The organism is Saccharothrix mutabilis subsp. mutabilis (assembly GCF_039521145.1).
GTDB lineage: Bacteria > Actinomycetota > Actinomycetes > Mycobacteriales > Pseudonocardiaceae > Actinosynnema > Actinosynnema mutabilis.
The window spans coordinates 57,672-112,872 of record NZ_BAAABU010000019.1; the positions used below are offsets into that span (position 1 = coordinate 57,672).

Genomic DNA, 55,201 nt, shown 5'->3' on the forward strand with positions numbered 1-55,201 from the left:
CAGCCACGACACCAGCGCGGGCGTCAGCTCGGCCGCGTCGATCCCGGCGGCCCTGCCCATCGCCGCCGCGTGCAGGAACCCGCCCAGCATCCCGTACATCCCCGCGAGGACGGCCACGTCGAACGCCGACGCCCGCCCGGCGTCCGCGCCCAGGAAGCTGCCCTTGCCCAGCAGGTCCAGCACGGCGCGCCAGTCCTCGTGGACGCGCGCGGAACCGCTGTAGCTCACCGAAGAGTCCTCTGTGCCGAGCGTCTGCGGGACGGCGTAGACGGCGCCGTGGAGGTAGTCCGCGCCGTGCTCGGCCGCCCAGTCGGCGTGCGCCCGCGCGTCCTCGGGTCCGCCCGAGGTCAGGTTGACCACCGCGCGGCCCCGTGCCGCGTCGCCCACGTCCGCCAGCACGTCGCGCACGACCGAGGGGTCCAGCAGGGCGACGACCACCAACGGGCTCGCGGCGAACGCGTCGGCCGCCGTGGGCGCGGGCGTCGCACCGGCGGAGACCAGGTCCGCCGCCTTGTCCGCGGACCGGTTCCACACGGTCGTCGGGTGACCGCCGCGCAGGAGCACCCGGGCCGCCGCGCGGCCCAGGTTGCCGAGCCCGATCACGCTCACCGGGGCGTTCACGCGGCCACCTCCGCGCGCAGGACCTCGATGACGCCCGCGAAGCTGGACGAGCCGTGCCCGGCGGCCCGCGCGCGTTCCATCGTGGACTTGAGCAGTTCGGGCAGCGCGTTGTCCAGGCCGCGTTCGGCCGCCGCGTGCAGCAGGTGCCCGATGGCGGCGATCTGCACGTCGATGGTGGCGTCGTCGCCCGGGTAGCGGCCGGCGTCCACCTGGGACGCGTACCGGGTGAGGAAGCTGTTCACGGTGGCCAGCCACCGGATCGCCACCGGCGTGAACGCCGTCGCCGGCGTCCCCTCCGCGCCGACGAGCGCGGTGCCGTGCAGCCATCCGGTCATGGTCGACCACATCAGGCCGAGCAGCGCGGAGTCGTAGAGGGCCGCCAGACCGGGGTCCTCGCCGAGGTGCACGGGGTCACCCAGAGCCTCCAGCGCGGCGTGGTGGGCGTCGAACGCGGTGCGCGGGCCGCTGTAGAGGACCATCACCTCGCGGCTGCCGACACCCGGTGGTGTGGTCATGATCGCGCCGTCGAGGTAGTCCGCGCCGTGGCCGTCGAACCGGTCCCGGGCCGCGCGCGCCTGCTCGGCGCTGCCGGAGGTGAGGTTGACGAACGCCCTGCCCGCCAACAGGTCCGTGGACCCGTCCAGCGCGCTGTAGAGGGCGTCGTAGTCCAGGACGCAGGCGATGACGAGAGGGCTCGCCGCGATCGCCGCGCCCGGTGTCGGCGCGAGCAGCGCGCCCCGCTCGACCAGCGGCTGCGCCTTGGCGGCGGTGCGGTTCCACACCGTCGTGCGGTGACCGCGGTCGAGCAGGGCGCCCGCGAGCGCCGTGCCCATCGCCCCGGTCCCGAGGACGGTCACGGACGGGGGAACAGAGGTCATGTCGGTCTCTCCCGGATGAGTCCCGCGTCGAGGCGGGGGTGATCAACTGCCTCCACCCTCGCAACGCGGGCCCGCCCCGGCCAGTGGCACTGATGACGGCCATCACCAAATTCCTGCCATAGGATCGGCGGCATGAGCGTGGGAACCGTCGCCCTGGTCGTGCCCGACGAGATCGACCTCGTCTCGTGGGACCTGTACGAGCTGAGCATCCCCGCCACGGTCTTCGGCAAGCCCCAGCCCGACCTGGCCGACCCCTGGTACGAGCTGCGGCTGTGCGGGACCGGTGAGCGCTCCGGCGGCGCGGGGCCCGGCTTCGGGCTGCGCACCCCGTACGGCCTGGACGACCTGGTCGGCGCGGACACCGTCATCGTGGCGTCGGTGCCGGAGCTGTGCGTCGACGCGGCGGCTCCGGTGCCGGAGGCGCTGGTCACCGCGTTGCGCCGGGCGCACGACGCGGGCGCGCGGATGGTGTCGCTGTGCACCGGCGCGTTCGCCCTCGCCGAGGCGGGGTTGCTCGACGGCCGCCGCGCGACCGCGCACTGGATGCACACCGCCGCGCTGGCCGAGCGGTACCCGAAGGTGGACGTGGACGACTCGGTGCTGTACGTGGACGACGGCGACGTGCTCACCAGCGCGGGCATGACCGCGGGCCTGGACCTGTGCCTGCACCTGGTCCGCCGCGACCTGGGTCCGCACGTGGCCAACCAGCTGGCGCGCCGCATGGTCGTGCCGGCCCACCGCCCGGGCGGCCAGGCGCAGTTCATCGACCTGTCGGTGCCGGCGAGCGACGAACGCGGGTTGGCGCCCGTGCTGGACTGGGCGCGGGCCAACCTGGACCGGCCGCTGACCATCGGGGACCTGGCCCGCCGCGCGGCCGTCAGCCCGCGCACGTTCTACCGGCGGCTGCACGAGACCACCGGCACCACGCCCCTGCAATGGCTGCTCAACCAGCGCCTGGGGCGGGCGCAGACCCTGCTGGAGTCCACCGACCTGTCGGTGGAGAAGGTGGCGGAGCTGAGCGGCCTGGGCACGGCGAACAACCTGCGCCACCACTTCGTCAAGCAGATCGGCGTCTCACCGAGCGACTACCGCCGGGCGTTCCCCCGGGATGGGGCCCGGAATGTCGTACATCTGTGAGGGCAAGCCGGTGACCAGGTAACTTGGGGCCGACGTTCGGGGAAATCGCGGAACGGTACGTGGCTTCGCGCACGCGGGCCGGGCCGACACCAAGCGCGGTATCGGACCAACATCCGGGGCCGGATGGCGCGGGCTTGTGCCAGTGACTGTCGTACCCCTGTGCCACGCTGACCCCAAGGGGAGGGGGCGGTGTGGCGTCGGTGGACGACGTGGCGCGGCAGGTGTCCGCAGCCATCGACAAGGCGAGCGAGGCTCGGGACTCCCTGGCACAAGCGGATGACCTGGCGGAGGAAGCGCACGACGAACTAGCGGTGACGCTCAGGGGCGCACGATCCGATCTGTCATCGGACGTTGAGCACATCCTGGCCATGTTGATCAACGCGCGAGACGGTATGAGAGGCCTGTTCGGCATCCTCAACCGGGGCCGAGGAACGGCCGAGCGGTACTTGTCCACGCTGACGGGTGAGGGCACCCCGGAACAGGGCCCGGCCCCTCAGCGGCCCGCACAGCCTTCACAACAGTCAGCCAAGCACCAGCCAGCCTCGCCATTCCCGGCCCACCAGGCCGAACCGAGCGGACCGCCCGTGATCCCGCCGGAACGGGTCGAGGAACTACGCCGCGAACTACCCCCGCCCGTGGTGCCCAACAGCGGACAGAAAACCGTGGGCCGGTGGATCGGCCCCGACGGCACCGCCGAACCGATTCAAAGCGGGTTCGACCAGCGTTCCGCACTGGTGCAAAGCCAACTGGCGCGGATGGGACTTCCGGAAGGCTCCGGTCGATCCGGAGACGTGGAATAGAAGTTGGCCGCGTACATGGTGGCGAACGGAATCAAACACGCGACACTGATCATCAACCACCGGCCGTGTCGTGGGCGCGACGATTCCTGTGACACCCTTGTGCCGATCCTTCTCCCGGAAGGGTCCACGTTGACCGTGCACGGACAAACCGCCGGCGGCACCCGAACCCGCACCCGCTACACAGGAGGAGCCCAACCGTGGTGGACCTAGAGGCTTGGTACGACGAGGAGCAGGACGACGCCGTGGCCGTCCGCACCCCGGCCGAGCTGGACGCCGTGTTGGACGCCGTGGCCGCATGGGACGGCCGGATCATCGTGCACCTGAAACCGGCCCGGCCCGTGGACACGACCATGCGCCGAAAGACGCTCGACGTAGGCGTGCACGGCAACACCGGTCGGGGCGCACTCGTCTACACATCACCGGACGGCCTGTGGTTCAGCAAAGCCACGACCGACACGGACACCGGTCCGGAGGAACGAGTCCTGTACTACTACATGAACTCGGACACGGAGTACCCGGCGGACTCCGAAATCCCGCTGGACGTCGTGCGTCAGGCGGCACACGAGTACCTGGCCGCGGACGGGCAACGGCCGACCGCTCCCACCTGGCGGACACCACCCGCCTGGTACCCCACGGCGTCCCAGTAGCCCGGCGGGGTCCGCCGAGAGGTGCCGGTCCCGGCCGCTACGTCTCCCGGTTCACGTACCGCACGCGATCGGGTGCGCGATCCCGCCGGGCCGGCCTGCGAAAATGCCGCAGACCGCGATGACCATGGGCGATGCAGGTCAGACCGGAACTTGCGATTTTGTCGTACCCCGCTGATACGTTCGGCGCCCAACCGGAAATGATCAAAGGGGTAGGCCGATGACCGACGTGGCGCTGCGACCGATCGAGGACGCGGACCTCGACGTGCTGTTCGAGCAGATGCGTGATCCCGAGGCGGTGCGGATGGCCGCCTTCACGGCCAAGGACCCCGACGACCGCGAGGCGTTCGACCGCCACATGGTGAAGTTGCGGACATCCCCGGACATCACCACGCGCGCGGTGACCCACGAGGGCCGGCTGGTCGGCAGCATCGGCTGCTTCGTGATGGAAGGCGACACCGAGGTCACCTTCTGGATCGACCGCTCCGCGTGGGGGAAGGGCATCGCCAGCGAGGCTCTTGCGCTCTTCCTCGACACGGTGTCGGTCCGGCCGTTGTACGCCCGCGCCGCCAGCGACAACGCCGGATCGCTGAGGGTCCTGCGGAAGGCGGGCTTCACCACCGTCGGCACCGAGGTCTCCTACGCCAACGCCCGCGACGCCGAGATCGAGGAGACGGTGCTGCGCCTCGACTAGTCGCGGCCGGGGCGGGCGCGTGGGCCCGGGGTCAGCGTCGGGCGGGGTCCTCGAAGATGACGTGTTGGGTGGGGGAGGCGTCGCTGAGGGCCCACAGGGCGATGCCGTTGGCCGTCACCACCACGGCGGAGGCCAGCACGGCGACGACCAGGCGGCGGCGGCGCTCCTTGCGGCGCCAGCGGGCGCGGACCTCGCGGTAGGCGTCGGGGGAGGTGGTGACCTCGTCGGCCGCGCAGCGCAGCGCGTCCGCCAGCCTCTGTTCGCCGTCAGTGCCCACCGTCGGCCTCCAGCAGCGCGCCCAGCTTCGCCATGCCCCGCGCGGTGTGGGCCTTCACCGCGCCGGCGCTGATGCCCATCGCCTCGGCGATCTCCGCCTCCTTCAGCCCCAGCCAGTAGCGCAGCACCAGCGCTTCGCGCTGGCGGGCGGGCAGCTCGCGCAGCGCGTCGAGCAGGGCCCGCTGGTCGTCCCGGACCAGGGCCTGCGCCTCGGCCGAGTCGACGTCCTCGCGCACCCACTCCACGTGCTTGCGCACCACCTGGAGGTGGCGCACCCGCATGCGGACCAGGTTCACGATGACCGCTCGCAAGTAGGGTAGCGCCGATTGCGTCGATCGGAGCTTGCGCCAGTTGCGGTGCAGCTCGCAGAACGCGTCCGCGACCACGTCCTCGGCCTCGGACTCCGCGCCCAGCAGCGTCGCCAGCCGCACCAGTTCCAGGTGGTGGCGGTGGAACACCTCCGACAGCGCGGCCTCCCGGTCGGCGTCGCGCGCCGCCAGGGTCTCGACGGTGTCGGGCTCGCGCGGGTCAGCCACTGCGCCGGGCCCGGTCGACCAGGGCGCTCACCGCGACGGCGACGACGAGGTTGGCGGCCAGCGCGACCAGCGCCGCGTACACCTGCAAGCCACCGATCACCACCACGGCCGAGAAGCCGCCGGTGGTCACCAGCAGCGTGCCCGACAGCATCCCCACCGCCCAGCCCGCGAGCAGGCCGGGCGCGGTCAACAGCCGCCCCACCGGGCCGAGCGCGACGGCGGCGAAAGTTTGCAGGACCCACACCCCGCCCAGCAGTTGCAGGTTGATCGTGTCCTGGGCGGGCAGCAGCACGGCGAAGCTCAGCGCCCCGAACTTGACCAGCAGCGACACCACCCGGGCGATCCCGTTCTGCGCCTTCGGGGTGGTGTTGGGGTTGACGTACTCGACGTAGACGTTGCGGGTGAACAGCATGGCCGCCGCCACCGACATGACCGACGCCGGCACCAGCGCCCCGATGGCCAGCGCGCCGAACACCAACCCGGCCGCCCACCCCGGCATCAGCCGTTCGACCAGCATCGGCACCGCCAACTCCGCCCGGCCTTCCCCGGCCACGATGCCCATCCCGTGCGCGGCCACGCCGAGCAGCGCGAACAGGCCGAGCACCGCGGTCCACCCGAGCAACGCCATCGAGTTGCGCCGCAGCACCCCCTCACCGCGCGCGGCGAACGCGGCGGTCAGCACGTGCGGGTACACCAGCAGCGCCAGCGCGGACCCGACCGCCAGGCTCACGTACGCGCTGGACAGCCCCGGGCCGAGGTGGGTGGTGACGACCCCGCCGTCCACGCCCGCCACGACGTCCTGCGGACCGCCGGCCCGTCGCTCGGCCTCGCCGAACACGTCGGCCGGGTCGCCCAGCAGCACCACGACCACCACGATCGCCGCGAACACGAGCACGCCCTTGAAGAACGCGATCACGGCCGCGGCGCGCAGCCCGTTGCGGTAGGTCGCCACCGCCAGCACGGCGAACACCAGCGCCAGCAGCAGGTCGCCGACCACGCCCGCCGGGTAGACGCCGAGCACGACCAGCACGGTCCGGATGCCGAGCAGTTGCAGCGCGACGTACGGCATCGTGACCAGGATGCCGGTCAGCGCGACGGCCAGCGCGAGCCCGGGGGAGTCGTAGCGCACGCGCACCACGTCGGCGATCGTCACCGCGCCCACGTCGCGCGCCTCCCGCCACAGCCTGGGCAGCAGCCAGAACGCCAGCGGGTAGACGATGACCGTGTACGGAAGGGCGAAGAAACCGATGGCTCCCTGCGCGTAAACCACGCCGGGCACGGCCAGGAACGTGTAAGCGGTGTAGATCGTGCCGCCCATCAGGAACCACGTCGTGACCGTGCCGAACCGGCGGCCGGCCAGCGCCCACTCGGTCGGCGTGGGCAGCACGTCGGCGCGGCGGAACCAGCGGGCGGTCACGGCCAGCGCCGAGGCCAGCACGAGCACGGCCGCGAAGCCGAGCAGCGCGGGCACGTCGAGTCCGGTCACGGCCGATCCTCCGGGGTCGCACGGCGCACGGGCCGACAACATACGCGACACGAATTTCGGCATGTGTGTAAACCGAACGGGTGAGCTGCGCAACTCATGGGTGACGCAGGCCCACGAGCAGGAGGTGCGACGGTGCACCAGGCAGTGCCCCGGCAGGGGGCGTTGTGACCTTCCGACTGGACACTTCGGCGCGCGAGGCCCTGCGCCCGGACGAGGTGGTGCTCGTCGACTGGCACGTGACGGGCCTGTGCTGCGCGGATTCCGGCGAGTTCTCGGTGCGCGCGCTGCGCCGGGCCCGCCTGCCCGCGCGGGCGCGCCCGCTGGACGCGACCCCGTCCGGGGCGGTCTACGCCCACCCGACCGCCGCCGCCCACCTGGCCGGGCGCGACGTGGCGGTGCGCTGCCGGCGGGTCGGCCCGATCCGCTGGTTCACCACCGACCTGCCACCCGACGCGGGCCTGCGCGCCTGCATGGGCCGACTGGCCTAGCCCTTCCCGGACACTGACCGTCGCCTGTGGACAGTCGGCGCGATGACGCACGCCCTTTTCCGCCCTGTTGAAGGAGATCCATGAACGTGAAGAAGATCGCGGTGTGGTCCGCGGTCGCGATCGTCGGCGCCGTCGCCTGGGCGGTGCTGGCGCTGTCGCGGGGGGAGGAGGTGTCCGCGGTCTGGCTGGTCGCCGCGGCGCTGGGCTCCTACGCGATCGCCTACCGCTTCTACGCCCGGTTCATCGCGCGGCGCGTGCTGCGCGTGGACGACACGCGCGCCACGCCCGCCGAACGGCTGGACGACGGCGTCGACTACCAGCCCACCGACCGGCGGGTCCTGTTCGGACACCACTTCGCCGCGATCGCCGGCGCCGGACCCCTGGTCGGGCCGGTGCTGGCCGCCCAGATGGGGTACCTGCCCGGCACGATCTGGATCATCGTCGGCGTGATCTTCGCGGGCGCCGTGCAGGACATGGTGACGCTGTTCTTCTCGATGCGGCGCGACGGCCGCAGCCTCGGGCAGATGGCCCGCGACGAGATCGGCCCGGTGGGCGGCGCGGCTGCGCTGGTGGGCGTGTTCGCCATCATGATCATCCTGCTGGCGGTGCTGGCGCTGGTCGTGGTGAACGCGCTGGCGAAGTCGCCGTGGGGGACGTTCTCCATCGCGATGACCATCCCGATCGCGTTGTTCATGGGCTTCTACCAGCGGGTGCTCCGGCCCGGCCGGGTGCTGGAGACCAGCGTGATCGGCGTGGCGCTGCTGCTGGTCGCGATCGTGGCGGGCGGCTGGGTGCAGTCGTCGAGCTGGGCGGCGTTCTTCACGCTGGAGCCCAAGACGCTCGTGCTGTGGCTGGTGGGCTACGGGTTCGTCGCGTCGGTGCTGCCGGTGTGGATGCTGCTCGCGCCGCGCGACTACCTGTCGACGTTCATGAAGGTCGGCACGATCGTGCTGCTCGCGGTCGGCGTGCTGGTGACGACGCCGGTGCTCAAGACGCCGGCGTTCACGGAGTTCGCGTTCAGCGGCACCGGGCCGGTGTTCGCCGGGTCGCTGTTCCCGTTCGTGTTCATCACGATCGCGTGCGGCGCGCTGTCGGGCTTCCACTCGCTGGTCGCCTCCGGCACGACGCCGAAGCTGATCCAGAAGGAGTCGCAGGTCCGGCTCATCGGCTACGGGGCGATGCTGGCGGAGTCGTTCGTCGCGGTCATGGCCCTGATCGCGGCGTGCCTGCTCGACCCGGGCCTGTACTTCGCGATGAACTCGCCCGCCGGGGTGGTCGGCACGACGGTGCAGTCGGCGTCGGCGGCCGTGGGGCAGCTGGGCTTCACGATCACGCCCGAGCAGTTGCAGTCCGCGGCGGCGGCCGTGCAGGAATCGACCCTCGTGGCCCGGACCGGTGGCGCGCCGACGTTCGCGGTGGGCATGTCGGAGATCTTCTCCGGCATGATCGGCGGTGACGCGATGAAGGCGTTCTGGTACCACTTCGCGATCATGTTCGAGGCGCTGTTCATCCTGACCACGGTGGACGCGGGCACGCGGGTCGGCCGGTTCATGCTCCAGGACGCGCTGGGCAACGTGTGGAAGCCGTTCGCCCGGGTCTCGTGGCGGCCGGGCCTGTGGATCACCAGCGCGCTGGTCGTGCTGGCGTGGGGCTACTTCCTGTACGTGGGCGTGAGCGACCCGTTGGGCGGCATCAACCAGCTGTTCCCGCTGTTCGGTATCGCGAACCAGCTGCTGGCGGCCATCGCGTTGACGGTGTGCACGACGTTGCTGATCAAGAGCGGCCGGCTGAAGTGGGTGTGGGTGACGGCCGTGCCGCTGGCCTGGGACGCGGCGGTGACGCTGACCGCGAGCTGGCAGAAGGTGTTCAGCGCGGACCCGAAGCTCGGGTTCTTCGCGCAGCGCGAGAAGTACGCCGCTGCGCTGGAGAACGGCCAGGTGCTGGCGCCGGCGAAGAACGCGGACCAGATGCAGTCCATCATCACCAACTCCACTGTGGACGGTGTGCTGGCGGCCGTCTTCGCGCTGCTGGTGGTGATCGTGCTGGTGGACGCGATCCGCGTGTGGGTCCGCACGATCCGCGGCGGGGACACCGCGAGCACCGAAGTTCCTTATGTGGCTTCGAAGTTGGTGTTGTCCGGACGTTGACGGTGTTGCGTGCGTCCGACCGGGAACCCCGGTCGGACGCACGCTAGGTTCGGCTCGTCCGGGATCATCGCCCACGGGGGCGGCGAGGGTTGATACTTTCGTCACGATAATTTCAGTGCATACTGAATTGCAGCTTGTTCCGTCTCCTCTACGCTCATGACAAGCGCCCGGAGGCGTTGGGTCGAGGGGGGAGTGGGCAAGTGCACGAAGAGGACGGACGGACGTACACCTACTTCGCGTGGGTGGACTGGGGGAACACAGCGGACGACCCGACCGGGTTGCTGCGGACCTGGGAGGCTCCCAGCGGCATCGAACGGGAGCAGCGCTACCTTCCGGGCACCGGCTGGCAGCCGAGCTACGTCCGCGAGGACTGGCACCGGGGACGTCAGGACGGCAGGTTCGACCGCATCGACCTGGCCACCGCCGAGCGGATCATCCAGCGCTGGGAACAGCGTCGCACCGAGCCTGAGCCGGGCAGCGCGGTCACGTCGCTCGGCGTCCCGCGCCTCCGGCTCGGCGCGACCGAGGTCATCGCCCTTGCCGACGCTGAAGGCCCGTTCTTCTCCCCGCGCGTCGAGGCGTTCCCCGACGCCACGGCCGCGCAGTGGGCCGAGGCCGACCGCTACGACCCGGGCTCGGTCGACGCGGAGGGCCGCTGGTGGCTGCGGTTCCGGGCGTTCGCGATCCGCAGCGACAAGGGCGTCACCGTCGTGGACGCCGGGATCGGGCCCGCGGACAGTCCGGCTGCCTCGTGGGCCCCCGTGCCCGGCGTGCTCCCCGAGTCGCTCGCCGCGGCGGGCATCGACCCGGCCGAGGTGGACACGGTGGTGATCACGCACCTGCACACCGACCACGTCGGGTGGGCGGTCGTGTCCGAGGCGGCCGTTCCGTCCGGTGGCGGCGCACCGGGCGACCGCCGCCCCTATTTCCCGAACGCCGACTACCTGCTCCAGCGGGCCGAGTTCGAGGCCATCGACGTGCTCAACCCGCAACTGCGCGAGGCGTTGACCGATCCGCTCCAGGCCGCCGGACGGCTGCGCCTGCTCGACGGGGACACGCCGCTGCGCGCCGGCCGCACGGTCGCCACACCGGGTCACACGCCCGGCCATCAGAGCGTGCTGGTCGCCGATGGGCGCGACCTGGTGCTCATCACGGGCGACCTCCTGGTGCACGCGCTGCAACTGCTCCACCCCGAGCTGGCCTACGCGCACGAGATGGACCCCGAGGCGGCCAGGCACTCGCGGAAACGCATGTTCAGCCGCGGGGCCGGCACCACGCTGCACCTGGCGACACCGCACCTGACGGAGCCGTTCGTCTCGGCGTGATTGTGCGGATGCGGTCGTCGCGGAGTCGGGCGGGCCTCGGGTCCGCCCGACCGGCCGGTTACGGCTGTGGTGGTCGCGGGTCGAACTCCTGCGCGTGGGTCTTCCTCAGGTCTTGGACGCCGTGGACGAGGTGGGCGAAGAGGGCGTCGTTGACCAGTGAGACGGGCTGGCTGGGCAGTACGCGCGTGTTGTCCGCGAAGTCGATGGTCAGCCTGGACTTGCGTTCGAACGCGGTGAACATGTCCTCGGCGTACAGCTCCTGGGAGATTTCGACTGTCACCCGCAGCGCGCCCACGTCGCGGTAGGGCACCGTGGTCCACCCGCCGGCGTGCAGCGCTATCTCCTCGGTGGTGAAGAACGCCCAGGCCCGCCGCCCGGGTAGCAGGGAGTTGCGCAGCAGCACCCTGGCCAGCACGGCCGCGGTCGACCGGACGCGTCCGCGCAGGCGCAGTGCGGCGGCGTCCGAGGCGAGGGGCGGGCTGTCGGCGAGCAGGCGTCCGTTGTCGCGGAGCAGGGTCCGCAGGCCTTCGGTGAAGGTGGTGGGCTCGGGTCGGTGCGCCAGGACGTAGGCGTCGACCTGTTCCCGGTCGTAGCCGGTCGCGCCGCGACCGACGATCGGGAAGAACGGGGCGGTCGGGGCCGGGGACGCGGCCATCGCGGCGGTCAGTTCGACGATGCCGGTGTTGACCTGCTGGACGTCGTACCCCGCGGTCACGGTCCGCCAGGTGCGGATGATGCCCGGCAGCGCGCCGTCGGGTCGGGCGGGATCGGGCGTGACCACGACCCGGCCCGGGTTGCGGGCCAGCACGAGTGCGCCTTCGGCGGCGTACGCCCACCGTTGGGGGGTTTGGTCGCCTCCGCCGGCGGCGACGTGCTCGGAGGCGTAGAGGAACGCTTCGTCCACGGTGACGTACCCGTCGCCGTCGCGATCGGCGCGACCGGTGCGCAGCCCGTCGACCAGTCCCGCGGTGAAGACCGACCGGACCGGCGCGTCGGTGACCAGTGTGGTTCCCTCGAAGGAGTACTCCCAGGCCCGTGAGGCGGTCAGCACGACCCGGCCTCGGCCGTTGCCGAGGAACCGGCGGTCGAGGTCCACCTCGGTTCCGCCCTTGGTCGCGGCGTAGGCGCCGCCGAAGCAGCAGTCCAGGATCACGACCTGGTCGGCCGGGCAGTCCTCCAGCCGTTCGCGCAGCCAGTCCGCCTCCACGGACGTGGACGCGGGCAGGTCGCGGTCGGTGTCGGTGGTGGCCAGGTACAGCCGGCCGCGCCGATCGAGTATGCCGTGGCAGGACAGGTAGACCACGACGAGCTCGCCCGCGGTTCGGGCCGCGAGGTGCCGTTCGACCTCCACTTTCACCTCGTGGTGCGGGCGGTCGACCAGGCGTCGTACGGAGAACCCGCCGATGCGTGGGTCTTCGAGGACGTCGGCCATGTCGGCGGCGTCGTGGGCGGGTGCGCGCAGGCGGCGCAGCGTGGGGTCGGCGTACTCGCCCGTGGCCACGATCACGGCAGAGCGAGCGCCTTCCGTCGCCACCGTCCACACCCCACCGCTCGTGCCGCGCCGAACCCGGGCTGCGAGCTTATTCGCGATGTTGGTCGCGGCGGTGGGATTCGGAGGACATCGGCGGGCGACGCGGGGAAACCCGCACGCCGCTCAGCGATCGCCCGCCGCCGACCCCGTCGTCCGCTGAGCACGCGCACCGTGCGCGGGTGCCTGCCACTCGGCGGTGATGCCGGCGATGGCCCAGGCCAGCGCCACGGGTTGGTCGCGGGCGACGAGGTGTCCGGCGTCGGGGATGCGGGCGACCGTGGCGTGCGGGGCCAGGCGCCGCAACCGTTCGACGTCGTCGTCGGTGATCGACGACCCGTCGTCGCCGCGGACGAGCAGGACGGGAAGGTGGAGTCCCGCGGTGATCCTCCGCAGGGCCGGCACCCGGGCGAGGATGTCGTCGACGAGGTCGGCGTAGGTGCCGGACCGTCCGTGAGTGGCGAGGAAGTTCCGGACCCGGTGCGGTTCGAGGTCGGGTACGACGTCCACGAGCACCAGGCCGGCCACCTTCGTCCGCACCGCGGGTTCGCCCAGGGCGGCGATGGCGGCGAGCCCGCCCAGCGAGGCGCCGACGACCACGCACCCCCGTGGTTCGGCGCGGATCATGGCGGCGATGTCGTCCGCGTAGGGCTGCAGTGCCCGCGGTGCGCCGCTGCTGTCACCATGGCCGCGCAGGTCGAAGGCCACGCACCGCAACCCCGCCGGGACGAGGACGTCGACGACCGGCCGCCACACCCGGCGACGCTCACCGCCGGCGTGGAGGAGCAGCACGGTCGGCCCGACGCCCACCTCCTCCCCGTGCAGGACCGCGTCGGGACGGGTGATCCGCCGTGCCCGGTGAGCGGTGGCGTCGGCCATCTCGCCTCCCCGACCTTGTGCTGTCAAGGCAACCCCACCGTACCTTGGCCCTGCAAGGTATGGTCGGCCCCGTGACAGGTCCCAGGGTGCGTCGTCCTCCGGACGAGGCGAGGCGCGTGATCCTGGACGCCGCCGAGAGGCTGCTGGCCGAAGGTGGTGTGGCCGCCGTTCAGGTCCGGGTCGTCGCGGCTCGCGTCGGCATGACCGACGCTGGGGTCAACCACCACTTCGGCGGGCGTGACGGACTTCTGGAAGCGCTGTTGCGCCACGGTGGGCGGAAGGTCCGGGCCGGGGTGCACGAGGTGCTGCGTTCGTGGCTCGACCGTGGTGCCGACCTCGCCGACCTGGTCGACGGCCTGGCGGTGTTCTACCGCCGTGGTTACGGCGAACTGGCCGTGGCGCTGCACGGCGCCGGCTGGCGGGACGAGGGATCGGGGATGCTCGACCCGGTGGTGGAGGTGCTGCACGCGCTGCGACCCGATGCGGCGGCCGTCCCCGTGGAGGACACCCGCCTCGCCGTGGCCGCCCTGCACCAGGCCCTCGCCACCGAGCCCCTGTACGGCTCGGCGTTCCGCCGCAGCGCCGGGCTCACCGGCGAGGCTGCCACCACTTCCGAGCCGCAGTTGCGCTGGTGGGCCACGCACCTCGCCCGTTGCCTGGGTCTTGCCTAGCGCTTCACTTCGCGTCGCGTGTGCACGGAAGCAACGGGTGTCGGCGCACACCTACATCGCCACCAACGTCGCCAAGCTCGACGCCGGCGAAGCCGATCGCGCCCGCACCGGCCTGGCCACCGACACCACGGCGCAGGCCGCGCTCACCCTCGCCGCCGAGATCCTGCGCACGCGGGGCGGCGTCGAGGACGCCGACTTGAAGGCCGCTCGGGAAGCGGGCCTCACCGACGGCGAGATCGCCGAGGTCGTCGCCCACGTCGCCCTGAACGTGTTGACCAACTACCTCAACAAGGTGGCCGACACCGACATCGACTGGCCCGTCATCCGCCACAACCACTGATCGCGGAGCGGGTCGGTCTCCAGCAACAACGCCACCTCGTGGGCCGCCAGGCTCTGGTGGGCGGCGGAGGAGGGGAGCGCCGGCGGGGAAACCGGCGTGGTCAGCACGTCGCCTCGCCCCGCACGGTCGGCGAAGTCCGCTGGTCGGACCGCTGCGCATCACCCGAGTGGGTGATCATGACGGGGCAGTGGGCGTGCTGGGTGCAGTGCTCGCCGGTGGAGCCCAGCAGCGTCCCGGCCAGCGGGCCGTGCCCGCGCGAGCCCAGCACGAGCAGGTCGGCCCCGGTGCTGTGCCGGACCAGCACGTCGGTGGCGCGGCCGTGTTCGACGACGGGTGTGCCCGGGACGCCGGTCGCCGCGAGGTCGGCGGTGAGGAGCCGGTCGCCCCACTCGGCGAGTTGCTCGGCGGTCGGGGTCAGCAGTTCGGCGCCGGTGTGGTCCCAGTGCACGGCGTTCACCACGACCAGGGTCGCGTCGCGCAGCGCGGCTTCCTCGGCCGCGACGCGCAGCGCCCGGCGGCCGTGGTCGGAACCGTCCACGCCCACGACGACCCGTCGACGCAGCGGCGCCCGCTCGAACCCGGGGCGCACCACGACCACCGGGCACGGCGCGTGTGCCAGGCAGGCTCGGCTGACCGATCCGAGCACGAGCCCGGTGAGCCGGCCCCGTCCGCGCGACCCGACCACGAGCAGGTCCGCGTCCGCGGCGGCGGCGATCAGTTCGGCGGCGGGGTCGCCGCGCAGCCGGCGCGTGACGACCGGGACACCGCCGGCGGCCTCCTCCCCGGAAGGCCGTGCCTGCCCCGCGCTGGAGAGGCCGTGTCGGTCCAGGACCGTGCACGCGACCAGTTCCGCGCCGCGCAGCCGTGCTTCCCCGGCCGCCCAGGCGAGCGCCGCCGTCGCGGCGGGGGAGTCGTCGACGCCGACGATGACGCGGTCAACCATGACCCGGCACCCCCTCACGTGGTTCCGCCGGCCCGGCGTGACCGGTGCCTGGCGGGGGCGAGTGGTCCCAGGCTGCCCGTGGCGGTGGACCTCGGGTCAGGGCAGGAGGTCACCACCGGCCCGGGACCTGCGACCTCCGGGCCGCGGATCCGCGAAGCCGGCGGCGACACCGGTCGTGCGGCCGAACGCGCCGGGTGGCGCTCCGCACGCGACATCGGGTGGTCGGCGCCCGGGATCGGGTACCCGACGTCGGCGGGTCCGGTGTGGACCGGGCCGGAGAGGAGCCGTTTCGTGGGTGGGACCGCCCTGGCCTACGCCGGTGTCGGGGTCGCGACGCTGCTGGCCGCGTTGTTGCCGCGGGTGCTGGGCAGGTTGCCGGTGTCGATGCCGATGGTGTTCCTGGCCGCGGGCGCGGTCACGTTCGCCGTCGTGGGGTCGTTGCCCGACCCGGACCCGGTCCGGTACGGCGTGGCCACGCTGCACCTGACGGAGCTGTGCGTGATCGTGTCGCTGATGGGCGCGGGGTTGGCGCTCAACCGGCCGGTGGGGCTGCGGCGCTGGTCCACGACGTGGCGGTTGCTGGCCGTGACGATGCCGCTGTCGGTGGTGGCGGTCGGGGTGCTGGGGTGGGGCGTCCTGGGCTGGGGCGTGGCGTCGGCGGTGCTGCTGGCGGCGGTGGTCGCGCCGACCGACCCGGTGCTGGCGAGCGAGGTCCAGGTGGCCGAGCCCGCGGAGGACCCGGACGACCCGGGCTCGACCGAGGACGAGGCGCGGTTCGCGCTGACCTCCGAGGCCGGGCTCAACGACGGGTTGGCGTTCCCGTTCACCTACGCCGCCATCGCGATCAGCGTGGTCGGGGCCGCGCCGGGGGAGTGGTTGCCGCACTGGCTGGCCGTGGACGTGCTGTGGCGGCTGGGGTGCGGTCTGCTGGTCGGCCTGCTGACCGGGTGGGCGTTGCGGGCGTTGTTCTTCTCCGCGCCGTCGGAGAAGTTCCGGTTGGCCGAGCACGCGGAGGGTTTCGTCGCGTTGGCCTGCACGTTCCTGGCCTATGGTCTGACCGAGTTGGCCGAGGGGTACGGGTTCATCGCGGTGTTCGTGTGCGCGTGCACGATCCGGGCGGGTGAGCGGTCCCACGGGTACCACCGCGTGCTGCACCAGTACGTCGAGCAGCTCGAACGCATGCTGACGGTGTTGATCATCTTTCTGTTGGGTGGGGCGGTGGTCACCGGGCTGCTGGTCGGCACGGGGTGGCGCGAGGTGCTGGTGGCCGTGGCGGTGCTGCTGGTGGTGCGCCCGTTGACCGGCCTGGTCGGCTTGGCGCGCGGCGGGACCGGTCCGCGGGAGCGGCTGGTCATCTCGTTCTTCGGCGTGCGCGGGATCGGGTCGCTGTTCTACGTCGCCTACGCCCTCGACGCCGGCGACTTCGCCGACGCCCGAGCCATCTGGCGGGTCGTCGCGTTGGTGGTGGTCGGGTCGATCCTGCTGCACGGCGTCACCGCGACCCCGGCCATCCGGCTGCTGGACCGCACCCGGGCCCGCGCGGCCCGCGCCCGGCACGGCGACGAGGGCCAAGCACCCCGGACCCCGGTGTGAGCGATCGTCGCTCGCGGGAACGGTCAGTGGCTCGCGCTGAGTTCGCCGGTGAGCCTGCGCGTCAACGACGTGGAGGAGCGTGTCCGCGGGGCGGTTGACGGGGCAGCTCAGCGGGCTGAGGATCGAGGTCGCGGCGTGTGAGCGTCGAGGGGTGGGTGAGATGGGTGCTGTTGTGACGCGCGGGTACAGGACCGCGGTGGTGAAGACCAGCCGCCGGCTGTCGGGAATGCTCGCGATCATGGTCGGGCGGGCCGGCTCGCGGCGGTCTCGTGTCCGTGGGTTCGGCGTGACGGTCGCCACCGTGGCCGTCCTTGCCGGTTGCGGCGGTCCCGACGACCCACCCGACGCCCCGTCGAGCACCTCGCCCCCTGCCGTCACGGCTCTCCCTCCGACGACGACCGGGCCGGCGACGACCACGCTGCGTGGTGAGGTCGTGGCCGGTGTCGAGCCGGGGTGCCTGGTGTTGATGACCGACCGGGGGCAGTACCTCCTGCTCGGCGGCGATCCCCAGGTGGTTCGCGCGGGCGCCCGGGTCGTCGTGGAGGGCACGCCGGAGCCGGACCAGGCGACCACGTGCCAGCAGGGAACACCGTTCACCGTCCACAAGGCCACGCCGGCGCAGTGACCGGGGGCGTCGGCCTTCGCCCTCTGGTTCGCGTTTTCAGGTCAGGACGGTGCCCGCCCACCACGGCGCGCAGTCGTGCTCGGCGGCCACCGCTTCGGCGAGGCCGTCCAGCGCGTGGTGCAGCCAGGTCTCGACGGTCGCGCGGTGGGTGGCGTGGTGGAGTTCGACCTGGGCGGTGACGGCGCTCCGGCCGGGGGCGATGTGCAACACCCGCGCGGTGCCGGAGTAGCTGGCGCCCGCTGTGCCCCACGTGATGCGGCGCGACTCCCAGTCGACGTCCACGCGGCGTTCGACGATGTGGTGGACGCCGCCGCGCCCGATCCACAGGCGCACCAGGTCGGGCCCGTAGCGGTCGACGTCGAGGCCCGCCGGGAGCCACACCGACACGTCGTCCAGGTCGGTCATCACTTCGAAGACGGCGTCCGCGTCGGTCGGGACCGATCGGGTCAGCGTCACGCGGACCGTCCGGCTCATCGGTTCGCCCCGGACGGCAGTGTGCCCAGGCGGTGGTGGGCCAGGCGGTGCAGCATCTCGCCGATCGCCTCGGGCACGATCTGGCCTTCGAGGTCGCGGCGGGCGTCGGCGACGGTGCTGAGGACCACCTTGCGCGGCACGCGTCCGCCGAACTCGGCCGCGAGCCGGGTCACGGTGTCCTTGACCAGCGGATCGGTGCTGAACTCTTCATAGGTCACGGTGTGCCCCTGTTCCTGCGGTGTCCACGCCATCCTCCGCGAAGGAGCCGGGGATGCATCTGACGACTGGCTGACGATCGGGTCCGCTGCGGGAGCACGGCGTTTCGCAAGGCGATCGCAAGGTTCCCCGAGGCCTGTTGCCACCAGGATGGGACAAGGCGTCCGGGGAGAGGTGGTGTCCACTGTGGACGAAGACGGGGGAAGCAGGCCGGTGACCCCCGAATCCGTGGCGCTCGTGATCGAGGAGGGGGACGCCCCCTCGGACGAGGAGGTCGCGCGGTGGTTGGCCGACCAGCTCGACGGCTGGCTCGACCGCGACCGTGTGGTCATCGGCGTCGTCGTCGGTGAACTGCTGGACAACGCCCGCCGGTACGCGTCGCCTCCTTACGTGGTGCGACTGGGCGTGGACGAGGTCCGTGAGGTCTTGGTGGTCGCCGTGCGCGATGCGCCGTTGACGCGGTTCGACGGTTGGGATCGCGGCGCGGGACTGCTGCTGGTGGACGCACTATGCTCACGCTGGGGCGTGTTGGCCAAACCGGGGAGCACTGTCGTGTGGGCCGAGTTGGTGTTCGACTGATCATGCGAACCGCTGTTCCGATCGGTCCGCTGTGCGTGGCCGCGTTCTTGCTGGGGTTGTGGTTGGTGCTGGCCCCGTTCGCGTTCGGGTACGGGATCGCCGATGCGCGGCTGACGTTGCACACCAACGACGTGCTCGCGGGTGCGGCCGTGGTCATGGTGTCCGTGGTCGGCATGATGGCGCTGGAGGAGGCGCCGTGGACGGGGCCGCTGCTGTGCGTGGCCGGGTTGTGGATCGCGTTGGCGCCGTTCATGCTGGACCACCGCGCGGGTACCGACGCCACCGCCGCGACGGTGAACGACTGGGCGGTGGGCGGCGGGATCGCCGTGCTCGGTGCGGCGCTCGCGTTCCTGGCTCACCGGCTCCGCTGAACCGAACCGACGTGCTCGATGCTGGACGACCAGTCCTCGTAGTCGGGGTACTCGTCCGGGCCGACCAGGTGGGACAGCGCCGCGTCCACCAGGTCGGTGGCATCTAGGCCGGTGTGCGCGAGCAGCGCCTGCGCCGCTCCCGTCCCCGGCACGGTGAGCAGCGCCAACGCGAGCAGACCGCCGGACACCGGGGACACCTCGTAGTGCTCGGCGGCTCGGGTGGCCAGGGTGAGGGCGTCGGCCAGGTGCTCGGAGATCTCCGGTTCGTCGCCGTCGAGCACCAGCGGGGTGACGCCTCCGGTGTCGTCGGCCTCGGCGAGGTCGTCCAGGTCGGGGTGGTCGAGGCGGTCCCAGAAGCCGGCCCAGTCCGGGTCGGTGTCTTCCTCCGCGAGCGCGACGAGCACCGCGCCGGTCCGGAGCGGGCCGTCGTGCCATGACGCCGCGAGGTGGAGGGCCTCTTCGACCGCGGGCGCGACGTCCGCGCTTTCTGTCCACGTGATGGTGCGGCTGCGGTCCTGGTACGACCCGCGAACGAGTCGGCCCTGGCGGACAGGTACACCCCGATCAAGCCGGGCGGCTGGATCGCGAGCAGCCAGTCGTAGAGGTCGGACAGTTCGGCGGTGGCGTCGTCGGCGCCGCTGTCGATGACGGCTTCCCACCACGCGATCGCCCTGCGGGCGGCCAGGAGGTGGGGCAGCGGCGCCATGCACCGGCGGTCGCCGTGCAGGCGGTTCCAGGCGGCGCGGGCGGACCGGTCGTAGAACGCGACCGCCTCCAGACGGCGCAGCGCCGCCAGAGCGCCGTCGTCGTCGGTCTCCGCGAGCGCCCGCTCGGTCTCGGCGATCACCTCCCGGGCGGAGCGGGGCGGCAGCGGGCGGGCGAGGTGCCACTGCACGGTGCGGTGCCGGAACTGGAGCACCTCGCCGTTGCGGCGCAGCACCCCGCGCTTGTGGGCGTCTTCCAGGAACCCGACCAGCCGCAGCGGCGTCCGGCGCAGCGCCGCGCTCGTCACGGCCGCCACGCGGAAGCGGAACCACGCCGTCCGCCAGAACACCGCGGTGAACGCGACGACCGCCGCCGCGGCTCCGACGGCGACCGCGAGCAGCCACCGGTCGGGCGTGTCGGGCACGTCGAGGGGGAACCGGACGTCCCGCAACTCCTCGTCCGGCAGGAGTGCTCGCAGGTAGTCGGCGATGAACGGCCAGCCGACGGCCACGGCTGCCGCCGCACAGGAGCCCAGCACCACCGCGAGGTAACCGCCGCGCATCAGACCGGTGCGCAGGTCAGCGGCCAACTGGGCGCGCAGGCCGCTTCTGGCCTCCGACCCCGACACGGTCAACCGCACCCAGATGACGCTCACCGTGAACGTCGCCGCCCAGAACAGGGCGATCGCCCACCAGTCCTGCCTGCGCGCGAGTTCCGCGAGCTCCACCGGCGGGCCGAACTGCCGTGACGCTTGGTAGGTCATCTGCAAGTGGGCGGCGACCACGGCCGCGACCCCGATGAGGGTGAGTCGGAACGAGGTCTTGAGCCTGAGCAGGACGAGGCGCCACGCCCCTCGATCGGCCGGTCGGCGTGGCGTCGGCGGCGCGGAATCCGGGAAGGGCGAGGGCAGTCCCGCGTTCCACCACACGAACTCCGTCGACCGGCGGAACGTCAGCAGCGCCGCGATCGACCCGAGCCACCGGTGCACCCGGACCGACTCGCCGCCGTACGCGCTGGTCAGGTAGTGCGACAACAGGTGGCGTTCGATGTCGCCCGACGTGGGGAACACCGCGTCGTCGACCAGTTCCCCCGGCTGGGACCCGCGTTCGCGGTACACCACGGAGGCCAGGTGCAGCAGCAGGGGCGAGGACAACGCCCGCGCGGCCACCCCGTCCGGCTCGGCGCGCAGCAGGTCGAACACCGGGTCCCAGCGCCGCGCGTCGCCCCGGCTCGCCGTCGCCAGATAGGCGATCGACTCCTCGACGCCCACCGAGCCCAGCGCCACGACCCGCGTACCGCCGACGCGCAGGCACTCCTCGGGCACGATCGCCTCCAGCGCCGCGGCGGTGCAGGCCAGGACGAACTCCCGGTCGGGGGAGTCGAGGGTGCGGGCCAGCGCCGAGCGGGCGGCGGGCCACAGCGCCTCGGGCAGTTCGTCGACGCCGTCGAGCACCGGCAGGACCCGGCGGGTGCTGACCACGTCGATCGGCTCGGGGCCGCGCCTGCGCCGTCCCGGCGGGCCGAGCCGGCGGCGGACGACCTCGTCCAGGCCCTCCGCGGCGGGGTTCCAGGTCGAGAGGTTGACCAGCACGGGCACGGGCGCCCGGTCGTCGCGCCCGCGCAGCAGTTGCCGCGCGACCATCAGCAGCGCGGTGCTCTTGCCGCTGCCCGCCGCGCCGGTCAGCACGACCCGGCGCGGGCCGCGGCCCAGTCCCGCGACGACGGCGTCGAGCGTCGTGGGGCCGGCCGGGTCGACCCGGACCGGCAGGTCGATCCACGTGCCGAGCGCCCGCGTGCGCAGCTCGTCGTCGATCTCGTCCCGGAACGTGACCGCCAGCGACTCGGCCACGGCGTTCAACGCCTCCGGTGACGCGCTCGCCGCCCGCGCGGCTTCGTCCTCCGCGCGCCAACCGCGCCGCAGGGTCAGCAGGGTCAGCGCCATCGCGCCGGCCACGAGCACCGCGAACCCCTGCCACGGGTAGCGCTGGAAGACCCGCAGCCCCCACGGCCACGGCTGGGTGCTGGAGGAGGCCGCGTTCGTCGCGACGGCCAGCGCCGCCGACACCGCCACCAGCGTCAGCGACCACAGCGCGAGCACCGATCGGTCACGCCGAGGCGACCAGCGACCCATGACCCGACCGCACCCCCGTCGAAGACTCCGGCGAACACCAGATGATCGCCTCGGCCGCCCGGGGTCGTTACGGCGTGCTTGGTCCGTTCGGGTGGGCGTGGGTGCGAACCTGTGCCTCATGGCGAGGAAGGAACCGGTGCCGGTGATGGACGTCGCGGACATCGCGCGGCGGGCGAGTCAGGACGCCCAGGGCGTCCCGGCGGACCTGCTCGACGGCTACCTGGAGGCGTTGGCGCAGGTCAGCGCCGGTGGTGGGCGGCTGTCGGCCGAGCACCTGGAGTCGCGGCGCGCGGTGGGCGCGGTGGCGGCCGAGCGCGGGGTGTCGATGAGGGGCGCGATCGACCTGTACCTGAGCGCGACGTGGTTGGCGTGGCCGTCGTTGCCGGGTGTGCGGGGCTCGACGGGCGCGGAGATGTTCACCGCGGTGGGCAAGGCGGTGTTCCGGGCCGCCGACGCGGCGGTGGGCGCGCTGGCCGAGGGGTACGAGGAGGCGCGGCGCTGGGCGGTGCGGCGGGAGGAGTCGTCGCGGCGGGAGTTCGTGGACGACCTGCTCGACGGCCGCAACCTGGGGGAGTTGGCCGAACGCGCGGAACGGGTCGGGTTCCGGCTCGCGGCGCGGACGGTCGTCGCGGTCGCGTGGATCGACGAGTCCTTTGTGGACGGCAGTGCGCCGGTGCGCCGGGTGGACGCTTCGCTGCGCGCCCGGGTCGACGCGCGCGACGTGCTGGTGACCACCAAGGAGGGGTTGCTGGTGTGCGTGGGTCCGGAGCGGTTGATCGGGTTGGCGGAGGAGTTCGTCCGGCTGGTCGGCGCGGCGGTGGGTGAGGACGTGGCGTGGCGGGTGGGCGTCGGCCTCGCGGAGGACGGGCCGGGCGGGCCGGTGCGGTCGTTCGGGCAGGCGCGCGACGCGCTGGACGTGGCCGAGCGCCTGGACCTGCCCGGCCGCGTGCACCGCGCCTCGGACCTGCTGCTCTTCCAGGTGCTGGGCCGCGACCGCGCGGCGCTGGCCGGTCTGGTGTCGGCGGTCCTGTCGCCGCTGCGGGAGGCGCGCGGGGGTGGCGATGCGCTGGTCGAGACGTTGTCGGCGTACTTCGCCTGCGGCCGGGTGGCGACCGAGTGCGCCCGCGTGCTGCACATCGGGGTGCGGACGGTGACCTACCGGCTCAAACGGGTCGAGGAGCTGACCGGCTACTCCGCTGACGACCCCGTGCAGGGGCTCACCCTCCACGTGGCGGTGCTGGGGGCGAAGCTGCTCTGAGGTTGCCGGAGGTCGGCAAACAACGGCGTGATCATTGGCCGGTCGCGCACGTTGTCGGCCGGTGCCGTGCACGGCAGCATTAGCGCCAACGCCGGCGCGGGGGTGTCGGTGGCGAGGACCGGCCAGGGGGGAGAAACACGCCGTGGTACGGGTGCTCTGGTCGGTCCTCGCAGGGGGTGGAGTCGGGGGAACAGGGGGCAACGGGCGCTCCTGACCGTCGGGGAGCGGTGGGAGCATGCCCTTTCCAAGGCGCACCGGAGCGCGATGCGCGTGCTCCGGTGCGTCGACCCCGGGCCAAGGGCCGTCGACGCGGCGGGGAGTGGTCGTCGGCGTGGGGGAGCGCCGTGGGACCCGTGGTGAGCGGTTGTGGCTCGCCCTTTGCTTGCGTCTGGGCGTCCGGCCGGGCCTACGCCGGAATGGTCTTCAGTCGGTGGCGACCCAGGTCAAACCCTCGGGCCGCCGTCCCTCGCCGGCGAGCAGACCCCAGAGCGCGGCCCGTACCACCGTGAGCGGCACTTCAGCGTCCGGCGGGAACTCCTGGCCACTGCCGAAGTAGGCGAAGACCACGCCGTTCGGGTTGGTCAGCTCCCCCTTGGCGTACCAGGTACCTTCCTCTCCGCTGTAGCGCACCGCACCGACGTTGGTTCGGCTGCTGGCGCCGATGAGCAACTCGTGGTCGGGCAGGGTTTCGCTGCCCTCTTGGATGGCGTAGGCCGTGGCGGCGGTGTACTCGGGCCCGAGGGTCAGCAACTCGTCCACAAAGGCGTTCACCTCGGCCCGCGTCCGCAGGTGGGTGGTCGGCTGGTCGTGACGGTAGGCCACCTCAAGCACGTACGCCACGGTTAGCGTTCCTTTCCGGTCTAGGTCTTCCTGCCGCCTGGCCAGTGGACCGTGAGGCGCTGGCCAGGCTTGAGCACCCTCGGCACGATCCGGTCACAGGACAGCGGCCCGGCGTCACACGGGCGGTTGTTCACCGCCAAGGTAGCGTCAGCCCCACTCGCTTCCCTGACCTGGATGGCGACTTGCACCTCGACGTGGTCGGCCACGGCCGGCGTTCCTCGCGCCGGGGCCAGGCCCAGCTCGCGCAGGCCCATCACGGCTTGTTCTCTCAGCTCACCTCGGCCGCTGTGGATCGGGCCGTGCACTGTGCCGGACGCGTCCACCCAGAAGCCCGAAGTCTTCTCGGTGGGGTCGGTGCGGACCGGTAGAGCCTTGAGCAGGTCTTGCGCTTCCTTGGGCGGGCCATCAGCAACAGGCCCGGCGGCCGCGGGGCCGGTGCTGGGGGGAGTGGATCGTGGCACACCGGCTTGCGGGTCGTCCCGTCTTTCCAGGCGGTTGATGGCCGCTGTCGCGGCTTGCTGGACAACTGTAAGGCGCTGCTGTAGCCCGGTGATGCCCTCGGTGGCCTTCTCGAACCAGCCGAGCACGTGCCGGAACTCGTCTTGGTTGCTTCCGGTGGCGACCTGCTCGATGAGCGCGCTGGCCTCCTCGGCCAGGTCGAGGGCATCAGCCAAGGCCGCGAACGGCAACTGGTCCACGGCGGCCTTGAGCGCCGCGACGACTTCCCCGATGCTCGCCACCCGCCCTCCTCAGGCTGAGACCGCCCGGATGGTGGCACGAACGAGCCGGCGATGACGTGGCTCCGAGTCGAGACAACCCGTCAGGGCTAAGGCCCCGATGGGTTGAGGGTTGCCGCGGTCCACGCGCCGGAGGCCAGTGCCCGCAGGTCGCCGGGTCAGGTGGGTCGGGCCGCGCCGAACCAGCGGGTGATGACCGGGCCGGCGGTGGCCAGCAGCAGGACGTAGGCGGTCACCAGCGGTCCCAGTTCGGGGTGTCCCGCGCCGGCGAGGCCGACGATCACGATGGAGAACTCGCCGCGCGCGATCAGCGCCGTGCCCGCGCGCAGCCGGCCCCGCCGTCCCGCGCCGTCGCGCCCGGCGGCGTACCAGCCGGTGGCCAGTTTCGCCGCCACGCCGGCGGCGGCCAGGGCCAGCGCGACCGGCAGCACCGGCAGCAGGTCGGCGGGGCTGACGGCCAGGCCGATGGCGAGGAAGAACGCGGCGGCGAACAGGTCGCGCAGCGGGGCCAGCACGGCGCGGGCGCGTTCGGCGGCCTCGCCGGTCAGCGTCAGGCCGACCAGGAACGCGCCCACCGCCGCGGACACGTCGACGAACTCCGCCAGCGCCGCCACGACGAGCGTGGTCCCCAGCACGCGCAGCATCAGCTGTTCGGCGTCGGGGTGGGCCAGCCACCGGTTGACGTGGTGGCCGTAGTGGTGCGAGGCGAGGAACGCCGCCCCGACCGCGCCGACCGCCACCAGCACGCCCAGCGACGCCTCCCACCACGCGCCGCCGGCCGCGAGCACGGCCAGCACCGGCAGGTACAGGGCCATCGCGAAGTCCTCCATGACCAGGACGGCCAGCACCGACGGGGTCTCCCGGTTGCCCAGCCGGCGCAGGTCGTCCAGCAGCCGGGCGACGATCCCCGACGAGGACACCCACGTCGCGCCGGCCAGCGCCACGACACCCACGACGTCCAACCCGAGCAGGAGGCCGGCCACGACGCCGGGCGCGACGCCCAGCACCAGGTCCACCAGCGCCGAGGGCAGGTGGCGGCGCAGGCTGTGGGTGAACTCCGCGGTCGAGAACTCCAGGCCCAGCGTCAGCAGGAGCAGCACCACGCCGATGGACGCCCCGGTCTCGACGAACTCGCCCGCCGCCGGGACCGGCGCGATGCCGCCCTCGCCCAGCACGAGACCGGCCAGCAGGTACAGCGGGATGGGGGACAGGCCGACCCGGCGGGCCAGCGCGCCCAGGGCGCTGAGCGCCAGGAGGATGACGCCCAGTTCCAGCAGCAGCGCGAGCGAGGTGTGCACGCCTCAGCCTTCGAAGATCCGCCGGACGCCGTCGATCCCCTCGTGCGTGCCGATCACCACCAGCACGTCACCCGCCCGCAGCACTTCCGTGGGCGCCGGTGAGGCGATGACGTCCTCGCCGCGCACGACGGCCACGATCGACGCGCCGGTGCGGGTCCGCGCGCGGGTCGAACCCAGCGGCTGGTCGACGTGCGGGGTCCCGGGCGGCACGACGACCTGGCCCGCCGCGAGGCCGGGCACCTCCTTGGTGAGGTCGGCGAAGCGTTCGGCGATGCGCGGCGCGCCGAGGATCTCGGCCACCGTGTCCGCCTCGTCGCGGGTCAGGCGCAGCAGCGGGCGGCTCTCGTCGGGGTCGTCCGGCTCGTAGGCGACCACCTCGAACCCGCCCGACCGGCGGGCGATGATCCCGACCCGCTGCCCGTCGGCGTTGGTGAACTCGTAGCGCAACCCGACCCCGGGCAGGAGCACCTCGTTGACGTCCATCGCCCCATCATCGCGCCCGCCGATCCCCCGCACCGGCAACCGCGCCGTCCTGCGCCCGACCGGTGTCGCCGGGTAGGGTGTCCCGCGGTGTGCCGGGAAGCCTGGTCGGCGACGGATGACGTCATGCCCGCGACCAGGAGGAGACATGCCCGGACCGCTCGGGACCGACTGGTGACGCCCGCAGCGGCCGAGGCGACCGCCGCCGTACCGGTCAGTGGCGCTCGACGGCGCGGAGCACCAACACCGCGACCGCGAACCCCGCGATCAGCAGAAGCGCGATTACCAGTCCGGACATGGGTGCATACCTCGTGTGTGGTGCGCTGACAACAGATCGATGCTAGCGCACCTTGTGACTGCTGCCACAGAGACTCTTGCCAGGGGGTGTTGACCATGCGTGCTCGTGATCTCGCCGAGGACTACCCGCTCGTCCGGTTGAGCGACAACGCGTTGGACGCGGCGCGGCTGATCGCCGAACAGCGGCGGCCCGGTGTGGTCGTGGTCGACGACGACGGCCATCCGGTGACGGTGCTGCCGGGTTCGCAGGTGTTGCGGTTCAGCGTGCCCGGCTACGTGCAGGAGGACCCGTCGCTGGCGCGGGTCTACGACGAGCAGGGCGGCGCGGACGTGTGCGTGCAGCGGCTCTCGGACCGGTCGGTGAAGGAAGTCCTGCCGCCCAAGGAGAAGCGGTACGAGCTGCCGATGGTGACCGGGGACGCCACCGTGCTGGAGTGCGCGGCGACGATGGCCCGGTTGCACACGCCGCTCATCGTGGTCGCCGACGGCGGGAAGATCCACGGCGTCGTCACGGCGTCACACCTGTTGGAGGTCATCCTGAACGCCTCGGAGTCGCCCGCATGACGCTCAGCCAGGTCCTGTCGGTGGTCGTGTTCATCGGCGCCTACATCCTGATCGCCACCGAACGGGTCCACCGCGTCGCCGCCGCTCTCGGCGGCGCGGCCCTCATGCTCGCGCTCGGTCTCACCAACGGCGAGACCGCGTTCCACTCGCTCGACGCCGGCGTGGACTGGAACGTCGTGTTCCTGCTGCTCGGCATGATGATCATCGTCGGGGTGATCAAGCAGACCGGGCTGTTCGAGTACCTGGCGATCGCGGCGGCCAAGCGCGCCAAGGGAAAGCCCTACGCGATGCTGGTCATGCTGGTCGTGATCACCGCGGTCGCGTCGGCCGCGTTGGACAACGTGACCACGGTGCTGCTGATCGCGCCGGTGACCTTCCTGGTCTGCGACCGGTTGGGGCTCAACCCGATCCCGTTCCTGATCGCCGAGGTGATGGCGTCCAACATCGGCGGCACCGCCACGTTGATCGGCGACCCGCCCAACATCATCATCGCCAGCCGCGCGGGCTTCTCCTTCAACGACTTCCTCGTCCACCTCGCGCCGTTCGTGGTCGTGATGATGGTCGTGTTCGTCGTGGTGTGCCGGTGGTTGTTCCGCGACGCGTTCCACTACGACGAGAAGCGCGTCGCCGAGGTGATGGCCCTGTCGGAACGCGAAGCGATCCGCAACCGGACGTTGCTGGTGCAGAGCCTGGTCGTGCTCGCGTTGGTGCTGGTCGGGTTCACGTTGCACAGCGCGCTGCACGTCGAGCCTTCGGTGGTGGCGCTGCTGGGCGCCGGGCTGCTGGTGCTGATCTCCAAGGTGACCACCGAGGAGGCCATCGCCGATGTCGAGTGGGAGACCCTGGTCTTCTTCATGGGCCTGTTCGTCATGGTCGGCGCGTTGGTGAAGACCGGTGTCATCGGCGAGGTGTCCAGGGCGCTGGCCGATGCCGTGAGCGGGCAGCCGCTGGTCGCGGTGATGGCGTTGCTGGGGATTTCCGCGCTGTTGTCGGCCATTGTGGACAACATCCCGTACGTGGCGACCATGTCCCCGATCGTGGGTGACCTGGTGGCGGCGCAGGGTGGGACGGCGCAGGCGGAGTCGCTGTGGTGGTCGCTGGCGCTGGGCGCGGACCTGGGCGGCAACGCGACCGCCGTGGGCGCCAGCGCCAACGTGGTGGTGCTGGGCCTGGCGGCGCGCAACGGCACGCCGATCAGCTTCTGGACCTTCACCCGCTACGGCCTGGTGGTGGCGACCCTGTCGATCCTGCTGGCCGCGCCCTACCTGTGGCTGCGCTACTTCGTCCTGGCCTGAGGTTCCCGGCAGGCCGCACGTCCTCGGGCGAACCCGGCGGCGGCGCGGGGGTGGTCCACGCCCTTGGACCACCCCCGCGCCGGTTCACTTGACTTCGACGGCGGTCGCGTCTTCCACGCGTTCGCTCTTGAGGTGCTCGCGGAACTCGACCAGTTCCCGCTTCACCACCGGCGCCAGCAGGTACAGGCCGATGATGTTGAACAGCGCCAGCGCGAACAGCACGGCGTCGGCGAAGTCGAGCACGCTGCCCAGCGTGAGCACCGAACCCACGACCGTGAACAGGCAGAAGATGATCCGGTAGGTCATCTCGCTGCCCTTGGACTTGCCGAACAGGAACGTCCAGGACTTCTCGCCGTAGTAGCTCCACGTGATGATGGTGGAGACGGCGAACAGCACCACGGCCACGGTCAGCACGTACGGGAACCACGGCAGCACCGTGCCGAAGGACTCGGACGTGACGGTGACACCGTCCGGCCGCGGGCCGCCGGCGGCGAACGTGGCCTGGGCGTCGCGCCAGAACTGCGTCTGCGCGATGACGATCGTCAGCGCCGTCATGGTGCAGATGACGACGGTGTCGATGAACGGCTCCAGCAGCGCCACGTACCCCTCGGTCACCGGGCGGCGGGTCTTCACCGCGGAGTGCGCGATCGACGCCGACCCCAGGCCGGCCTCGTTGGAGAACGCCGCCCGCTGGAACCCGACGATCAGGGCACCGACAGCGCCTCCCGCGACGCTGTCGGCGCTGAACGCGCCGGTGACGATCTCGCCGATGGCGGCGGGGATCGTGGTGATGTTGAGCAGGATGACGACGAGGCACGCCGACACGTAGATGATCGCCATCGCGGGCACCAGGCGCCCGGTGACCTTGCCGATCGACTTGATGCCGCCCAGGATCACCATGCCGACGACCAGCGCCAGGACGACGCCGACGACCAGCGCCGCGCCGTCGCTGCCCAGCACGCCCTCCTCGCCGCCGGTCACGGTGCGCAGCTGCGCGAAGGTCTGGTTGGCCTGGAACATGTTGCCGCCCGCGATCCCGAAGAACAGGATCATGACGGCCGCGGCGGTGGCCAGGACGCGGCCGACGACCTTGCCCGCCGCGTTGGGGAACCGTTCGGCGATGCCCTTGCGCAGGTAGTGCATCGGGCCGCCGGACACCGACCCGTCGGGGTGCATGTCCCGGTACTTCACGCCCAGCGTGCACTCGACGAACTTCGTGCACATGCCCAGCAGGCCGCACAGGATCATCCAGAACGTCGCGCCGGCGCCGCCGATGGTCACCGCGACGCCGACGCCCGCGATGTTGCCCAAGCCGACCGTGCCGGACACCGCCGAGCTGAGCGCCTGGAAGTGGCTGATCTCGCCCGGGTCGTCGGGCTTGCTGTGCTTGCCGCGCACGATCCGCAGCGCGGTGCCGAAGCCGCGCAGCTGGATCACGCCGAAGTAGGCGGTGAAGATCGCGGCGGCCACGACGAGCCAGCCCACGATCCAGGGGAAGGTCACCCCGAACACCGTGATCTGGGCGAAGATGAACGACGACAGCGCCTCGGACACGGGCGTGAACGTGCTGTTGATCGCCTCCTCGATCGAGGACAGGGTGCCGCCTTCGGCAGCCAGCACCGTCGTTGAGGGGTCTGGTGGTGGACTCGTGGTCATGGCCGCGCAGTGCACCCCATCCGGCCCCTCAATGCAAAGACTTGTTGAGAAAGGCTTGAGGTTCGCTTTCCGCGTCCGCTCATGACCCTCGCGCGGGCGGCGGGGTGCCGCCTCCGTCCGATCCGCGGCGTCGCCGGACCGACCGCCGTCGCGGCGGTCACGGCTTCCGCCGGGCGGTGTCGGGGTGGCAGCGGGGTGCGCAGCAGCGACAGCATCATCGCGGCGGGTCGGACGAGCAGGATCGCGATGATCGCCACCGCCCAGTCGCCGACGGTGAGGTGGGAGATCAGCTCGGGGGCCCGCGGCGAAGGCGGCGAGGTAGGGGTTGGCGTGGGTGAGGTGGCAGCCGGCGTAGACGATGACCCCGATCGCCGGCGGCCCCAGGGCCTTCAGGCGGGGTGCGGCGGTGAGAACCTTGAGCCGCCAGGCGAGGGCGACCACGGCCGCCACCGCGATGCCCAGCGCCAGCCCCGCGACGAGTACGTGTTGGACGCGATCCGGGCCGGTGGCTCCACCGACGCGGGCGCGTTGGCCGAGACGCGCGTCGGATCAAGCCGTTGATGGCGGACGTGCTGCGCGACCTGGGTCCCGTCGCACGCGACTCGAAGGCCGACGTCGTGGTGCACGCGCCCAGCGTGCCGGCGCAGCACGTGGCGGAGCTGCTCGGGGTGCCGGCGGTGCTGGCGACGTTCCAGCCGGGTTGGGTGCCCACGTCGGCGTTCCCGTGCCCGATGGTGCCGCTGCCGAGGCTGCCCCGGTTCGTCAACCGGGCGACGTACCTGGCGGTGTCGGCGACGCTGCGCTCCTTCGCCGGGATCGTCGACGACTGGCGTGCCCGGGACCTGCGCCTGCCGCGCCGCAAGGGCGGTCACGACCTGTTGCACGTCGCCGAAGGGCGCTCCCGTCTGGTGCTCCAGGCGTTCAGCCCTGCCGTGGCGCCGGTCGCGCCGGACTGGCCGGAATCGGTGCGCACCACCGGTTTCTGGTACCTGCCATCGGGGGAGTGGGTGCCACCCGCCCGGCTGGCGCAGTTCCTGGACGCCGGAGCACCGCCGGTCTACATCGGATTCGGCAGCATGGCCGGCCGCGACGCCGAACGCACGGGACGGGTGGTGGTCGAGGCGGTGCGCGCGGCCGAGGTGCGGGCGGTGCTCGCCACCGGGTGGGGCGGGATCGACGCGGCGGCCTCCTCGGACGTGCTGGTGATCGACCACGCCCCGCACGACCGGCTGTTTCCGCGTATGGCAGCCGTGGTCCACCACGGCGGCGCGGGCACGACGGCCGCGGCACTGGCCGCCGGCGTGCCGCAGGTGGTGTGCCCGTTGGTCGCCGACCAGCCCTACTGGGCGCAGCGGGCGCACTCTCTCGGCGTCGCGCCGCCACCCGTGCCACGGCCTCCAGCGCGAGACCGAAGTGCCACAACCGCTTCTTCAGCACGAACTGCCGGTAGGCCGCGTCGGCGCCGTAGCGGGCGGTGCCGTCGAGGAAGTCCTGACGGACGTGGGTGAACACCAGTTCGCTGCCCGCCGGCGCGCCGGCGAGGTGGTCGAACGTCGCCCGCACGGCGTCCTCGGTCAGGTACTGGGTGACCGCCTCCCACACGAACAGGGTCCGCAGGTCGGGTCGGTAGCCGTGCGCGGCGGGCACGTCGCCGAGGACGTCACGCACCCGTGCGCGTTTGCGCTTGATGTTGCTCGGCGCGTCCACCTTGAAGACGGGGACCCCGGCGGGAGCGGCCAACCGGTAGGCCCGCGTGTCGAACCCGGCGCCGAGCACCACCACCGCCTCGATGCCGCCGTCGATCGCCGCACCCCGGCCAACTCGTCCCGTGCCAAGGGGGACTCGGTGTACTGGTCGACCGCCACGACGACCATGGGTCCCACCGCGGTCTGCGCCGTGCCGCTGCTCATGTGTGCTCCATCCGGGATCGACGGGCAGGACAACGCCGACCAGACTTCCCGGCACACCACCGCCACCGTACAACAGCGTCAGGCGGGCCAGCGGGTGTGGAGGTCGTCGATCCGGTACGGGTGGGTGTGGCGCCAGCGGCCGTTGACCAGTTCCGCGTCGTGCAGGTGGGTGTGGTCGCAGTGGTGGTCGTGTTCGTGTTCGACGGTTTCCGGGTCGTGGGTCGGCCAGACGCGCGCGGCGAACGTGGTGGCCGTGATCGTGGTGCCGCCGAGGACGAGCAGGGTGGTGGTCAGGCCGGCGGTGGTGGCGAGCCAGCCGGCGAGGGGGTAGCACAGCAGCCAGCAGGCGTGGGACAGGGAGAAGTCGGCGGCGAACAGCGCCGGCAGGTCGTGCGGGTGTGCTGAGCGGCGCAGCAGGCGTCCGCCCGGGGTGAGGACCAGTGAGCTGCCGGCGCCGATCGCGGTCCACAGCACCAGCAGCGCGGGCCAGTTCCAGTCGGCCGGCCACGTGGTCACGCAAGCGGCGACCAGCAGGGTGGCCGCGAGGAGCCCGGACGCGCGGATCATGGCGGTGCGGTCGGGGAAGCGGTCCAGGACGCGGGGCAGGGCGAGGGCGGCGGCCAGGGAGCCGAGGCCGTTGGCGGCCAGCGCCAGGGCGACGGCGGTGTTGTCGAGGGCGAGCTGGTCGCGGACGTAGGCGACGGTGTTGACCAGCACCATCGACCCGGCGGCGGCGACCGCGAGGTGCACGGCGAGCAGGCCGCGCAGGCGCGGGGTGGCCAGGTAGATGCGGATGCCGCGGGTGGTGGCGTCGAGGGTGCGGTCGGTGGTGCGGGCGTCGGTGGTGCGGGGCAGCGCGGCGGCGACGACGAGCACGGCCGAGGCCGCGAAGCCCAGCGACGTGCCGACGAAGAGCAGGTCGTAGCTGATCACGGTCAGCAGGGCGGCGGCCAGCAGCGGGCTGAGCAGGGCTTCGAGGTCGTAGGACAGCCGCGACAGGCTCAGTGCGCGGGTGTAGTCGCGTTCGTCGGGCAGCAGGGTGGGGATGGTGGCCTGGAACGCCGGGGTGAACGCGGCGGAGGCGGCTTGCAGCAGGAAGATCAGCAGGTAGACCTGCCAGATCTGATCCACCCACGGCAAGGCGAGCGCGATCACCGCGCGGGTCAGGTCGAGGGTGGCCAGCAGCGCCTTGCGGGGCAGGCGGGCGGCCAGCGCGCCGGCGACGGGCGCGATGCCGACGTAGGCGACCATCTTGACGGCCAGCGCGGTGCCCAGCACGGCGCCGGCGTCGGGTCCGGCGAGGTCGAAGGCGAGCAGGCCGAGGGCGACGGTGGCCAGGCCGGTGCCGGTGAGGGCGAGGACCTGCGCGGTGAACAGCCGCCGGTAGGCGGGGTTGCCCGGGACCGCGAGCATCGCTGACCTCCGAGGTGGCTTTCCGGGTCGGTGCACTGGCACCATACGTGCTCATGTACGCACGCGACGACGTTGCAACAGCCGACAAGTGGCAGCAGCTACCTCCTGGCGAGCTGGTCGACACGGCCGTGGACGGGTTCCGGATGCTCGCCGACGCCACCCGGCTGCGGCTGATGTGGTTGCTGTGCGGCGGCGAGTTCGACGTGACGACGTTGGCCGAGGCGGTGGGGGTGGCACGGCCCGCGGTGTCGCAGCACCTGGCCAAACTGCGGCTCGCGGGCCTGGTGGCGGTGCGCCGCGACGGGCGGCGGGCGGTCTACCGGGTGCGCGGCGGGCACGTGCGGCGGTTGCTGGGCGAGGCGGTCCACGCGGCCGACCACCACCTGACCGGCCGTCCCGACCACGACTGAGACACCACCGGGACACCAGGCGTCGGCGAGCGGATTTCACCCGTTGGCGCAGCGGAGTCGTGCCGACGGCGGTATCTGGTCGGGAGTGGTCCTCACCTTCCAGGTATGAGGCTCCTGTTGTGGTTCGCGCTGGTCTGCCTGTGCGTGGCCGGTGGGGCGGAGCTGCTCGGCCTGGCCTCCGGCGTCCTGCTCGTGGCCTGTGCCGACGACAGCGCCGTCACGCTGCGGGGCGGGCATCCCATCGGTGATGGGGACGGGTCACGGTAAGGGCGGGATCTGCAGGGCCGTGGTGATCAGCGAGTGGATGCGGGTCGCGATGGCGGCGAGCAGCCCGTGCATCTCCGGGGACGCGGTCTCGGCGGCGGCCTGCAGGGCGCGCATGTCCTCGTCGATGCGTTCCATGATCTCGGCGATGTCGGTCCGCCCGGCGGTCAGCGCGGTGGAGATCTCCTCCAGGGGAACTCCCTGGACCTCCAGGCGTTGGACCAGGTGGATGCGCTCGACGTCCGACGGGTGGTACAGCCGGTAGTTGCCGGCGGTGCGCTTGGCCGGACTGAGCAGGCCCAGACCGGTGTAGTAGTCCACGGTGCGCGGGCTGACCTGCGCGCGGGCGGCGAGTTCACCGATCTTGAGCAGGACGTCGGTCACGCGGGCTCCCTCGGTCGGACACTCTCCGTGAACCGTACAGTTGCACGTGTTAGTATGAAGTGTGCCTGAAGAGACCGACGCAGACGGTTGCAGTAACCAGCCGGGTCCGGCCCGGCTGACCATTCCCCCCACGGCGGGTGCGCCGTGTTGATCCTGTCCGGCCTGCTGGCGATCGTGGCCCTCACCGCGGCCACCGGGTACTTCGTCGCCCAGGAATTCGCCTACATGGCCGTGGACCGCGGCCGGCTGCGGCGCAGCGCCGAGGCCGGCGACAAGGCCGCCGAGCGGGCCTACCGCGTCACCCAGCGCCTGTCGTTCATGCTTTCGGGCGCCCAGTTCGGCATCACGCTGACCGCGCTGCTGGCCGGTTACGTGGCCGAGCCGCTGCTGGGCACGGGCCTGGCGAACGTGCTGGGCGTGACCGGCCTGCCTACGGCGGTCGCGGTGTCGCTGTCGATGGCGCTGGCCCTGGTGTTCGCGACGGTCGTGCAGATGGTGCTGGGGGAGCTGTTCCCCAAGAACCTCGCCATCGCCGAGCCGGAGGCGCTGGCCAAGGCGCTGAGCGCCTCCACCCTGGTCTACCTCAAGGTCGCCGGGCCGCTGATCCGGCTGTTCGACGCCACCGCCAACAGGCTGCTGCGGTCGGTGGGCATCGAACCGGTCGAGGAGCTGCCGCAGGGCGCGACCTCCGAGGACCTCAAGCAGATCATCGGCGACGCGAACGAGCAGGGCCACCTCGACCCCGAGCTGACGCAGCTGCTCGAACGCGGCCTCGGGTTCCGCGAGCTGGTGGCGGAGCAGGCGATGACCCCGCGCGTGTCGGTGCGCACGATCCACGCGGGCGACCCGGTCGCGCGCGTGGTCGAGCTGCTGGACACCGGTCACTCGCGCTTCCCCGTGGTCGGCGACGACCTGGACGACCTGCGCGGCGTGGTCGGGCTGGCCGAGGTGCTGACCGTCGAACCGGGCAAGCGCGGCCACACCCCGGTCGGCGACATCGCCTCGGCCGCGCTGGTGGTGCCGACGACGCTGCCGCTGCCGGCCGTGCTGGAACGCCTGCGCGGCGAGCACCGGCAGTTGGCGTGCGTGGTGGACGAGTTCGGCGGGTTCGCCGGCGTCGTGTCGTTGGAGGACCTCGCCGAGGAACTCGTCGGCGAGATCCACGACGAGGACGACCACGTGCGGGACGCGATCGAACCGCTGGGCGAGCACGTGTGGCGGGTGCCCGGCCGGATGCGCGTGGACGAGGTCGCCGACGCCACCGACGTGGAGCTGCCCGCCCACGACACCTACGACACCGTGTCCGGGCTGGTGCTGCACCGCTTGGGCCGCACCGCCGCGATCGGCGACGAGCTGGAGGTGGACGGCGCGTCGATCCGCGTCGTGGAGGTGGCCCGCAACGTGCCCGCGGCCGTCATGCTGACCGCTCGGGGGGAGACCCGATGAGCACGACCTGGTCCCTCCTGCTGTCGCTGGTGCTGCTGGTGGCCAACGCCTTCTTCGTCGCCGCCGAGTTCGCGCTGGTCGCCGCCAAGCGGCACCGGCTGGAAGCGGCGGCCGAGGACAGCCGGGCCGCGCGGGCGGCGGTGGCCGGCATCCGCGAGCTGTCGCTGATGCTCGCCGGCGCGCAACTGGGCATCACGCTGTGCACGCTGGGGTTGGGCGCGCTGGCCAAGCCCGCCGTGGCCGACCTGGTGGACCCGGTGCTGCGGGCGACCGGCCTGCCCGACGGCGTGGCCTACGGCATCGCTTTCGCCCTGAGCCTGGTGCTGGTGGTGTTCCTGCACATGGTCGTCGGCGAGATGGCGCCCAAGTCGTGGGCCATCGCGCACCCGGAGCGGTCGGCGGTGCTGTTGGCGCTGCCGTTCCGCGGGTTCGCGCACTCGGTGCGCTGGCTGCTCAGTGGCCTCAACCGGACCACCAACGCGTTGCTGCGCTTGCTGAAGGTGCAGCCGCAGGACGAGTTGGCGCAGGCGCACCGGCCCGAGGACCTGCGGATGCTGGTCCGCCAGTCCGCCGAGCACGGCCTGATCCCCGAGGGCCAGCACAAGCTGCTCACCCGGATGCTCCAGCTCCAGCAGACCACCGTGGCGCAGGTGATGGTGCCGATCGAGGACGCGATCAGCGTCACCGAGCACACCGGCGCCGCCGCGATCGAGCTGCGCAGCCGCGAGTCCGGGCGGTCGCGCTTCCCCGTGCTGGACCGGCACGGCCACTACGTCGGCCTGGTGCACATCAGGGACGCGGTGCGCGCCATCGCGGCCGGCGAGCCGAAGAAGGCGCGCGACCTGATGACCGTGCCGCTCACCCTGCCCGTCGAGCAGCCCGTGGCCCAGGCGGTGACCGCCATGCGCGGCAGTCGCGCCCAGCTCGCGCTCGTCGCCCACGGCGGGGACGTCGTGGGCATCGCGGCGCTGGAAGACCTCCTCGAAGAGCTGATCGGCGACTTCGAGGACGAGACCGACCCGGTCGTACGCACCTCCTGAGAACACCCACACCCCTTCCCGGAGGAAGACACCTGATGTTCAAGCGGATGCTCAAGGCCTTCGGCGTCGGCGGACCGTCCGTCGACACCGTCCTGGACTCGCCGCACGCCGTGCCCGGCCAGGTGGTCACCGGCCAGGTCCGCATCCAGGGCGGCAGCGCGGAAGCCCGGATCGACCGGATCGTGCTGTCCCTGGTCACGCGGGTCGAGGTCGAGCACGGCGACCACGAGTACGGCGGCGTCTCGGAGTTCCTGCGCGCGGTGGTCGCCCAGGACGTCCAGGTGGCGCCCGACCAGCCCGTGACCGTGCCGTTCCAGCTCGCGCTCCCGTGGGAGACGCCGATCACCGCCGTCGGCGGGCAGCCGCTGCCCGGCATGACCGTCGGCGTGCGGACGGAGCTGGTGATCTCCGGCGCGCCCGACAAGGGCGACCTGGACCCGGTGCTGGTCGGGCCGCTGCCCTCGCAGGACCGCGTGCTCGACGCGTTCGGGCAGCTCGGCTTCCAGTTCCGCAGTGCCGACGTCGAGGCCGGCCGCATCGCGGGCGTCCACCAGGAACTCGGCTTCTACCAGGAGATCGAGTTCTTCCCGCCCGCGCAGTTCGCCGGTCGGGTCAACGAGGTCGAGCTGACCTTCGTCACCAACCCGCACGAGCTGGTCGTGGTGCTGGAGGCCGACAAGCGCGGCGGCCTGTTCTCCTCCGGCGGCGACGCGTTCGGCCGCTTCCACGTCACCCACGACGACGCGCTGCGCACCGACTGGGCGAGCGCGATCAACCAGTGGCTGACCCAGGTGGCGGCCGGCGGCCCGGCTGTGCACGGCACCCCGGCGTACGGCCACCACGGCCACCACCGGGGTCCGGGCATGGGCGGTGTCGTGGCCGGCGCGGCGGCCGGTGTCGTGGGCGGCATGATCCTCGGCGAGGTCGTCGAGGACGCCTTCGGCGACGACGGCGGGGACTTCGCGTTCGAAGAGTGACTCTTCGCGTTGACGATCCGGCGGGTCTCGGCCTGCCGGATCGTCGCGTTCGGCGGCACGACCCTCGTCCATGCAGGCCAAATGGGCAGCATGGTTAGCCCATTCGGCCGGCATGTGAGGGTATTGCGCCTGTCGGACGCCCGGTGGAGCTTGATGGCATGGGCACCGCCCGTGACGACCGCACACCACCCGCGCCACGGCGTGAGCCGGTCCGCGCGGCCCGCCCGGCCGTGGCCGGGTTGCTGGCCCTGCAACGCGGCGCGGGCAACGCCGCCACGTGCGCGGCGGTGCGCCGGATGCCCGTGGTCCAGCGGGCGATCGGGCTGGAGATCGAGGTCGCCATCCCGGTCGACCAGCTCACCGGCCCGCAGGCCGCGCACCTGGCCACCTATGAGGCGGCCGTGCCACCGAACCGGGTCGGCGCCATGGGGTTCGCGCAGAACAACGGGTGGGTGCAGTACGGCACCGTCGTCCGGCCGCCGGCGAACGGGTTCCACGTCGAGGCCGATCACGACAACCGGGTGCTGTCCCTTCCTCCGCTCCAGCAGCCGTTGGCCGAGGGCGGCGTGAACTCGATCCTGGAGATCGTGACCGACGCCAACGCCGGGGACACCGTGGCCCAGTTCCGCCAGACCATCCAGGCGGTCCGAGCGTGGATCGCGGCGGTGGAGGCCGCGACGGCGGGGATGACCACGCGCGCGACGCCACCCGGCGGCCCGGCGAACCTCCACATCGGCCCGATGACCTACGGCGCGCCGCTGGCCGCGCGCCGGCCGCAGCACAACTGGTTGGGCAGCGTCCAGGTCAACCTCGGCGTCGACCTGCGCGAGTACCACAGCATGATGAAGTGGTACGCCAACTCCCGCTTCGCGAAGGCCAAGCGCGTCCCACCCGCATCCCAGCAGATCTTCCGGGACATCAAGGCGCACCTGCGGCTCGCGGTCGCCGTGGGCCGGACCGTCACCGCGGACATCATCGCGGGCAACCTGCCCGCGGTGGGTGGCGCCGTCCCGCCCGCGTTGACCGCGCCGGTGGTCCAGCAGACGGGCAACCTGCGCGGCATCCGCGGCTGGATGACCCACATGGCCCTCTACCTGGCGCGCGCCAACGCGGCCGGGCTGAACGGCAGCCTCAAGAACCTCGCGCCCATGCTGCTGAAGACCCCACCCGCCGTCGCCACGCACTACGGCCTGACCGCCGCCGAGATCGCGGTCTTCAACGCCCGTTCCCAGTCGATCCTGGAACACATCCTGACGCTGGTCGGCCGACCGGTAGGGCCCGGCGCGGGCCCCGGCACGCCGGTGTTCGGCGCGCACGCGGCAGGCGGGAACGACGTGGCGACCGCTCCCTGGACCGCGGTGGCGCCGACCGGCGCGGACCTGATCAACCTGGCCGGCGGCGTGGTCCCGCTGGCCGGCACACCGTTGTTGGGCGCCACCGGCGTAGGCCCGGCCCGCACCGGAGCCCACCTGGGCGGCCTTCCCGCGCCCGCGGCCGGCGTCGTCGGGGGCCTGCACGCCCCCGGAGGCCCACCGCCCGTGGTGGGCGCGGGCGCACGCGGCGGCGTGGTCACGGAGTTCCGCACCCTGCCCGGCTACTACCCGCCGAACCAGTGGGAGGCACTGGGCGTGGCATTCCTCCGCGCGGCGAAACGCCGCAACAGCCGTCCGGGTGTGTGAGGCGGCTGCCCATCGGCGCTCCGGTGCGCTGAGGGCCGACCGCAGAAATGCGTTGAATGCGGGGCGAGTCGAGGTTCTCGAAGCCGTGGTGGGGCGCGGCGATGGCACGGAGTGCGACGAGGAGCAGGCTTCGGTGGGTGTGGGTGGGCGGGACGACCCGGGTCTGCCGGGGCAGGTCGGCATCGCTTCGAGCGGCGGGACCGTGTACCCGGCCGGGCGGGACCTCCACGTCCAGCCGGCCGCCGCGCCGAAGGTGGTGCGGCCGGTGCGGGTGGGGGTGCCGCCTCCGGTCGTCGAGCACTACCAGGACCGGGTGGCGCCGGGGCAGGTGGTGGGCGAGGCGGCCCGCGTGGTGGTGTCGGGGTTGGGCGGGGTGGGCAAGTCGCAGTTGGTCGCCCGCCACGTGTGGCCGGTGTGGCGTCCGCCGAGGTCGACGACCCGGTCACCGCGGTGGGGGAGTTCGAGGCGGTGCTCGCCGACCGTCTTCGAGTGCACGGCCCGGACCGCCCGTCCACTTCGACCGTGCACGGCGACCTCGCCGACCCCCGCGGCAAGCTCGGTGATCCCGCCGCGGCGGCAGCGGATCTCACCGCGTTGCTGAACGAGCACGTCCGGCTGTTGGGTGCCGACCACCGCGGAACGGCCGACGTGCGGAACGATCTCGCTCACTGGCCGCGCGAGTCCGAAAGGGCGCAACCGTCGTGGGGTCCGAGCACCGCCGGACCCCACGAACCGATCAGGTGAGGTGCGCTCACAGGCCCAGTTCGGCGGAGGCCAGGGCGGTGCCCTTCACGCGGGCTTCGATCTTGGCGAAGGCCACGTCGCGGGAGGTGGAGGTGTCGTCGGCGAAGGGGGAGAAGCCGCAGTCGTCGCACGTGCCCAGTTGGTCCACGGGGATGTGGCGGGCGGCCAGCAGGATGCGGTCGCGGACCTGTTCGGGGGTCTCCACCGCGGGGTCGATCGGGTCGGTCACGCCGACGAAGACGCGGATGCCCGGCCGCAGGTGCTCGGCGATGATCCGCAGGACCCGTTCGGGGTCGGGTTCGCTGGCCAGTTGCACGTAGAAGTTGCCGACGTGCAGCTGGAACAGCTTGGGCAGCAGTTCCGCGTAGTCCACGTCCAGGCTGTGGGTCGAGTCGTGGTCGCCGCCGGGGCAGGTGTGCACGCCCAGCCGTGCCCGTTCGCTGTCGTCGAACCGGTCCAGCACGCGGTTGTTGGTGGCGACGAAGTCGTCCAGCACGCCGCCGGAGGGGTCGAGCTTGAGCGCCAGCCGCCCTTCGGTGAAGTCGAGTTGCACGACGTGCGCGCCGGCGTCCAGGCAGCCCCGGATGTCGGCCTCGGCCTCGTCGGCGAGGTCGGCCAGGAACGCTTCGCGGGAGTAGCCGTCGATGCCGTCCTGCGGGTAGAGCAGGCTCAGCGCGGACGGCGCGATCACCGCCTGCTTCACCGGCGCCTCGGTGTGGCGGCGGGCGTCGCGCAGGAACTTCTCGGCGTGGACCTGGTAGCGGAACGGTCCGGCGGTCAGCCGGGGGAGCTGCCGGGTGTGCCCGTCGGCGAACGGGATGACCGCCCCGTCGGGGGCCAGCGTGGACAGCCCGGCGAGCGGGTAGGTGACGAAGCTCGGCTTGGCCTGCTCGCCGTCCACCAGCACGGGGCTGCCGATCTTCTCCAGCCGGGAGATGGTGTCGGCGGTGGCCTGCTCCTGGAGGAGGGCGAGTTCGCTGTCGGGCAGTCTGCCTTGCGCGTGTTCGGCCAACGCCTCCTGCAACGGGCGGGGGCGGGGGATGCTGCCGATGGGCTCGGTCGGGATGCTCATGCAGGCGGACACTAGGTCCGGTCGGCCGGCCCGGCGTGGCGACGCGGTGGATGTTCATCCCCGGGACTTCGGGTTCCCGCGTCGCCGGGGTCGAGTTCACCCGATCAGGTGGATCGGCTCGGCGGGAAGCGGGGCGGCGCGGTGGGGCGTCCGGGCGTAGCGTGCGGTGGGTGACTGGCCCTCGCCTTCGGGGGACGGGGGCGTTCCATGACAGGGAGGCGGACGGCCGTGTCATCGGGTGAGGACGACCGGCAGGGGGCCGACGACGACGTGGTGCGCCGGGTGGACGAGGTCACCTGGGCGTTGGACGACCTGTGCCGCACGTTGGAGCGCGAGGAGCGGCTGCCGGAGATCCTCGACCGGTTGTGCCGGCAGATCGTGCACGCCATCCCCGAGGCCGACATGGCGAGCGTGTCGATGCTGCGCGACGGCGTGCCGGAGACCGTCGCGGCGACCGGTGACCACGCGATCGAGATCGACAAGGCCCAGTACGTCGCGAACGAGGGCCCGTGCCTGGAGGCGGCGACCGCGGGGGCGACGGTGCGGGTGGTGGTGGCGGAGGTCCGTGACCGGTGGCCGGCGTTCGTGGAGGTCGCGGGGCGGGCGGCCGTGTCGAGCTACCTGTCCGCGCCGCTGTTCCTCGACAGCGAGTACCACGGTTCGCTCAACCTCTACGGCAGCGCTCCGCACGGGTTCGGCAAGCTCGACGCGGCTCTGCTGGCGCTCTACACGACCGCGGCGGAGGCGGCGCTGCACGGCGCCCGGCGATACCTGCTGGCGCGGGAGCAGACCGAGCACCTGCGCACCGCGCTGGTGACCCGAGCGGTCATCGACCAGGCCAAGGGCGTCATCATGGCGGTGCGGCGGATTCCCGCCGAGCAGGCGTTCGAGCTGCTGGTGTCCAAGTCCCAGGAGGAGAACGTGAAGGTCCGCGAGATCGCGGAGCGGTTCATCAGGGGGATCGTGGAAGGCGACTGACCGGCGTTGGTGGCCGGCTCCCGGGGGTACCCGCTGGTGCACGGCAACCCCCTGGAGGCCGCACCATGACCGATCCGCGACCCGACCCGGCACCGGCCGACCCGGCACCGCCCGACACGGGGTCGCTGCACTTCGTGGGCAACGCGACGACGGTGTTGCGGCTCGGGCCGTTCACCGTGCTCACCGACCCGAACTTCCTGCGCCGCGGCCAGTGGACGCACATCGGGCAGGGCGTGGTGTCGCGGCGGTTGAAGGACCCCGCGATCGGGATCGCGGAACTCCCGCCGTTGGACGCCGTGGTGTTGTCCCACCTGCACGGCGACCACTTCGACCGCGTGGCCGCCCGCGGGCTGGACCGCGACCTGCCGGTCCTGACCACCCCGCACGCGGCGCGTCGGCTGGGGAAGCGGGGGTTCCGGGAGTCGGTGCCGTTGCGGACGTGGGCGGAGGTGACCCTGGACAAGGGAGGTGCCTCACTAACGGTCACGTCGTTGCCGGGGCGTCACGCGTTCGGGGTGGTCGGCAAGGTGCTCCCACCGGTCATGGGCACGCTGCTGGACTACCGTGCCGCTCCCGGCGCACCCGGATTCCGGGTCTACCTCACCGGTGACACGTTGGTGCACGACGACCTGCGGGAGATCCGGGACCGCTGCCCGGCCATCGACCTGGCGGTGGTGCACCTGGGCGGCACGAAGGTGCTGGGCGTGCTGCTCACGATGGACGGTCGGCAGGGCGTGGACCTGCTGGAGGTGGTGCGCCCGCGCCTCGCGGTCCCCGTGCACTTCGACGACTACGGCGTGATGAAGTCGCCGCTGTCGGACTTCCGGGACGAGGTGCGGCGCCGCCGGCCGGGCGCGGCGGTCACCTACCTCGATCGCGGCCACGTGCTCGAACTCCCGGCGGCGGGCCGCTGAACGGTCAGGGGCGGAAGACCGAACGCGTGCAACCGTCCTCTTTGGACTTGAACAGGTCGTAGCCGCGGGGCGCGTCGTCCAGCGGCATGACGTGGGTGGCCAGGTGGCTGGTGGTGATGCGGCCGGCGGCGATGTGGTCGAGCAGCATGGGGATGTAGCGCTGCCCGTGCTGCTGGGCCGCGCGCAGCGTCAGGCCCTTGTTCATCACCGCGCCCAGCGGGAACTTGTCCACGAAACCGCTGAACACGCCGAGCACGAACACCGTGCCGCCCTTGCGGCAGGCGTGGATCGCGTCGCGCACGGCGATCGGGCGGTCGGTCTCCAGCTTCAGCTTGCTCTTGACCTGGTCGTAGACGTGCTGCGGGCCGAAGCTGTGCGCTTCGCAGCCCACCGCCTCGATGCACACGTCCGGGCCGCGGCCGCCGGTCATCTCCCGCAGCGCCGCGCCGATGTCGGTGCGCGCGTAGTTCAGCGTCTCCACGCCGAACACCCGCTCGGCCTGTTGCAGCCGGTAGTCGAGCCGGTCGATCACCACGACCCGCTCGGCGCCCTGCAACTGCGCCGCCCGCGCGGCCATCTGCCCCACCGCGCCGCAACCCCACACCGCCACCACGTCACCGGGCGCGACCCCGCCGAGGTCCGCGCCCATCCACCCGGTGGGCACGGAGTCGGAGGCGAACAGGGCGCTCAGGTCGTCCACGCCGTCGGGGATGGGGATGGCGGTGTGGTCGGCGAAGGGCACGCGCACGTACTCGGCGTGGCTGCCCTTGAACCCGCCCATCGCGTGCGAGTAGCCGAACACGGCGCCGGGGTCCGCGCCCCACAACGCCTGCGTGATGCCCGGGTTGGTGTTGCTGTTGTCGCACAACGACCACAGGTCGTGGGTGCAGTACCAGCACGAGCCGCAGCCGATGAACGAGCACACCACGACCCGGTCGCCGGGCCGGTGGCGGGTGACGCCGGGACCGACCTCGACCACCTCGCCCATGAACTCGTGCCCGATGACGTCCCCGGCCTGCATGAACGGGATGTGCCCGGTGATCAGGTGCAGGTCCGAGCCGCACGCGGTGCTCAGCCCCACCTTGAGCACCAGGTCCCCGTCGTTGATGATCCGGGCGTCGGGGACCTGCTGGACCCTCAGGTCGTTGACGCCTTCCCAGCACAGCGCTTTCACAGCCTGCCCTCCCCGGCCGCACGACTGGTCACCAGGCGCAGCACCCGTCCCGCCGGACCCGGGTGGGTCGCGGGCGTGTCGGGTCGCAGCACCTCTCCCGTCTCGATCAACGACTTCGTCCGGCGCAACGCGACCCGCAGGTCCTCGCGCGACACGTGACCGACCGGCCGCGCGAGCAGTTCGGTGCCCTTGTCGCCGGTGGCGGGCCGGATGCGCAGTTCCACGTCCTGGCGCAGCTTCGCCAGCGGTTCGGGCAGGTCGTGCAGGCGGTCGGGCGAGCAGTGCACGGTCACGGCGAGCCAGTGCTCGTCGCGACTGTCCGCCTTGCGCCGCGCGACGACCAGCTGGCCGACCACGGCCGCTGCCGCCGCGCCGACGCCGGTCAGCACGGCGGCCCTTGACGTTGTCCTCATGCGCAAGCCCTTCTTCGGGGTTCTCATCGGCCCAGCGGCCCGACGTCGGAGTGGCGACCGGGCAGCCGCGCGGCGTGCCGCTGACCGGGGCCGGGGCCGCCGCGCGCGGCGAGCCGGTCGGCCACCGCCCCGGTCGCGAAGGCGTACACGGCCTTGTGCAGCAGGTCCACGGCCAGTTCGGGGCGGGGCCAGGTCTGCGGCGGCGCGCCGACGCCGGTGGCGTTCTCCAGGACCTGGTCGTTGGTCAGCCGGACCACGGCGAACATGCCCGAGGCGACCGGACCGCGCAGCCCGGCGTTGGCCATCAACGCCCGGACGACGCCCAGCAGCGCGCCCTGCCCGAAGTGCATGACGAGGTTGTGCGCCCGCGACCGCCGTTCCGGCAGGCCGGTCAGCCGTTCCAGCACCCTGGCGGGCACGTGGGAGTCGGGTCTGCCGGTCACCCGCTGCTCGACCTTCTCCGCGACCGTCATCACCACCACCCCGACGGCTCCGGCGAGCACACCCTGTCCCAACGAGCGCATCAACATGCCCGCCGGATACCCACCGGGCCGCGCTCCATGTCACCGCGGACCGGGAACGGCGGCGACGCTCCACCGCTCACAGCCCAGCAGCGTCTCGTCGGCCAGGCGGCCCACCAGCCCGGCCGCGTTCCGAGCCTCGCGGAACGCCCGTCGCTGCCGGTCCGCTCCCGTGCCGGACCGGTCCACGGCGGACAGGAGGCGTTGCACCGACTCCAGGTCGCCGCTCGCGCACAGTGCGTCGCGCACCACGTGGACGAGCCGGTCCACCAGCAGGCGCGCGGGCACCAGCCGCCCGGAGAACACGTCGAGCGCGCGACCACCGAGCCCGTCGCGCGCGGCCCGCCACGACGCCGTGCGCAGCAGCTCCCCGGGCACCGGGGAGCCCCGCAACCCGCGGCCCAGGTCGGCCAGCGCCGTGGTGACCAGCGCGCGCACCAACGCCGCGAACAGCACGGCTTCGTCCACTGTGGACGCGACGTCCGCGACGCGCACCTCCACGGTCGGCAGGTGCGCGGACGGCCGGACGTCCCAGTAGATCATCCTCAGGTCGCGTGCCGCGCCCGCCTCCAGCAGCACGTCGCACGTGCGCCGGTAGTGGTCGAACGACTCGAAGTACGGCGGTGGCCCGGCCGACGGCCAGCGCGACCACACCACCGAGCGCCAGCTCGCGTACCCGGTGTCGCGTCCGCGCGCGATCGCCGAGTTGGCCGTGAGCAGGCCGAGCACCGGCAGCCACGGCCGCACGTGGTTGCAGACCTGGACGGCGGTCTCCGCGTCGGGCACTGCGACGTGCACGTGGCACCCGCAGATGGACTGCTCGGCCGCCAACATTCGGTAGTCGTCCTTCAGCTGTCCGTAGCGGCCCTGGTCGCCAATACCGGTCTCCGGGCCGCCGATGGGCGGCGCGCCGACCGCGAGCAGCCGCGCACCGACCCGCCGCGCCGACTCGGCCGCGACCGCGCGCAGGTCCGACAGTTGCCGCCGCACGTCGGCGAGGTCGTGGCACACCGCCGTCCGGGTCTCGACCTGGGCGGTGGACAGCTCCACGTCCAGCTCCACACCGAACCGCTCCGCCGCGCACCGCACGACCCGCGACCCGAGCGGAACGGGTTGCCCGGTGTCGGGCGCGACGACCAGGAACTCCTCTTCGACGCCGAGCGTCGGTGGCGGGGACGTCCGCATTGAGGCCCTCCGACCGTGTGAGCGCATGGTCACCGCTTCCCCGATCTCCGGTGGAAGCGCCGACTGCTTGACGCCTGAAAGGTGGAATACCCGTACTCCGAACACCGAACCGCGCGGTCCGGTGACCGAAGGCAGTCGCGTGATTCCGAGGAGTGCGGGGATTGCCTCTCCGAACCCGGGTATCCGCCCGCGGAACCGACCCCGAGCGCCGTCGCCCTCGCCCTCGTCCGAAGGACGCCCATGACGACCTTGAAGCCCACTCCGATCGTCCCGGACGGCGCGGCGCAACCCCGGGGGTGATGGCGTTGCTGATGCGCGGCGAGCTGGCCCGGCCGGGGCTGCAATTCTTGTCCAACGAGCAGTACAACCAGCTGTTCACCATGCACGGCACGGTGATGTTGCTGCTCTACGCGACCCCGATCGTGTTCGGTTTCGCCAACTTCCTGCCGTTGCAGATCGGCTCGCCGGACGTGGCGTTCCCGCGGCTCAACGCCCTGTCGTACTGGCTGTACCTGTTCGGTGGCCTGATCGCGGTCAGCGCGTTCCTCACCCCGGCGGGCGCGCCGGACTTCGGGTGGACCGCCTACACGCCGTTGAGCAGCGCCATCCGCACCCCGGGCGTCGGGGCCGACCTGTGGATCGCGGGCCTGGTCGTCGGTGGTCTGGGCACGATCCTGGGCGCGGTGAACATGATCACCACGGTGATCTGCCTGCGGGCGCCGGGCATGACGATGTTCCGGATGCCGATCTTCACCTGGAACATCTTCATCACCGCCATCCTGGTGCTCATCGCGTTCCCGATCCTGACCGCCGCCCTGCTGGGCCTGCTGGCCGACCGGCACCTGGGGGCGCACGTGTTCGACCCGGCCAACGGCGGGGCGATCCTGTGGCAGCACCTGTTCTGGTTCTTCGGCCATCCCGAGGTCTACATCGTGGCGCTGCCGTTCTTCGGGATCGTCAGCGAGATCTTCCCGGTGTTCAGCCGCAAACCGCTGTTCGGCTACAAGGGACTGGTCTACGCCACGATCGCCATCGCCCTGTACTCGGTGATCGTGTGGGCGCACCACATGTACGCCATGGGCGCGATGCTGATGCTGTTCTTCTCGCTCACCACGTTCATCATCGCGATCCCGACCGGGATCAAGTTCTTCAACTGGATCGGCACGATGTGAAAGGGGCGGCTGACGTTCGAGTCGCCGATGCTGTTCAGCGTCGGCTTCCTGGTGACGTTCCTGTTCGGCGGCCTGTCGGGCATCCTGCTGGCGTCGCCGCCGATCGACTTCCACGTCACCGACACGTACTTCGTGGTGGCGCACTTCCACTACGTCCTGTTCGGCACGATTGTGTTCGCCACCTACGCGGGCATCTACTTCTGGTTCCCGAAGTGGACCGGTCGGATGCTGGACGAGCGGCTGGGCAAGGTGCACTTCTGGCAGTTCACCGACCTCAACACCGTCTCCACCATCGGGTCGTTCGTGCTGGGCGCGTCCACGCTGCCGTTCCTCTACAACGTCTTCCGCAGCTACCGCTTCGGCGACCCGGCCGAGCACGACGACCCGTGGGGCTTCGGGAACTCACTCGAATGGGCGACCTCCTGCCCGCCGCCCCGACACAACTTCACCGAACTGCCCCGCATCCGCTCGGAGCGGCCGGCGTTCGAACTGCACTATCCGCACATGGTGGAGCGGATGCGCGAGGAGTCCCACTACTCGGTGCTGCGCCGCGACCAGCGCGACGTGAAGACCGACCCGACCACGGAGAAGTACCTCGCGCCGACCCGGCGCGAGACCCCGGACGAGAAGTAGGCCACGGGACGAGGTGCTGGTCAGGGGCTGTCGGATGCGTGCACGGCGATGATGTTCCTGGCGTCCAGCACGGCGATCGTGCGGTCGGGGAGCAGGACCGGCAGCCAGCGGTGCGCGGTCTGCGGGTCTTCGATGTGCGGTCCCATGACGACGCCGCGCAGGAACACGGTCGGGTCGAGCACGTCCGGGTTGAGGTAGGTGACGAGCGCACCGCGCTCGGGACAAGGCGAAATGGCCATGGCGGAGTCCAGTGGGGTTCGGTGCGCGCATCGGACGGAATGCTCGACGCGGCCTGCCTGTCGCCGTTTGTTCGACGTAGCTCACGGATACCCGCGCCCGCGCGGCGGAACCGTTGCTCGGAAATGGCTCAAGTGGACAACAGGCGCACCGCCGCCACCGCGTCGGCGACGGTCGGGTGCAACGGCAGCGCGCTGTCGACCTGACTGATCTGCAACGGCCGCAGCACGGCGCGCCGGTCGGCGACCACGGCGAAGGGGATGCCCAGCCGGGCGGCGCGGTGCCGGGCGTTGATGAGCAACGCGATTCCCGCCGAGCCCAGGAAGTCCACTTCGCACAGGTCCAGCACGACCGACTCCGGACCGGTCTCGAACACAGCGTCCAATTCGGCCGCGACCGGATCCCCGGAACCGGCGTCGAGCGACCCCGACACGCGGACCAGCGGGATGCCGCCGTTCACCTCGGTGCCGACCGCCAGGCCGGTGTGCTCGGTCATGTGGTACCTCCGAGGAGTCATCGGGCCGGTCATAGCGACGTGCCCGCCGCGTGCGACAACCGCCGCGCAACACCCGCCCTGGCCCGCGGCACGCGGCCCGGTCCGGCGAGCACCGCGGCGGTCCACGCCGCGACCTCGGCGGCCGGGGGTGCCAGGGCGGTGGCGTAGTGGGCGTGGACGAGCAGGTCTTCCCCGCTGTGGGTTTCCACGGCCAGCGACCAGCCGTAGTGCTGGTCCCACAGCAGCGCGACCTCGCGATCGGGCCAGTGGGGCAGTCGCGAGTCCAATGCGATGTAGGCGGTGGCCGGTGGGTCGACGCAGAACTGCTCGCCGCTCAACCCCAGTGCCGCCGACACCTGCCGGACGTAGGCGTGCAGCGCACGAACGGGTGCGTCGTCGAAATACGGGTGCATGGTCACCGCTTCCGCGATGGTGCTGGAAGCGCCACCTGTTTGACGCGTGAAACCCGGAATACCCACGCTCACGTCCGCCAAACGGACCCGTGAGGCGTCACCTCAGCAGGTCAGCCGGTGGGACCGACCCGCGGTGCCCCGGCCGAGTTTCGAGGTGCTGCGCGGCGCGGTTCAGGGTTTCGGTTTCTTCTTGCCGTCGGCTTTGCCCGGGTTCGGTTTGTCCGCGTGGTCGGTCGGGGGTTGCGGCTGTTCGGTCGGCGGTTCCTGCGCGACGGTGGTCGGCGGGGGAGTGGTCGGTGGTGGTGTGGCCGACGGTGTGGTTGATGCCGGTGCGGTGGTCGAGGTCGCCGGGGGAGTGGGTTCGGCTTCCGGGGTGGTGGGCAGGGCGAGGAAGGCGGTCAGCGCGACGGCCAGCGGGCCGGCCACGGACAGCGCGAAGGCCGGGCGGCGCCAGTGGGTCGGTCGACGTCTTTGCGCAGGGATGTCGAGCGCGGTGGGCAGTTCCGCGCCGCGCAGGGCTTGGGCGCAGGCGGCGGCGGTGGGGCGGCGTTGCGGGACCAGGGAGGTCATCAGGGCGAGGGTGCGGGTGAGGTCGTCGGGCAGGTGGTCCGGGATGTGCGGTGGCCGGTGCAGGCGGGCGAGTGCGGTTTCGGCTTCTCCGCCGTCGAACTCGCGGTGGCCGGTGAGGCATTCGAGGAGGACCAGGCCGAGGGCGTAGATGTCCGTGGCGGGGGTGATGGTGTCGCCGCGGACCTGTTCGGGGGCGAGGTAGGCGGCGGTGCCCATGATCTGGCCGGACCTGGTGAGCTGGGTGCTGTCGGTGAGCCGGGCGAGGCCGAAGTCGGCCAGGTGGGGTCGTGCCTGCTCGTCGAGCAGGATGTTGGCGGGTTTGACGTCGCGGTGCACGATGCCGTGGGCGTGGACGTGGTCCAGCGCGTCGGCCAGCTGTGCCCCCAGTCCTCGGACGGCGCCGGGGTCCATGGGGCCCTCCGCCATGCGCTGGCGCAGTGTGCTGCCGTGGATCAGCTGCATCACGACGAAGGCCACCGGTCCGTCGGTGCCCGCGTCGAACACCGACACCACGCCGGGGTGTTCCAGTCCGGCGAGGGTGTGGACTTCGCGGCGGAAGCGCTGGTGCGTGGCGAGGTCGGTGCCGCCGCGGAGGATCTTCACGGCGACCGGGCGGTGGAGCGTGGTGTCCCAGGCTCTGCGGACTTCGCCCATGCCTCCCGCGCCCAGCAGTTCCGCCAGCTCGTAGCGGCCGGCCAGCAGTTCGTGACTTGTGGGCACCGACACCTGGTTGGGCCTTCCGTCCGGGAGCACCGCCCGTCCGGGTACCGCCCGGCCGTGCGCCCGAAACACCAGGGCTTCGGGACCTCGCAACGCGCGGGTCAGGACAACGGGACCTCGGCCCACACGGTCTTGGCGCCCGGCAGGACGTGAACGCCCCAGCGGTGCCCGGACAGCGTGTCCACCAAGGTCAGGCCGCGACCCCGGTTGGAGTTGACGCTGGAGTGGCCCGGTGTGGGCAGGAGGTCGGGGCTGGCGTCGTCGATCTCGACGCGCAGGCGTGCGCCACCGTCGACCCGGAGCAGCCGCAGTCGGCGCGGGCCTCGCGCGTGGTCGTAGGCGTTGGCGACCAGTTCGGAGCAGACCAGCAGCACGTCGTGCAGCGCGTCTTCGGCGATCGCGGCAAGGACGTCGGTCAGCCACTGGCGCAGCCGTGCCAAGGGCGCGGTCGGCGTCGTGAGCACGACGTTGATCCTTGTTTCGAGCGCGTCCCGCAGCGGCATCATCGCGGCCTCCACCACACCCCCAGGCCGCCTTCGTCTGACCGTGGCGGATCCCAGATGGCGGGTTACCCGTGCTACGGAGTCCCGAAACTGACGTGGCCGGCTGGTGGTCACGGTGCGTTCACGAGGTGGCCACCATGTCCGACGCATCGCGGCCGACCCGGTCGATCGTCAACACACCCGGGCTCGGCCAGGTCGACCACCAGCGCTGCGGGGCGGTCGGCCGCACGGCACCTCACACCACCGCCGGAGGTCACCCGTACCGGGTGGTCAGCCGCTCGGGTCCGCCTGATCGAGCGACTGTCGTCACGGGGTCGCGGAACTAGCGTCGGACGGGCGGTCCGGCTTGAAGGCGGAGGTGGGTGGAGATGCGTGGTCGACCCTGGGTGGTGCTTGCGCTGGTCGGTGGGCTCGTGGGTGCGGTCGTGCCCGCGGCGGTCGGTGAGCGGCAGGTCACGGTGGAGGTGATGGCCAAGCGGACGTTGATGTCGGCGGTGGCGAACATCGCTGTGGGGGCCGGGTTCGTCAGCGGCGGCGAGTTGACGGCACCCGGGGGTCGGGCGAAGGTCGGTGACGGGTTCTCCCACTGCGGCGTGTTGTCGGTGTCCGCGTCCGTGCCGCCGGCGATCACGGCGCACTGCACGTCCACCTTCAAGCTCCAGGACGGCGAGCTGCACCTGTCCTCGCTGCGCACCTACAAGTCCCTCGACGCCGGGTTCGACGACACCACCATCGCGGTCGTCGGCGGCACCGGCAAGTACGCCAACGTCCGCGGCGAGGGCAAGGTCACCCGCGCCACCTTCGCGGACCGGGCGGACGTGGGCTACCGCTTCACCTTCACGCTCCTGGAGCGGTGAGCAGTTCGCCGCCGACGGGCGCGGCCGGGGCCCGGCGGTTGTCCACGACCACCAGCTCCGGGCGGTCCCCGGCGCGCCACTGCCCACCGGCCAGCGCAACCCGTGCCACACCGGGGGCCGGGCCACCGGCCCAGTCCAGCGTCCCCGCCATCGACTCGAAGCGCAGGCCGGCCAGCGCCTCGGCGGCGCCCGATCGGGAGTCCGCGGCGGTGGCGGCGTGGCAGGCCACCTCCAGCGCGGCGTGCGCCACGCCCAGCGGTTGCAGCCACGGCGTTCCGGTGGCCGTCTCGTAGGCGGCGGCCAGGTCCCGGCCGGCGCCGTCGCGGTGTTCGGGCGTCCAGTAGACGATCGTGGCGACACCGTCCAGCAGGTCGTGCGCGGCCACGCCGAACGGGTAGGTCAGCCAGCGGGAGCAGGTGACCAGCCGGGGGCGGGCGTGGCGCACGGCCGCGGCCAGGTCGGCGGCGGTCGCGGCGGACGTCACCACCTCCACGTCGGCCAGGTCGGGCAGCTCACCCGTGTGCTCGCGGTAGGGCAGGTCGACCAGCACGTGCCCGCGCCCCGCGGCCACGGGCCGGAACCACCGGCGCGACGCGTCACCCTGCGTGCCGTCGTTCCACAGGCAGCCCACCCGTCGCGCCGGTCCCAGGTGCTCCCACAGGTCGGCGAACACCTCGGCGATGTCGTCCACGCCCCAGCTGAAGTGGAACGCCCAGCCAGGCCGGTGGTCGTCGTCGAACACCTCGGCGTGGAACACCTGCCACGGCAACGTCGTGGACACGCACGGCACTCCCCGCTCGGTGCACGCGCGTGCCACCGCGGGCAGCGTCCGCGTGCCGCCCAGCGTCACCACCACCCGCGCACCGGCGTCGACCAGCGACAACGCGGCGGCACGGGCGCCGTCGGCCGTGGAGGCGCTGTCGCGCACCACCACGTCCACCGGCCACGGCAGGGCGCGGGCGACGAAGTCCAGCGGCGCGCCCAACGGCGCGAGCCTCCCGGTCGCCGCGAGGACGACCCCGATCACCGGTCGTGGCACGGCGCGCACCGTACCGACGGTCCGGTCACCACGATCCAGCGATCCCGACGTCCGGGCGGCCCTCGGGTCCGGGTCCTGTCGATTATCATCATGTCGTGTCGTCATCGGGTTTCACGCGGTAGCGGTCGGGCAGTCCAGCTTGCGAAGCGGTGACCGCGTGGTGAGCGTGAGCGGAAGGGTGCCCGGTGACGCGTTCTGAGGATGCCGAACTCCCGTGGGCGACGGCGGCTCCGGCCGACCTGTTCGCCGTGGACGGCGAGGTCGGCCCCGACCTCGCCCGGGTGGACTGGGCCGCCACCGCGCTCGGTCACCCGTCCGGGTGGCCGCAGAGCCTGCGGACCGCGGTGAGCATCCTGCTGTCGTCGCGGTTCTCGATGTGGTTGGCGTGGGGTCCGGAGCTGACCTTCTTCTGCAACGCCGCCTACCGCCGGGACACGCTGGGGCGCAAGTACCCCTGGGCGTTGGGCCGCTCGGCGAGCGAGGTGTGGGCCGAGATCTGGGCCGACATCGGCCCGCGGATCGAGACCGTGTTGACCACCGGGGAGGCGACCTGGGACGAGGCGCTGCTGCTGTTCCTGGAACGGTCGGGCTACCCGGAGGAGACCTACCACACCTTCTCCTACAGTCCGCTGCGCGATGACGACGGTGTCGTGGTCGGCATGTTGTGCGTGGTCAGCGAGGAGACCGAGCGGGTCGTCGGCGAGCGGCGGATGGCGACGTTGCGGGACCTGGGTTCGGACCCCAGCGCGGTGCGCACCGAGGAGGAGACGCTCGCGTTCTCCTGCCGCCAGCTCGCCCGCAACCCGCGTGACCTGCCGTTCACCGTGACCTACCTGTCCCAGGACGACGGCGGCGCCCGGCTGGCGGGGGCGACCGGGATCGCCGCCGGCCACCCGGCCGCGCCGCCGGTGCTGGCGCCGGACGACCCCGACGGCGTGTGGCCCTTGGCGGCCCTGCGGGGCGAGTCGGTGCTGGTGGAGCTGGACGGGCCCGCGTTCGCCGCGTTGCCGGGCGGTGACCGGTCGGAGCCACCCACGCAAGCCCTGTTGGTGCCGCTCCAGCGGCAGGGCGGCACGCCCTACGGGTTCCTGGTGGCCGGGTTGAACCGCTACCGGCCGCTGGACGAGGCGTACCGGGGCTTCGTCGAGCTGGTCGCCGGGCACGTCGCGGCCGGCATCGCCAGCGCCCGCAGCTACCAGGCCCAGCAGCGGCGGGCGGAGGAGCTGGCCGAGCTGGACCGGGCCAAGACCGCGTTCTTCTCCAACATCAGCCACGAGTTCCGCACCCCGTTGACCCTGATCATGGGTCCGGTGGAGGAGTTGCGCGACCGGTTGGCGGAGTCCGACCCGCAGGCGCGCGACGAGCTGGACGTGGTGCACCGCAACGGACTGCGGCTGGGCAAGCTGGTCAACACGTTGCTGGACTTCTCGCGCATCGAGGCCGGCCGGATGCGCGCCGGCTACGAGCCGGTCGACCTGGCCGCCGTCACCGCCGAGCTGGCCAGCGTCTTCCGCTCGGCGATCGA

60 protein-coding genes and 2 pseudogenes (2 of these 62 only partly in view) are annotated in these 55,201 nt (G+C 72.2%); 30 read left to right on the forward strand and 32 right to left on the reverse strand.

What is annotated here, in order from left to right; all coding sequences use genetic code 11:
• On the reverse strand, positions 1-621 hold the 5' portion of the coding sequence (locus tag ABD126_RS29570; protein WP_343937262.1) for an NAD(P)-dependent oxidoreductase. The gene continues 246 nt to the left of window position 1, outside the view; the window shows 621 of its 867 coding nt (coding positions 1-621); its start codon is at positions 619-621; its stop codon lies beyond the left edge, outside the window.
• Complete coding sequence (locus tag ABD126_RS29575) at positions 618-1,499, reverse strand: NAD(P)-dependent oxidoreductase (RefSeq protein WP_343937263.1); 882 nt, start codon at positions 1,497-1,499, stop codon at positions 618-620. The genes ABD126_RS29570 and ABD126_RS29575 overlap by 4 nt, the downstream gene beginning before the upstream one ends.
• Positions 1,500-1,637: 138 nt before the next feature.
• On the opposite strand from ABD126_RS29575, the gene ABD126_RS29580 reads away from it, so the two are divergent.
• From ABD126_RS29580 to ABD126_RS29595, 5 genes are all read left to right on the forward strand, one after another.
• Positions 1,638-2,636, forward strand: coding sequence for a GlxA family transcriptional regulator (locus ABD126_RS29580; RefSeq protein WP_425542901.1), 999 nt, complete (start codon positions 1,638-1,640; stop codon positions 2,634-2,636).
• A 200-nt stretch (positions 2,637-2,836) separates the two neighbouring features.
• Complete coding sequence (locus ABD126_RS29585; protein ID WP_343937265.1) at positions 2,837-3,436, forward strand: hypothetical protein; 600 nt, start codon at positions 2,837-2,839, stop codon at positions 3,434-3,436.
• A 3-nt stretch (positions 3,437-3,439) separates the two neighbouring features.
• A complete protein-coding gene (locus tag ABD126_RS38860; RefSeq protein ID WP_425542899.1) occupies positions 3,440-3,646 on the forward strand; it encodes a DddA-like double-stranded DNA deaminase toxin in 207 nt (68 codons plus the stop codon).
• Positions 3,634-4,083, forward strand: coding sequence for an Imm1 family immunity protein (locus ABD126_RS29590; protein ID WP_343937266.1), 450 nt, complete (start codon positions 3,634-3,636; stop codon positions 4,081-4,083). The genes ABD126_RS38860 and ABD126_RS29590 overlap by 13 nt, the downstream gene beginning before the upstream one ends.
• 217 nt (positions 4,084-4,300) lie before the next feature.
• Positions 4,301-4,774, forward strand: a complete 474-nt coding sequence (locus tag ABD126_RS29595; RefSeq protein WP_343937267.1) for a GNAT family N-acetyltransferase — start codon at positions 4,301-4,303, stop codon at positions 4,772-4,774.
• Between the two features lie 31 nt (positions 4,775-4,805).
• Here the strand turns inward: ABD126_RS29595 and ABD126_RS29600 are convergent, their stop codons facing one another.
• From ABD126_RS29600 to ABD126_RS29610, 3 genes are read right to left on the reverse strand one after another with little or no spacing between them, the layout of a single operon-like run.
• Complete coding sequence (locus ABD126_RS29600) at positions 4,806-5,051, reverse strand: hypothetical protein (RefSeq protein ID WP_343937268.1); 246 nt, start codon at positions 5,049-5,051, stop codon at positions 4,806-4,808.
• Positions 5,041-5,586, reverse strand: a complete 546-nt coding sequence (locus ABD126_RS29605) for an RNA polymerase sigma factor (RefSeq protein ID WP_343937269.1) — start codon at positions 5,584-5,586, stop codon at positions 5,041-5,043. Before ABD126_RS29605 ends, ABD126_RS29600 begins: the two co-directional genes overlap by 11 nt.
• Positions 5,579-7,072 carry a sodium:solute symporter family protein gene (locus tag ABD126_RS29610; protein ID WP_343937270.1) on the reverse strand — a complete coding sequence of 498 codons (1,494 nt, stop codon included), beginning with the start codon at positions 7,070-7,072 and terminating at the stop codon, positions 5,579-5,581. Before ABD126_RS29610 ends, ABD126_RS29605 begins: the two co-directional genes overlap by 8 nt.
• Positions 7,073-7,236: 164 nt before the next feature.
• On the opposite strand from ABD126_RS29610, the gene ABD126_RS29615 reads away from it, so the two are divergent.
• The 3 genes from ABD126_RS29615 to ABD126_RS29625 all read left to right on the forward strand — a co-directional run bounded on the left by ABD126_RS29615 (position 7,237) and on the right by ABD126_RS29625 (position 11,032).
• Positions 7,237-7,560, forward strand: coding sequence for a hypothetical protein (locus tag ABD126_RS29615; protein WP_343937271.1), 324 nt, complete (start codon positions 7,237-7,239; stop codon positions 7,558-7,560).
• Positions 7,561-7,640: 80 nt separating this feature from the next.
• On the forward strand, positions 7,641-9,707 hold the full coding sequence (locus tag ABD126_RS29620; RefSeq protein WP_343937272.1) for a carbon starvation CstA family protein: 2,067 nt from the start codon (positions 7,641-7,643) through the stop codon (positions 9,705-9,707).
• A 200-nt stretch (positions 9,708-9,907) separates the two neighbouring features.
• Positions 9,908-11,032, forward strand: a complete 1,125-nt coding sequence (locus ABD126_RS29625) for an MBL fold metallo-hydrolase (protein ID WP_343937273.1) — start codon at positions 9,908-9,910, stop codon at positions 11,030-11,032.
• A gap of 58 nt (positions 11,033-11,090) precedes the next feature.
• Here ABD126_RS29625 and ABD126_RS29630 read toward each other — a convergent pair whose 3' ends face one another.
• Together ABD126_RS29630 and ABD126_RS29635 are read right to left on the reverse strand one after the other, a co-directional pair.
• Complete coding sequence (locus ABD126_RS29630; RefSeq protein ID WP_343937274.1) at positions 11,091-12,539, reverse strand: caspase family protein; 1,449 nt, start codon at positions 12,537-12,539, stop codon at positions 11,091-11,093.
• Between the two features lie 147 nt (positions 12,540-12,686).
• Entirely contained in the window at positions 12,687-13,439 is a 753-nt protein-coding gene (locus ABD126_RS29635) for an alpha/beta fold hydrolase (RefSeq protein WP_343937275.1), read from the reverse strand.
• A gap of 71 nt (positions 13,440-13,510) precedes the next feature.
• Between ABD126_RS29635 and ABD126_RS29640 the strand changes: the two genes are divergently transcribed.
• Positions 13,511-14,110, forward strand: coding sequence for a TetR/AcrR family transcriptional regulator (locus tag ABD126_RS29640; protein WP_343937276.1), 600 nt, complete (start codon positions 13,511-13,513; stop codon positions 14,108-14,110).
• A gap of 37 nt (positions 14,111-14,147) precedes the next feature.
• Entirely contained in the window at positions 14,148-14,450 is a 303-nt protein-coding gene (locus tag ABD126_RS29645; protein ID WP_343937277.1) for a carboxymuconolactone decarboxylase family protein, read from the forward strand.
• Positions 14,451-14,550: 100 nt separating this feature from the next.
• On the opposite strand, the gene ABD126_RS29650 is transcribed toward ABD126_RS29645, so the two are convergent.
• The gene (locus ABD126_RS29650) at positions 14,551-15,393 is read right to left on the reverse strand and encodes a universal stress protein (RefSeq protein WP_343937278.1); all 843 of its coding nucleotides are present in this window, start codon (positions 15,391-15,393) and stop codon (positions 14,551-14,553) included.
• A gap of 291 nt (positions 15,394-15,684) precedes the next feature.
• On the opposite strand from ABD126_RS29650, the gene ABD126_RS29655 reads away from it, so the two are divergent.
• Together ABD126_RS29655 and ABD126_RS29660 are read left to right on the forward strand one after the other, a co-directional pair.
• Entirely contained in the window at positions 15,685-16,986 is a 1,302-nt protein-coding gene (locus ABD126_RS29655; RefSeq protein ID WP_343937279.1) for a cation:proton antiporter, read from the forward strand.
• A gap of 160 nt (positions 16,987-17,146) precedes the next feature.
• The gene (locus tag ABD126_RS29660) at positions 17,147-17,611 is read left to right on the forward strand and encodes a hypothetical protein (RefSeq protein WP_343937280.1); all 465 of its coding nucleotides are present in this window, start codon (positions 17,147-17,149) and stop codon (positions 17,609-17,611) included.
• Between the two features lie 36 nt (positions 17,612-17,647).
• Here ABD126_RS29660 and ABD126_RS29665 read toward each other — a convergent pair whose 3' ends face one another.
• Together ABD126_RS29665 and ABD126_RS29670 are read right to left on the reverse strand one after the other, a co-directional pair.
• Positions 17,648-18,085, reverse strand: coding sequence for an SRPBCC family protein (locus ABD126_RS29665; protein ID WP_343937281.1), 438 nt, complete (start codon positions 18,083-18,085; stop codon positions 17,648-17,650).
• On the reverse strand, positions 18,082-18,303 hold the full coding sequence (locus ABD126_RS29670) for a hypothetical protein (RefSeq protein WP_343937282.1): 222 nt from the start codon (positions 18,301-18,303) through the stop codon (positions 18,082-18,084). Before ABD126_RS29670 ends, ABD126_RS29665 begins: the two co-directional genes overlap by 4 nt.
• A gap of 175 nt (positions 18,304-18,478) precedes the next feature.
• Here ABD126_RS29670 and ABD126_RS29675 point away from each other — a divergent pair, with 175 nt between their 5' ends.
• Positions 18,479-18,880 (forward strand): ATP-binding protein, encoded by a 402-nt coding sequence (locus tag ABD126_RS29675; protein WP_343937283.1) that lies wholly within the window; start codon positions 18,479-18,481, stop codon positions 18,878-18,880.
• A 2-nt stretch (positions 18,881-18,882) separates the two neighbouring features.
• Positions 18,883-19,251 (forward strand): SPW repeat domain-containing protein, encoded by a 369-nt coding sequence (locus ABD126_RS29680; RefSeq protein ID WP_343937284.1) that lies wholly within the window; start codon positions 18,883-18,885, stop codon positions 19,249-19,251.
• On the opposite strand, the gene ABD126_RS29685 is transcribed toward ABD126_RS29680, so the two are convergent.
• A complete protein-coding gene (locus tag ABD126_RS29685) occupies positions 19,236-19,439 on the reverse strand; it encodes a beta/gamma crystallin family protein (protein ID WP_343937285.1) in 204 nt (67 codons plus the stop codon). The genes ABD126_RS29680 and ABD126_RS29685 overlap by 16 nt on opposite strands.
• Positions 19,355-22,054 carry an NACHT domain-containing protein gene (locus ABD126_RS29690; protein ID WP_343937286.1) on the reverse strand — a complete coding sequence of 900 codons (2,700 nt, stop codon included), beginning with the start codon at positions 22,052-22,054 and terminating at the stop codon, positions 19,355-19,357. Before ABD126_RS29690 ends, ABD126_RS29685 begins: the two co-directional genes overlap by 85 nt.
• 151 nt (positions 22,055-22,205) lie before the next feature.
• Between ABD126_RS29690 and ABD126_RS29695 the strand changes: the two genes are divergently transcribed.
• A complete protein-coding gene (locus ABD126_RS29695) occupies positions 22,206-23,345 on the forward strand; it encodes a PucR family transcriptional regulator (protein WP_343937287.1) in 1,140 nt (379 codons plus the stop codon).
• A gap of 423 nt (positions 23,346-23,768) precedes the next feature.
• On the opposite strand, the gene ABD126_RS29700 is transcribed toward ABD126_RS29695, so the two are convergent.
• From ABD126_RS29700 to ABD126_RS29715, 4 genes are all read right to left on the reverse strand, one after another.
• The gene (locus tag ABD126_RS29700) at positions 23,769-24,176 is read right to left on the reverse strand and encodes an Imm1 family immunity protein (RefSeq protein ID WP_343937288.1); all 408 of its coding nucleotides are present in this window, start codon (positions 24,174-24,176) and stop codon (positions 23,769-23,771) included.
• 29 nt (positions 24,177-24,205) lie between these two features.
• Positions 24,206-24,925 (reverse strand): DddA-like double-stranded DNA deaminase toxin, encoded by a 720-nt coding sequence (locus ABD126_RS29705; protein ID WP_343937289.1) that lies wholly within the window; start codon positions 24,923-24,925, stop codon positions 24,206-24,208.
• A gap of 155 nt (positions 24,926-25,080) precedes the next feature.
• Positions 25,081-26,220 (reverse strand): cation:proton antiporter, encoded by a 1,140-nt coding sequence (locus ABD126_RS29710; protein ID WP_343937290.1) that lies wholly within the window; start codon positions 26,218-26,220, stop codon positions 25,081-25,083.
• 3 nt (positions 26,221-26,223) lie between these two features.
• Positions 26,224-26,703, reverse strand: coding sequence for a cation:proton antiporter regulatory subunit (locus tag ABD126_RS29715; protein ID WP_343937291.1), 480 nt, complete (start codon positions 26,701-26,703; stop codon positions 26,224-26,226).
• Between the two features lie 390 nt (positions 26,704-27,093).
• On the opposite strand from ABD126_RS29715, the gene ABD126_RS29720 reads away from it, so the two are divergent.
• The gene (locus ABD126_RS29720; RefSeq protein WP_343937292.1) at positions 27,094-27,561 is read left to right on the forward strand and encodes a CBS domain-containing protein; all 468 of its coding nucleotides are present in this window, start codon (positions 27,094-27,096) and stop codon (positions 27,559-27,561) included.
• Positions 27,558-28,856, forward strand: coding sequence for an ArsB/NhaD family transporter (locus tag ABD126_RS29725; RefSeq protein ID WP_343937293.1), 1,299 nt, complete (start codon positions 27,558-27,560; stop codon positions 28,854-28,856). Before ABD126_RS29720 ends, ABD126_RS29725 begins: the two co-directional genes overlap by 4 nt.
• An 84-nt stretch (positions 28,857-28,940) precedes the next feature.
• Here ABD126_RS29725 and ABD126_RS29730 read toward each other — a convergent pair whose 3' ends face one another.
• Positions 28,941-30,512: an alanine/glycine:cation symporter family protein gene (locus ABD126_RS29730; RefSeq protein ID WP_343937294.1), complete on the reverse strand. Its 1,572-nt coding sequence runs from the start codon at positions 30,510-30,512 to the stop codon at positions 28,941-28,943.
• A gap of 195 nt (positions 30,513-30,707) precedes the next feature.
• Between ABD126_RS29730 and ABD126_RS29735 the strand changes: the two genes are divergently transcribed.
• A complete protein-coding gene (locus tag ABD126_RS29735) occupies positions 30,708-31,073 on the forward strand; it encodes a hypothetical protein (RefSeq protein ID WP_343937295.1) in 366 nt (121 codons plus the stop codon).
• A 170-nt stretch (positions 31,074-31,243) separates the two neighbouring features.
• Positions 31,244-32,020 (forward strand): glycosyltransferase, encoded by a 777-nt coding sequence (locus tag ABD126_RS29740; protein ID WP_343937354.1) that lies wholly within the window; start codon positions 31,244-31,246, stop codon positions 32,018-32,020.
• On the opposite strand, the pseudogene ABD126_RS29745 reads toward ABD126_RS29740, so the two are convergent.
• Positions 31,944-32,477 (reverse strand): annotated as a pseudogene (locus ABD126_RS29745) (class I SAM-dependent methyltransferase); the annotation flags it as partial. The gene ABD126_RS29740 and the pseudogene ABD126_RS29745 overlap by 77 nt on opposite strands.
• A 23-nt stretch (positions 32,478-32,500) precedes the next feature.
• The gene (locus ABD126_RS29750; RefSeq protein ID WP_343937296.1) at positions 32,501-33,835 is read right to left on the reverse strand and encodes an MFS transporter; all 1,335 of its coding nucleotides are present in this window, start codon (positions 33,833-33,835) and stop codon (positions 32,501-32,503) included.
• Between the two features lie 53 nt (positions 33,836-33,888).
• Here ABD126_RS29750 and ABD126_RS29755 point away from each other — a divergent pair, with 53 nt between their 5' ends.
• On the forward strand, positions 33,889-34,245 hold the full coding sequence (locus tag ABD126_RS29755; protein ID WP_343937297.1) for an ArsR/SmtB family transcription factor: 357 nt from the start codon (positions 33,889-33,891) through the stop codon (positions 34,243-34,245).
• Between the two features lie 105 nt (positions 34,246-34,350).
• Positions 34,351-34,512: a hypothetical protein gene (locus ABD126_RS29760; protein WP_343937298.1), complete on the forward strand. Its 162-nt coding sequence runs from the start codon at positions 34,351-34,353 to the stop codon at positions 34,510-34,512.
• On the opposite strand, the gene ABD126_RS29765 is transcribed toward ABD126_RS29760, so the two are convergent.
• On the reverse strand, positions 34,504-34,893 hold the full coding sequence (locus ABD126_RS29765; RefSeq protein ID WP_343937299.1) for a helix-turn-helix domain-containing protein: 390 nt from the start codon (positions 34,891-34,893) through the stop codon (positions 34,504-34,506). The two genes, ABD126_RS29760 and ABD126_RS29765, sit on opposite strands and share 9 nt — an antisense overlap.
• 144 nt (positions 34,894-35,037) lie before the next feature.
• On the opposite strand from ABD126_RS29765, the gene ABD126_RS29770 reads away from it, so the two are divergent.
• The 4 genes from ABD126_RS29770 to ABD126_RS29785 all read left to right on the forward strand — a co-directional run bounded on the left by ABD126_RS29770 (position 35,038) and on the right by ABD126_RS29785 (position 40,035).
• Complete coding sequence (locus tag ABD126_RS29770; RefSeq protein WP_343937300.1) at positions 35,038-36,339, forward strand: hemolysin family protein; 1,302 nt, start codon at positions 35,038-35,040, stop codon at positions 36,337-36,339.
• Positions 36,336-37,379, forward strand: coding sequence for a hemolysin family protein (locus ABD126_RS29775; RefSeq protein ID WP_343937301.1), 1,044 nt, complete (start codon positions 36,336-36,338; stop codon positions 37,377-37,379). Before ABD126_RS29770 ends, ABD126_RS29775 begins: the two co-directional genes overlap by 4 nt.
• A 35-nt stretch (positions 37,380-37,414) precedes the next feature.
• Positions 37,415-38,356, forward strand: coding sequence for a sporulation protein (locus ABD126_RS29780; RefSeq protein ID WP_343937302.1), 942 nt, complete (start codon positions 37,415-37,417; stop codon positions 38,354-38,356).
• A gap of 158 nt (positions 38,357-38,514) precedes the next feature.
• Positions 38,515-40,035, forward strand: coding sequence for a hypothetical protein (locus ABD126_RS29785; protein ID WP_343937303.1), 1,521 nt, complete (start codon positions 38,515-38,517; stop codon positions 40,033-40,035).
• Between the two features lie 300 nt (positions 40,036-40,335).
• On the opposite strand, the gene ABD126_RS29790 is transcribed toward ABD126_RS29785, so the two are convergent.
• Positions 40,336-40,704, reverse strand: a complete 369-nt coding sequence (locus ABD126_RS29790) for a hypothetical protein (RefSeq protein ID WP_343937304.1) — start codon at positions 40,702-40,704, stop codon at positions 40,336-40,338.
• 82 nt (positions 40,705-40,786) lie between these two features.
• Positions 40,787-41,851, reverse strand: coding sequence for a cobalamin-independent methionine synthase II family protein (locus ABD126_RS29795; RefSeq protein WP_343937305.1), 1,065 nt, complete (start codon positions 41,849-41,851; stop codon positions 40,787-40,789).
• 228 nt (positions 41,852-42,079) lie between these two features.
• On the opposite strand from ABD126_RS29795, the gene ABD126_RS29800 reads away from it, so the two are divergent.
• Positions 42,080-42,829, forward strand: a complete 750-nt coding sequence (locus tag ABD126_RS29800; protein ID WP_343937306.1) for an ANTAR domain-containing protein — start codon at positions 42,080-42,082, stop codon at positions 42,827-42,829.
• 65 nt (positions 42,830-42,894) lie between these two features.
• A complete protein-coding gene (locus ABD126_RS29805; RefSeq protein WP_343937307.1) occupies positions 42,895-43,743 on the forward strand; it encodes an MBL fold metallo-hydrolase in 849 nt (282 codons plus the stop codon).
• Between the two features lie 4 nt (positions 43,744-43,747).
• Here ABD126_RS29805 and ABD126_RS29810 read toward each other — a convergent pair whose 3' ends face one another.
• From ABD126_RS29810 to ABD126_RS29825, 4 genes are read right to left on the reverse strand one after another with little or no spacing between them, the layout of a single operon-like run.
• Entirely contained in the window at positions 43,748-44,917 is a 1,170-nt protein-coding gene (locus ABD126_RS29810; RefSeq protein ID WP_343937308.1) for a zinc-dependent alcohol dehydrogenase, read from the reverse strand.
• Entirely contained in the window at positions 44,914-45,330 is a 417-nt protein-coding gene (locus tag ABD126_RS29815) for a hypothetical protein (protein WP_343937309.1), read from the reverse strand. The genes ABD126_RS29810 and ABD126_RS29815 overlap by 4 nt, the downstream gene beginning before the upstream one ends.
• A gap of 23 nt (positions 45,331-45,353) precedes the next feature.
• Positions 45,354-45,860: a hypothetical protein gene (locus ABD126_RS29820; RefSeq protein WP_343937310.1), complete on the reverse strand. Its 507-nt coding sequence runs from the start codon at positions 45,858-45,860 to the stop codon at positions 45,354-45,356.
• Positions 45,861-45,893: 33 nt separating this feature from the next.
• On the reverse strand, positions 45,894-47,036 hold the full coding sequence (locus ABD126_RS29825; RefSeq protein ID WP_343937311.1) for a carboxylate-amine ligase: 1,143 nt from the start codon (positions 47,034-47,036) through the stop codon (positions 45,894-45,896).
• 293 nt (positions 47,037-47,329) lie between these two features.
• Here ABD126_RS29825 and ABD126_RS29830 point away from each other — a divergent pair.
• A pseudogene (locus ABD126_RS29830) lies at positions 47,330-48,841 on the forward strand (cytochrome c oxidase subunit I); the annotation flags it as partial.
• 20 nt (positions 48,842-48,861) lie between these two features.
• Here the strand turns inward: ABD126_RS29830 and ABD126_RS29835 are convergent.
• The 5 genes from ABD126_RS29835 to ABD126_RS29855 form a co-directional block, all read right to left on the reverse strand.
• Entirely contained in the window at positions 48,862-49,080 is a 219-nt protein-coding gene (locus ABD126_RS29835; RefSeq protein ID WP_343937312.1) for a hypothetical protein, read from the reverse strand.
• 128 nt (positions 49,081-49,208) lie between these two features.
• Positions 49,209-49,574 (reverse strand): STAS domain-containing protein, encoded by a 366-nt coding sequence (locus ABD126_RS29840; RefSeq protein WP_343937313.1) that lies wholly within the window; start codon positions 49,572-49,574, stop codon positions 49,209-49,211.
• A 29-nt stretch (positions 49,575-49,603) separates the two neighbouring features.
• Positions 49,604-49,987: a DUF6292 family protein gene (locus ABD126_RS29845; protein WP_343937355.1), complete on the reverse strand. Its 384-nt coding sequence runs from the start codon at positions 49,985-49,987 to the stop codon at positions 49,604-49,606.
• Between the two features lie 171 nt (positions 49,988-50,158).
• Complete coding sequence (locus ABD126_RS29850) at positions 50,159-51,277, reverse strand: serine/threonine-protein kinase (protein ID WP_343937314.1); 1,119 nt, start codon at positions 51,275-51,277, stop codon at positions 50,159-50,161.
• 101 nt (positions 51,278-51,378) lie between these two features.
• Positions 51,379-51,783 carry an ATP-binding protein gene (locus ABD126_RS29855; RefSeq protein WP_343937315.1) on the reverse strand — a complete coding sequence of 135 codons (405 nt, stop codon included), beginning with the start codon at positions 51,781-51,783 and terminating at the stop codon, positions 51,379-51,381.
• A 365-nt stretch (positions 51,784-52,148) separates the two neighbouring features.
• On the opposite strand from ABD126_RS29855, the gene ABD126_RS29860 reads away from it, so the two are divergent.
• Positions 52,149-52,637, forward strand: coding sequence for an allene oxide cyclase barrel-like domain-containing protein (locus ABD126_RS29860; RefSeq protein ID WP_343937316.1), 489 nt, complete (start codon positions 52,149-52,151; stop codon positions 52,635-52,637).
• Here ABD126_RS29860 and ABD126_RS29865 read toward each other — a convergent pair.
• Positions 52,618-53,676, reverse strand: coding sequence for an ABC transporter substrate-binding protein (locus ABD126_RS29865; RefSeq protein ID WP_343937317.1), 1,059 nt, complete (start codon positions 53,674-53,676; stop codon positions 52,618-52,620). The two genes, ABD126_RS29860 and ABD126_RS29865, sit on opposite strands and share 20 nt — an antisense overlap.
• 185 nt (positions 53,677-53,861) lie before the next feature.
• Here ABD126_RS29865 and ABD126_RS29870 point away from each other — a divergent pair, with 185 nt between their 5' ends.
• Positions 53,862-55,201, forward strand: partial view of a SpoIIE family protein phosphatase gene (locus tag ABD126_RS29870; RefSeq protein ID WP_343937318.1) — the 5' end (the start) only. Its footprint extends 2,806 nt past the window's final position; the window shows 1,340 of its 4,146 coding nt (coding positions 1-1,340); the start codon lies at positions 53,862-53,864; its stop codon lies beyond the right edge, outside the window.

Coding starts and splice junctions, on each gene's coding strand:
- ABD126_RS29725 (WP_343937293.1), top strand. CDS start 27,558: ATGACGCTCAGCCAGGTCCTGTCGGTGGTCGTGTTCATCGGCGCCTAC.
- ABD126_RS29835 (WP_343937312.1), bottom strand. CDS start 49,080: ATGGCCATTTCGCCTTGTCCCGAGCGCGGTGCGCTCGTCACCTACCTC.
- ABD126_RS29650 (WP_343937278.1), bottom strand. CDS start 15,393: ATGGTTGACCGCGTCATCGTCGGCGTCGACGACTCCCCCGCCGCGACG.
- ABD126_RS29755 (WP_343937297.1), top strand. CDS start 33,889: ATGTACGCACGCGACGACGTTGCAACAGCCGACAAGTGGCAGCAGCTA.
- ABD126_RS29665 (WP_343937281.1), bottom strand. CDS start 18,085: ATGAGCCGGACGGTCCGCGTGACGCTGACCCGATCGGTCCCGACCGAC.
- ABD126_RS29780 (WP_343937302.1), top strand. CDS start 37,415: ATGTTCAAGCGGATGCTCAAGGCCTTCGGCGTCGGCGGACCGTCCGTC.
- ABD126_RS29730 (WP_343937294.1), bottom strand. CDS start 30,512: ATGACCACGAGTCCACCACCAGACCCCTCAACGACGGTGCTGGCTGCC.
- ABD126_RS29680 (WP_343937284.1), top strand. CDS start 18,883: ATGCGAACCGCTGTTCCGATCGGTCCGCTGTGCGTGGCCGCGTTCTTG.
- ABD126_RS29750 (WP_343937296.1), bottom strand. CDS start 33,835: ATGCTCGCGGTCCCGGGCAACCCCGCCTACCGGCGGCTGTTCACCGCG.
- ABD126_RS29845 (WP_343937355.1), bottom strand. CDS start 49,987: ATGCACCCGTATTTCGACGACGCACCCGTTCGTGCGCTGCACGCCTAC.
- ABD126_RS29740 (WP_343937354.1), top strand. CDS start 31,244: ATGGTGCCGCTGCCGAGGCTGCCCCGGTTCGTCAACCGGGCGACGTAC.
- ABD126_RS29720 (WP_343937292.1), top strand. CDS start 27,094: ATGCGTGCTCGTGATCTCGCCGAGGACTACCCGCTCGTCCGGTTGAGC.
- ABD126_RS29660 (WP_343937280.1), top strand. CDS start 17,147: ATGGGTGCTGTTGTGACGCGCGGGTACAGGACCGCGGTGGTGAAGACC.
- ABD126_RS29635 (WP_343937275.1), bottom strand. CDS start 13,439: ATGGCCGACGCCACCGCTCACCGGGCACGGCGGATCACCCGTCCCGAC.
- ABD126_RS29795 (WP_343937305.1), bottom strand. CDS start 41,851: ATGAGCATCCCGACCGAGCCCATCGGCAGCATCCCCCGCCCCCGCCCG.
- ABD126_RS29820 (WP_343937310.1), bottom strand. CDS start 45,860: ATGTTGATGCGCTCGTTGGGACAGGGTGTGCTCGCCGGAGCCGTCGGG.
- ABD126_RS29595 (WP_343937267.1), top strand. CDS start 4,301: ATGACCGACGTGGCGCTGCGACCGATCGAGGACGCGGACCTCGACGTG.
- ABD126_RS29825 (WP_343937311.1), bottom strand. CDS start 47,036: ATGCGGACGTCCCCGCCACCGACGCTCGGCGTCGAAGAGGAGTTCCTG.
- ABD126_RS29855 (WP_343937315.1), bottom strand. CDS start 51,783: ATGATGCCGCTGCGGGACGCGCTCGAAACAAGGATCAACGTCGTGCTC.
- ABD126_RS29785 (WP_343937303.1), top strand. CDS start 38,515: ATGGGCACCGCCCGTGACGACCGCACACCACCCGCGCCACGGCGTGAG.
- ABD126_RS29715 (WP_343937291.1), bottom strand. CDS start 26,703: ATGGACGTCAACGAGGTGCTCCTGCCCGGGGTCGGGTTGCGCTACGAG.
- ABD126_RS29775 (WP_343937301.1), top strand. CDS start 36,336: ATGAGCACGACCTGGTCCCTCCTGCTGTCGCTGGTGCTGCTGGTGGCC.
- ABD126_RS29575 (WP_343937263.1), bottom strand. CDS start 1,499: ATGACCTCTGTTCCCCCGTCCGTGACCGTCCTCGGGACCGGGGCGATG.
- ABD126_RS29840 (WP_343937313.1), bottom strand. CDS start 49,574: ATGACCGAGCACACCGGCCTGGCGGTCGGCACCGAGGTGAACGGCGGC.
- ABD126_RS29695 (WP_343937287.1), top strand. CDS start 22,206: ATGGCGAGGAAGGAACCGGTGCCGGTGATGGACGTCGCGGACATCGCG.
- ABD126_RS29805 (WP_343937307.1), top strand. CDS start 42,895: ATGACCGATCCGCGACCCGACCCGGCACCGGCCGACCCGGCACCGCCC.
- ABD126_RS29860 (WP_343937316.1), top strand. CDS start 52,149: ATGCGTGGTCGACCCTGGGTGGTGCTTGCGCTGGTCGGTGGGCTCGTG.
- ABD126_RS29620 (WP_343937272.1), top strand. CDS start 7,641: ATGAACGTGAAGAAGATCGCGGTGTGGTCCGCGGTCGCGATCGTCGGC.
- ABD126_RS29760 (WP_343937298.1), top strand. CDS start 34,351: ATGAGGCTCCTGTTGTGGTTCGCGCTGGTCTGCCTGTGCGTGGCCGGT.
- ABD126_RS29815 (WP_343937309.1), bottom strand. CDS start 45,330: ATGAGGACAACGTCAAGGGCCGCCGTGCTGACCGGCGTCGGCGCGGCG.